Annotated in this window: 47 protein-coding genes (1 of these 47 running past the window's edge); 21 read left to right on the top strand and 26 right to left on the bottom strand. The window is 71.9% G+C overall.

Going from position 1 to position 57671, the window contains the following annotated elements; translation table 11 throughout:
• A protein-coding gene (locus ACZ6SD_RS22910; protein WP_465319012.1) for a helix-turn-helix domain-containing protein crosses the window boundary here: on the bottom strand, window positions 1-33 show its 5' portion. It extends 2532 nt beyond the left edge of the window; the window shows 33 of its 2565 coding nt (coding positions 1-33); its start codon is at window positions 31-33; its stop codon lies off the left edge, out of view.
• 392 nt (window positions 34-425) lie between these two features.
• On the opposite strand from ACZ6SD_RS22910, the gene ACZ6SD_RS22905 reads away from it, so the two are divergent.
• Window positions 426-1307: a DMT family protein gene (locus ACZ6SD_RS22905; RefSeq protein WP_465319011.1), complete on the top strand. Its 882-nt coding sequence runs from the start codon at window positions 426-428 to the stop codon at window positions 1305-1307.
• 39 nt (window positions 1308-1346) lie between these two features.
• Here ACZ6SD_RS22905 and ACZ6SD_RS22900 read toward each other — a convergent pair whose 3' ends face one another.
• A complete protein-coding gene (locus ACZ6SD_RS22900) occupies window positions 1347-2948 on the bottom strand; it encodes an ABC-F family ATP-binding cassette domain-containing protein (protein ID WP_465319010.1) in 1602 nt (533 codons plus the stop codon).
• Window positions 2949-3267: 319 nt separating this feature from the next.
• Between ACZ6SD_RS22900 and ACZ6SD_RS22895 the strand changes: the two genes are divergently transcribed.
• The 3 genes from ACZ6SD_RS22895 (at window position 3268) to ACZ6SD_RS22885 (ending at window position 6000) form a co-directional block, all read left to right on the top strand.
• Window positions 3268-4215, top strand: a complete 948-nt coding sequence (locus tag ACZ6SD_RS22895; RefSeq protein ID WP_465319009.1) for a lysyl oxidase family protein — start codon at window positions 3268-3270, stop codon at window positions 4213-4215.
• Window positions 4216-4452: 237 nt separating this feature from the next.
• Complete coding sequence (locus ACZ6SD_RS22890) at window positions 4453-5406, top strand: zinc metalloprotease (protein WP_465319008.1); 954 nt, start codon at window positions 4453-4455, stop codon at window positions 5404-5406.
• Window positions 5407-5526: 120 nt separating this feature from the next.
• A complete protein-coding gene (locus ACZ6SD_RS22885; protein WP_465319007.1) occupies window positions 5527-6000 on the top strand; it encodes a DUF4396 domain-containing protein in 474 nt (157 codons plus the stop codon).
• A gap of 107 nt (window positions 6001-6107) precedes the next feature.
• Here ACZ6SD_RS22885 and ACZ6SD_RS22880 read toward each other — a convergent pair whose 3' ends face one another.
• Window positions 6108-6596 carry a MarR family winged helix-turn-helix transcriptional regulator gene (locus tag ACZ6SD_RS22880; RefSeq protein ID WP_465319006.1) on the bottom strand — a complete coding sequence of 163 codons (489 nt, stop codon included), beginning with the start codon at window positions 6594-6596 and terminating at the stop codon, window positions 6108-6110.
• A 62-nt stretch (window positions 6597-6658) separates the two neighbouring features.
• Between ACZ6SD_RS22880 and ACZ6SD_RS22875 the strand changes: the two genes are divergently transcribed.
• Complete coding sequence (locus ACZ6SD_RS22875; protein ID WP_465319005.1) at window positions 6659-7513, top strand: NAD(P)H-binding protein; 855 nt, start codon at window positions 6659-6661, stop codon at window positions 7511-7513.
• A 702-nt stretch (window positions 7514-8215) separates the two neighbouring features.
• Here ACZ6SD_RS22875 and ACZ6SD_RS22870 read toward each other — a convergent pair.
• From ACZ6SD_RS22870 to ACZ6SD_RS22860, 3 genes are read right to left on the bottom strand one after another with little or no spacing between them, the layout of a single operon-like run.
• Window positions 8216-9190 carry an anti-sigma factor RsbA family regulatory protein gene (locus tag ACZ6SD_RS22870; RefSeq protein ID WP_465319030.1) on the bottom strand — a complete coding sequence of 325 codons (975 nt, stop codon included), beginning with the start codon at window positions 9188-9190 and terminating at the stop codon, window positions 8216-8218.
• 2 nt (window positions 9191-9192) lie between these two features.
• On the bottom strand, window positions 9193-11604 hold the full coding sequence (locus ACZ6SD_RS22865) for a SpoIIE family protein phosphatase (protein ID WP_465319004.1): 2412 nt from the start codon (window positions 11602-11604) through the stop codon (window positions 9193-9195).
• A gap of 39 nt (window positions 11605-11643) precedes the next feature.
• A complete protein-coding gene (locus ACZ6SD_RS22860) occupies window positions 11644-16185 on the bottom strand; it encodes a HAMP domain-containing protein (RefSeq protein ID WP_465319003.1) in 4542 nt (1513 codons plus the stop codon).
• 310 nt (window positions 16186-16495) lie between these two features.
• On the opposite strand from ACZ6SD_RS22860, the gene ACZ6SD_RS22855 reads away from it, so the two are divergent.
• Entirely contained in the window at window positions 16496-16867 is a 372-nt protein-coding gene (locus ACZ6SD_RS22855; RefSeq protein ID WP_465319002.1) for an STAS domain-containing protein, read from the top strand.
• 20 nt (window positions 16868-16887) lie between these two features.
• Here the strand turns inward: ACZ6SD_RS22855 and ACZ6SD_RS22850 are convergent, their stop codons facing one another.
• Entirely contained in the window at window positions 16888-17358 is a 471-nt protein-coding gene (locus ACZ6SD_RS22850; RefSeq protein ID WP_465319001.1) for an ATP-binding protein, read from the bottom strand.
• A gap of 207 nt (window positions 17359-17565) precedes the next feature.
• Entirely contained in the window at window positions 17566-18084 is a 519-nt protein-coding gene (locus tag ACZ6SD_RS22845) for a hypothetical protein (RefSeq protein ID WP_465319000.1), read from the bottom strand.
• A 202-nt stretch (window positions 18085-18286) separates the two neighbouring features.
• Between ACZ6SD_RS22845 and ACZ6SD_RS22840 the strand changes: the two genes are divergently transcribed.
• Window positions 18287-18697, top strand: a complete 411-nt coding sequence (locus ACZ6SD_RS22840) for an ATP-binding protein (RefSeq protein ID WP_465318999.1) — start codon at window positions 18287-18289, stop codon at window positions 18695-18697.
• Window positions 18698-18700: 3 nt separating this feature from the next.
• On the opposite strand, the gene ACZ6SD_RS22835 is transcribed toward ACZ6SD_RS22840, so the two are convergent.
• From ACZ6SD_RS22835 to ACZ6SD_RS22810, 6 genes are all read right to left on the bottom strand, one after another.
• Window positions 18701-19060, bottom strand: coding sequence for an STAS domain-containing protein (locus tag ACZ6SD_RS22835; protein ID WP_465318998.1), 360 nt, complete (start codon window positions 19058-19060; stop codon window positions 18701-18703).
• 81 nt (window positions 19061-19141) lie between these two features.
• A complete protein-coding gene (locus ACZ6SD_RS22830; RefSeq protein WP_465318997.1) occupies window positions 19142-20317 on the bottom strand; it encodes a PucR-like N-terminal domain-containing protein in 1176 nt (391 codons plus the stop codon).
• An 83-nt stretch (window positions 20318-20400) separates the two neighbouring features.
• A complete protein-coding gene (locus tag ACZ6SD_RS22825) occupies window positions 20401-21663 on the bottom strand; it encodes a PucR-like N-terminal domain-containing protein (RefSeq protein ID WP_465318996.1) in 1263 nt (420 codons plus the stop codon).
• Between the two features lie 32 nt (window positions 21664-21695).
• Complete coding sequence (locus ACZ6SD_RS22820; RefSeq protein WP_465318995.1) at window positions 21696-23705, bottom strand: AMP-binding protein; 2010 nt, start codon at window positions 23703-23705, stop codon at window positions 21696-21698.
• Between the two features lie 173 nt (window positions 23706-23878).
• Window positions 23879-24835, bottom strand: coding sequence for an isopenicillin N synthase family dioxygenase (locus tag ACZ6SD_RS22815; protein WP_465318994.1), 957 nt, complete (start codon window positions 24833-24835; stop codon window positions 23879-23881).
• A 97-nt stretch (window positions 24836-24932) separates the two neighbouring features.
• Entirely contained in the window at window positions 24933-25250 is a 318-nt protein-coding gene (locus ACZ6SD_RS22810; RefSeq protein WP_465318993.1) for an ArsR/SmtB family transcription factor, read from the bottom strand.
• A gap of 101 nt (window positions 25251-25351) precedes the next feature.
• Here ACZ6SD_RS22810 and ACZ6SD_RS22805 point away from each other — a divergent pair, with 101 nt between their 5' ends.
• Window positions 25352-26074: a hypothetical protein gene (locus ACZ6SD_RS22805; protein ID WP_465318992.1), complete on the top strand. Its 723-nt coding sequence runs from the start codon at window positions 25352-25354 to the stop codon at window positions 26072-26074.
• A gap of 317 nt (window positions 26075-26391) precedes the next feature.
• Window positions 26392-28233, top strand: a complete 1842-nt coding sequence (recQ, locus tag ACZ6SD_RS22800) for a DNA helicase RecQ (protein WP_465318991.1) — start codon at window positions 26392-26394, stop codon at window positions 28231-28233.
• Between the two features lie 192 nt (window positions 28234-28425).
• Here recQ and ACZ6SD_RS22795 read toward each other — a convergent pair whose 3' ends face one another.
• The 4 genes from ACZ6SD_RS22795 to ACZ6SD_RS22780 form a co-directional block, all read right to left on the bottom strand.
• A complete protein-coding gene (locus ACZ6SD_RS22795) occupies window positions 28426-29421 on the bottom strand; it encodes a hypothetical protein (protein ID WP_465318990.1) in 996 nt (331 codons plus the stop codon).
• A gap of 131 nt (window positions 29422-29552) precedes the next feature.
• Window positions 29553-30020 (bottom strand): hypothetical protein, encoded by a 468-nt coding sequence (locus ACZ6SD_RS22790; RefSeq protein WP_465318989.1) that lies wholly within the window; start codon window positions 30018-30020, stop codon window positions 29553-29555.
• 63 nt (window positions 30021-30083) lie between these two features.
• Window positions 30084-30998 (bottom strand): anti-sigma factor RsbA family regulatory protein, encoded by a 915-nt coding sequence (locus ACZ6SD_RS22785; RefSeq protein WP_465318988.1) that lies wholly within the window; start codon window positions 30996-30998, stop codon window positions 30084-30086.
• A gap of 112 nt (window positions 30999-31110) precedes the next feature.
• Window positions 31111-31464 (bottom strand): STAS domain-containing protein, encoded by a 354-nt coding sequence (locus ACZ6SD_RS22780; protein ID WP_465318987.1) that lies wholly within the window; start codon window positions 31462-31464, stop codon window positions 31111-31113.
• Window positions 31465-31659: 195 nt separating this feature from the next.
• On the opposite strand from ACZ6SD_RS22780, the gene ACZ6SD_RS22775 reads away from it, so the two are divergent.
• The 5 genes from ACZ6SD_RS22775 (at window position 31660) to ACZ6SD_RS22755 (ending at window position 36626) form a co-directional block, all read left to right on the top strand.
• Complete coding sequence (locus ACZ6SD_RS22775) at window positions 31660-32055, top strand: ATP-binding protein (RefSeq protein ID WP_465318986.1); 396 nt, start codon at window positions 31660-31662, stop codon at window positions 32053-32055.
• A 103-nt stretch (window positions 32056-32158) separates the two neighbouring features.
• Window positions 32159-34399: a xanthine dehydrogenase family protein molybdopterin-binding subunit gene (locus tag ACZ6SD_RS22770; protein WP_465318985.1), complete on the top strand. Its 2241-nt coding sequence runs from the start codon at window positions 32159-32161 to the stop codon at window positions 34397-34399.
• An 11-nt stretch (window positions 34400-34410) separates the two neighbouring features.
• Window positions 34411-34893, top strand: coding sequence for a (2Fe-2S)-binding protein (locus tag ACZ6SD_RS22765; RefSeq protein WP_465318984.1), 483 nt, complete (start codon window positions 34411-34413; stop codon window positions 34891-34893).
• A 101-nt stretch (window positions 34894-34994) separates the two neighbouring features.
• Entirely contained in the window at window positions 34995-35831 is an 837-nt protein-coding gene (locus tag ACZ6SD_RS22760) for a metallophosphoesterase family protein (protein WP_465318983.1), read from the top strand.
• A gap of 156 nt (window positions 35832-35987) precedes the next feature.
• The gene (locus ACZ6SD_RS22755; protein ID WP_465318982.1) at window positions 35988-36626 is read left to right on the top strand and encodes a hypothetical protein; all 639 of its coding nucleotides are present in this window, start codon (window positions 35988-35990) and stop codon (window positions 36624-36626) included.
• A 67-nt stretch (window positions 36627-36693) separates the two neighbouring features.
• Here the strand turns inward: ACZ6SD_RS22755 and ACZ6SD_RS22750 are convergent, their stop codons facing one another.
• From ACZ6SD_RS22750 to ACZ6SD_RS22740, 3 genes are all read right to left on the bottom strand, one after another.
• Window positions 36694-37566 carry a hypothetical protein gene (locus tag ACZ6SD_RS22750; RefSeq protein ID WP_465318981.1) on the bottom strand — a complete coding sequence of 291 codons (873 nt, stop codon included), beginning with the start codon at window positions 37564-37566 and terminating at the stop codon, window positions 36694-36696.
• Between the two features lie 47 nt (window positions 37567-37613).
• Window positions 37614-38060, bottom strand: coding sequence for a peptidase inhibitor family I36 protein (locus tag ACZ6SD_RS22745; RefSeq protein WP_465318980.1), 447 nt, complete (start codon window positions 38058-38060; stop codon window positions 37614-37616).
• A gap of 126 nt (window positions 38061-38186) precedes the next feature.
• Window positions 38187-39176, bottom strand: coding sequence for a helix-turn-helix domain-containing protein (locus ACZ6SD_RS22740; RefSeq protein ID WP_465318979.1), 990 nt, complete (start codon window positions 39174-39176; stop codon window positions 38187-38189).
• Between the two features lie 268 nt (window positions 39177-39444).
• Between ACZ6SD_RS22740 and ACZ6SD_RS22735 the strand changes: the two genes are divergently transcribed.
• Entirely contained in the window at window positions 39445-40176 is a 732-nt protein-coding gene (locus tag ACZ6SD_RS22735; RefSeq protein ID WP_465318978.1) for an SDR family NAD(P)-dependent oxidoreductase, read from the top strand.
• A 48-nt stretch (window positions 40177-40224) separates the two neighbouring features.
• On the opposite strand, the gene ACZ6SD_RS22730 is transcribed toward ACZ6SD_RS22735, so the two are convergent.
• Window positions 40225-40980, bottom strand: coding sequence for a hypothetical protein (locus ACZ6SD_RS22730; RefSeq protein WP_465318977.1), 756 nt, complete (start codon window positions 40978-40980; stop codon window positions 40225-40227).
• A gap of 93 nt (window positions 40981-41073) precedes the next feature.
• On the opposite strand from ACZ6SD_RS22730, the gene ACZ6SD_RS22725 reads away from it, so the two are divergent.
• A complete protein-coding gene (locus ACZ6SD_RS22725) occupies window positions 41074-43575 on the top strand; it encodes a DEAD/DEAH box helicase (RefSeq protein WP_465318976.1) in 2502 nt (833 codons plus the stop codon).
• Between the two features lie 16 nt (window positions 43576-43591).
• Here ACZ6SD_RS22725 and ACZ6SD_RS22720 read toward each other — a convergent pair whose 3' ends face one another.
• Window positions 43592-45091, bottom strand: a complete 1500-nt coding sequence (locus ACZ6SD_RS22720) for an endonuclease/exonuclease/phosphatase family protein (protein ID WP_465318975.1) — start codon at window positions 45089-45091, stop codon at window positions 43592-43594.
• A 112-nt stretch (window positions 45092-45203) separates the two neighbouring features.
• Here ACZ6SD_RS22720 and ACZ6SD_RS22715 point away from each other — a divergent pair, with 112 nt between their 5' ends.
• A complete protein-coding gene (locus ACZ6SD_RS22715) occupies window positions 45204-46037 on the top strand; it encodes an NUDIX hydrolase (RefSeq protein ID WP_465318974.1) in 834 nt (277 codons plus the stop codon).
• On the opposite strand, the gene ACZ6SD_RS22710 is transcribed toward ACZ6SD_RS22715, so the two are convergent.
• Window positions 46038-47183: a Vgb family protein gene (locus tag ACZ6SD_RS22710; protein ID WP_465318973.1), complete on the bottom strand. Its 1146-nt coding sequence runs from the start codon at window positions 47181-47183 to the stop codon at window positions 46038-46040.
• Between the two features lie 210 nt (window positions 47184-47393).
• Between ACZ6SD_RS22710 and ACZ6SD_RS22705 the strand changes: the two genes are divergently transcribed.
• The gene (locus tag ACZ6SD_RS22705) at window positions 47394-48926 is read left to right on the top strand and encodes a substrate-binding domain-containing protein (RefSeq protein ID WP_465318972.1); all 1533 of its coding nucleotides are present in this window, start codon (window positions 47394-47396) and stop codon (window positions 48924-48926) included.
• 94 nt (window positions 48927-49020) lie between these two features.
• Window positions 49021-49890: a class I SAM-dependent methyltransferase gene (locus tag ACZ6SD_RS22700; RefSeq protein ID WP_465318971.1), complete on the top strand. Its 870-nt coding sequence runs from the start codon at window positions 49021-49023 to the stop codon at window positions 49888-49890.
• 60 nt (window positions 49891-49950) lie between these two features.
• On the opposite strand, the gene ACZ6SD_RS22695 is transcribed toward ACZ6SD_RS22700, so the two are convergent.
• Both ACZ6SD_RS22695 and ACZ6SD_RS22690 read right to left on the bottom strand, forming a co-directional pair.
• The gene (locus ACZ6SD_RS22695; RefSeq protein ID WP_465318970.1) at window positions 49951-50487 is read right to left on the bottom strand and encodes a superoxide dismutase; all 537 of its coding nucleotides are present in this window, start codon (window positions 50485-50487) and stop codon (window positions 49951-49953) included.
• 91 nt (window positions 50488-50578) lie between these two features.
• Window positions 50579-51040 carry an FxsA family protein gene (locus ACZ6SD_RS22690; RefSeq protein WP_465318969.1) on the bottom strand — a complete coding sequence of 154 codons (462 nt, stop codon included), beginning with the start codon at window positions 51038-51040 and terminating at the stop codon, window positions 50579-50581.
• Between the two features lie 476 nt (window positions 51041-51516).
• On the opposite strand from ACZ6SD_RS22690, the gene gltB reads away from it, so the two are divergent.
• Together gltB and ACZ6SD_RS22680 are read left to right on the top strand one after the other, a co-directional pair.
• Window positions 51517-56043, top strand: a complete 4527-nt coding sequence (gene gltB, locus ACZ6SD_RS22685) for a glutamate synthase large subunit (protein WP_465318968.1) — start codon at window positions 51517-51519, stop codon at window positions 56041-56043.
• The gene (locus ACZ6SD_RS22680; protein ID WP_465318967.1) at window positions 56036-57502 is read left to right on the top strand and encodes a glutamate synthase subunit beta; all 1467 of its coding nucleotides are present in this window, start codon (window positions 56036-56038) and stop codon (window positions 57500-57502) included. Before gltB ends, ACZ6SD_RS22680 begins: the two co-directional genes overlap by 8 nt.
• Window positions 57503-57671 lie beyond the last annotated feature (169 nt).

The raw sequence follows: 57671 nt of genomic DNA, 5'->3' as shown, positions 1-57671 counted from the left end.
GCCGCGCACCATCGCGCCGAACTGGCTGGTCACGTCCTGCCTCTCGCCGGGCCGCCTCGATCAGGGGGACCTTAGCGAGGGCACCGGCCACCACCGGCCGGTGTGTGGCCGGTCGTGGCCCGCCGATCCCGGTGGGAAGCGGTGAGCCGGATACGCCACCTGGCGCTGCGCCATGCCGCCGAACGCACGCGAAGCCGTTGCGCCGAGTGACGTTTTCACTGGTCGGGACCCTCAGAGCGCCTGCCGGGGCAGGGGGTGGTGTGAGCCCTGGCACGTGGCCGTTTTCTGTGAAACGCACTCGTCAGGGTGGTTGTCTGGTTATCGTTCGGCGGCCGTGGCCGCGCGGCCTGGTTCCTCGGCGACGTCCGAGCGCTGTGCCCAGCACAGCTACCCGGCCCGACCGAGAGAAAGTGGTGAGCGCAGGCATGACCGATCTGATCATCGCGGTCGCGCTCTGCGTCGCCGTCGCCATCGCCTACGCCACGGCCGCGCTCATCCAGGCCAGGCACGCGCACCTGAGCATGTGGGCGCTGATCCGGCTGCCGGTGTGGTGGGCCGCCTTCGGCCTCAACGCGCTCGGCGCTGGCCTGCACGTGCTCTCGCTTGGTTTCGGGCCGCTGTCGCTGATCCAGCCGCTTGGCGTGCTGACGCTGGTGATCGCGGTGCCGCTGACCGCGGCGGCGGCGCGGCGCGCGGTGACCGGGACCGAGACGGTCGGGATGGTGTGCACGGTGATCGGCCTGGTGGGCCTGACCCTGCTCGTCACCACCGGCGGCGACGGCGACACCCTCGCCGACCACGAGCTGACCGGCCTGCTCCTGGCCACGGCCGCCATCGTCGGCCTGCTCACCGCCCAGGGGCAGCGGGCCGGGGCGTCCCCGCTGTGGGAGGCCGTCGCGGGCGGCCTGGCGTTCGCCGTCTGCTCGGCCCTGTGCCAGACGGTGGTCCTGCGGGTGCAGGGCAGCGGGGTCGGCGCGCTCGCCCAGCCCGCCGCCATCGTCGCGATCGTCGCCGTGGCGGTGCTGGCGATCGTGGCGACCGTGACCACTCAGCGCTCCTACCGCGACGGCCTCGGCGCCCCGCTGGCGATCACCAACCTGGTCAACCCGACCAGCGCCACCGCCATCGGCATCGTCTTCCTCGGCGAAGACCTCGCCACCACGGGCCTGGAGATCGTCCTCGCGGTCGGCTGCGCCGTCATCGCCGCCTACGGCGTGACCCAGCTGGCCCGGGCCCGTGACCTGCCGATCGCGGCTCCCCTGCCGGTCATCGCGACCGACGACGAAGCCCGCTCGGACGCCGCCTGATCTACCAGGCGGCGACCAGGCGGCGTCCGGGCGAGGAGTTCACAAGGCGAGCCGCGGCCAGGACCGCGTGTCCCGCAGCAGTTGCCGGTCGTGCGTGGCGATCACGACCGCGGCCGGGGTCGACCCGAGCGCGGCGGTCAGCTCGTCCACCAGCCCGGCCGAGAGGTGGTTGGTCGGCTCGTCCAGCAGCACGACGTGCGGGCGGGCGAGCAGGACCAGGGCCAGGTCGAGCCGCCTGCGGGCGCCGACGGACAGCTCGGCCACCGGCCTGCGCCGGTCGTGCCGGTCCAGCAGGCCCAACTCCCCCAGCCCGGGTCCGGGCACCCCGGAGCGGGCGCGGCGTTCGTCGTACAGGTCCGCCGCGGTGCGCGAGAGCGGCAGGTCGGACTCTTGCCCCAGCCGCCCGATCCGGGCGGGACGGGCCCGGGTGACCGTGCCCGTGCTCGGCGCCAGCTCGCCCGCGAGCACCCCGAGCAGGGTCGACTTTCCCGCGCCGTTCGAGCCGGTGACCAGCAGCCGGTCCCCGGAGTCCAGCGCCAGGTCGACCGGGCGCCTGAGCCGGGCGGCCACGGTCACGCCGTCGGCGCGCAGCAGGGTCGCGCCGGGATGCTCGGGCAGGTCGGGCAACGCGAACCGGGTCGGTGGCGGCGGGACCGCCACCACGTGCGCGGCCAGGTCCTCCTGCCGCCGCCGCACCGCCCGGACCAGGCCGGGCGCGCGGGTGGCGCGGGAGTGCTTGCCGTGCCCCTTGGCGGGCCGCCAGTTGTCGCGCAGCCGGTTCTGGGCGGCGGACAGGTCGTCGGCCAGGCGCGCGCGTTCGGCGACCTGCTCGGCGTGCAGCGCCGCCCAGCGGGCCCACTCCGCGCGGCGACCCTCCACATAGGCCGGATAGCCGCCGCCGTAGACCCGGGGCCTGCCGTCGCTGGACGGGTCGAGGTCGACCACCGTGGTCGCCACGTCGGCCAGCAGCGCCCGGTCGTGGCTGACCAGCACCACCACGCCCGGGTGGGCGCGCAACCGCTCGGTGAGGTGGTCGAGCCCGCTCGCGTCGAGGTGGTTGGTCGGCTCGTCGAGCAGCAGCACCGAGTGCCCCGCGCCGAGCAGGCACGCCAGCCGCACCCGGTGGCGCTGCCCGACCGAGAGCGTGCCGAGCGGGCGGGCGCGGTCGGCCACGGCGTTCAGCGCGGCCAGCGAGACCTCGACCCGCCGGTCGGCGTCCCACGCGTCGCGCGCCTCCGCCTCGGCGAGCGCGGCGGCGTAGTCGTCGGCCGCGCCGGGACGGCCCTCGGCGAGCGCGGCGCTCGCGCGGTCCAGTCGGGCCAACGCCCGGCGCGCCGCGGCCAGTTCGAGATCGATCAGGTCGCCGACGGTGTCGGCTGGGCCGAGCGGGATCTGCTGGTCGGCGACCCCGACCGAGCCCGCGTGGCGCACCTCGCCTCGGTCGACGGGCAGGTCGCCGGAGAGCACCCGGAGCAGGGTGGTCTTGCCGCGACCGTTCTCGCCGACGACGGCGACCCGGTCGCCCGCCGCGGCCACGAGGTCGACCCCGGCGAGCACCGGCCGCCCGCCGAAGGAGAGGTGGACATCGGACATCCGGACGTGCGCGGCGCGCGCGGGAACCAGGGAAAGGGATGACGACATGAGGAACTGCCTCCATGGCGAAAGTGATGCGCGAAAGGACGAGGACCGGCGCCGCGGGCCGCGGCGCCGGTGGAGGCGTCGTCCTCTTAGAGGAACAGCAGTTGCTGCATCACATTCGCCAGGTTAGCCCGAATCCGGGCTCCACTCATCCGAATTACCCCCAAGGGGGAGCCCGCCGGAACGCGCTGACCTGCGAAGCCACCGAACGTCAGCCCATCGAGTGAACCGCTGGTTCTCGATGCGGGAACACCCGACAGTCGTGTTTAGGGTTCGCTGAGATCGCGCCGAACGGAAACGAACGCCGGAGATGCCGGAGATCATGAAAAATTTGGCAAGCATGGCGGTTGTCATCGCCACGACCGCGCTGGCGGTCGTGCCGCACGCCGACGCCGACGCGGCGCTGCTCCTTCCCGATCTGCGCCAGGCCCCGATCGGCTGCGCGGGCGGCCAGACCGGGTGGCCCGCGGCGTGCGCCGACTGGGACGTGTGCCTGGTCGCGGACGCGTCGGCGGCGAACGGCGCCTGCGCGGCCACCGGCCCGGCCAAGGCGGTGCGACTGCGGTTCACCACCGCGGAAGACAACATCGGCGACGGTCCGCTGCTGCTCTACGCGCGCCGCGACAGCGCCGCTCGCCCGACCATGACCGTGCGCCAGGCCATCCAGTCCAGTGTGGACGGTTCGATCCCCGCTGGACACGCGCAAGCCCAGCGGCCCATCCCCACCACCGCCTACTACGAGCCCGCCGCGACCCACGAGCACTGGCACCTGACGGACTTCACCCACTTCCGACTGCGCTCGACCGACGGCAAGACGCTGGTGACCGACCGCAAGAACGGGTTCTGCCTCGGCGACCGCTACCCCGTCCCCGACGCGCGGTGGCTGCCCGGCAAGCCGCGCGGCGAGACCAGCCCGGCCGCCGTGCTGGCCGCCACCCTGCGCGGCAACACCTGCGCCCACCACCGACCGGACGCGCTGGAAGTGACGCTGGGGATCTCGGTCGGCTACGGCGACGACTACCGCCACACCGTCGACTTCCAGTGGCTCGACGTCACCGGCGTGCCCTCGGGCGTCTACGACGTGGTCAGCACCGTCAACCCGGACCGGACGCTGCTGGAGAAGTCCTACGACAACAACACCTCGTCGCTGGCCGTCGACCTCCGGTGGCCGCCGGGCGCCCGGGGTCCGGGCGGGGAGATCCTGCGGCCCCCCTCGGTCAAGATCCTGCGCAGCTGTCCCGGCAAGGCGTCCTGCGCCGCGCGCGGCTGACACCGCCGGTTCCTATCCGAAGATCATCTCCCGCGACCCGAGCGTCGTCGGCGGTGGCCCTCGGCGCGCCCAGCCGGCCCCCGACGATCGGCCCCCGACGGATGGCGCAACCACAATACGCATCCGGCGCAAAGGCCCCTTAATCGGAAATTTTCCTACCCCTGGTGTCTTCCCAAAGATTTAACCGGGCGCATACGTTGCATCGCCGCACGTCCCCTCTGCGCCAAGGAGAAGGCAATGGGTCGACCTCCCACCACTCTGCGAACGGCAGGCGCCACCACGCTGGTCGCCGCCGCGCTCGCGCTGGCTCCGCTCGCGACGAGCACGGCCGCGTCCCCCGCCCCCGATTCAGCGAGCGCCGCCGACACGGTGTGCCTGACCCCGCCGGGGAACCAGAGCGCCTCGGCCAAGGGCACCCGGGCCCCCGACCACGAGCCCATGTCGGCCGAGGACGTCGCCCGAGTGGAGACGCGGACCGGGGAACTGTTGGCGCACAAGCGATCCCGGGGCTACTTCGTGCCGCAGGGCGCCTTGGCCTCGGCCACCATCCCGGTCTACGTGCACGTGATGGCGAGCGCGAGCGGCGCGGGCGACGTGTCGAACGAGCGGATCGCCGAGCAGATCGCGGTGCTGAACAAGAACTTCGACGGCAAGGAGTCCCCGCACGCCGCCGACACCGGCTTCACCTTCCGTTTAGCGGGCATCGACCGGTTCCGCAACGACGAGTGGCACAAGGACAGGTACAGCACCTCCTACCGCGCGCTGACCCGCAAGGGCGGCATGAACGCGCTCAACATCTGGCTGGTGGACTTCGACTACCTCGGCATCGCCACCTTCCCGTGGGGCGGCAACCCCTTCATCGACGGGGTTCGCGTGCACTGGAACTCCCTACCCGGCGGCGGCATCGCCAACTACAACCTCGGTGAGACCGCGACCCACGAGGTGGGGCACTGGCTCGGGCTCTACCACACCTTCCAGGGCGGCTGCACGACCAAGAACGACCAGGTGGCCGACACCCCGGCGCAGTCGTCCCCGACCAACGGCTGCCCGGAAGGCCGCGACTCCTGCGCGCTGCCCGGCCTCGACCCGATCCACAACTACATGGACTACTCGTTCGACTCTTGCTACAACCAGTTCACTCAGGGCCAGAGCAAGCGGATGAGCGACGTGTGGGTCGCCTACCGAGCCTGACTCCCCAACCTCCCATCGGCCCCGCCACCCGAGGCGGGGCCGATTTTTTTCACCACCCTGGTACCCCACAGGGGTATGGGGTATATAGTCGGACGGGAGCCACTACCAGGAGGAAGACCCATGTCGACAGACCACGAGCACCACCACCAGACCGGCCACGCCTCCTGGGGCATGGCCGCATCGGCCACCCTGCACTGCCTGACCGGCTGCGCCATCGGCGAGGTGCTGGGCATGGTCATCGGCACCGCCCTGGGCTGGGGCACGCTCGCCACGGTCGTCCTGGCCGTGGTCCTGGCGTTCTTCTTCGGCTACGCGCTGACCATGCGCGGGGTCCTGCGCGCCGGGGTCGGCTTCCGACAGGCGGCGAAGGTGGCGCTGGCCGCGGACACGGTCTCGATCGCGGTCATGGAACTGGTCGACAACCTCGTCATGGTCGGCGTTCCCGGGGCGATGAACGCGGGCGTGGCCAACTGGGTGTTCTGGGCCGCGCTGGCCTTCGCCCTCGGCGTCGCGTTCGTCGTCACCTGGCCGATCAACCGGTGGATGATCAGCCGCGGCCTCGGCCACGCGGTCGTGCACGCGTACCATCACTGAGCAGGCTCACGGTCTCCTGAGCCGAAGAGAGCGGGCCCGCCACGCGTGGGCCCGCTCTCTTCGTTTGACACCAAGCTCCCCAACCTTGACGTCCCTGGCTTGCGCGCTTAGTCCGCGGCCAGTTTCGTGGTGGCTTCCTGGCCCGCGTCGGCCGCTCGGCGCAGAAAGTCGGCGAGCAGTTCCAACTGCGCCTCGTCATAGCCCGCGCACAGTTCGTCCATAGAGGCGTTCATCCCCGAGTACAGGCCGTACAGCTCCGCGTTGCGGTCACACAATGCCCGCACGGCCACCGACCGCCGATCGGCAGCGTCCGGGTCCCGGTCGCGCGTGATCCAGCCACCGCGCTGGAGCCGGTCGAGGATGCCGGTCACCGTGGCCGGGTGCAGCCCCGCCCGCCGGGCCACCGCGCTCGGACTGAGCGGCCCGTGCCGGGAGATGAGGTCGAGGCAGTCCAGGTCGATGTCCTTGAGCTCCAGCCGCGCCCCCACCTGGTGGTTGAGCAGAGACAGCTGATTGCTCAGCGCCCGCATCGCCTCCTTGATCGCCGTCTGCAACCGCCTGCGGCGCCTGGCGTCCTCAGAAGATATGGAACTCATATGATATGATCCTCATGTCGTATGGCGTTCAGAGCTGAGAATATCCCGCGGAGGGCTGTGACATGTTCCTGATCACTGGAGCGACCGGCGTCGTCGGACGACCGTTGATCGATCACCTGGCCGCCGAGGGCGCCAAGGTGCGCGCGGTGACCCGCCATCCGGTGGCGGCGGCACTCCCCCCGTCGGTCGAGGTCGTCGCGGGAGATCCACGTTCACTGGAGACGCTTGTTCCGCACCTTGACGGCGTGACCGGACTGTTTCTGCATCCGCGCGCGGTCGCGGACAACGCTGCTGGACTGGCTGCGCTGGCCAAGCGGCATGGCGTGCGGCGGATCGTGGCCTTGTCGGCGAACAATGTCGATGAGGACCTTGATCGGCAGCCTTCCCGGTTCCGTGGTGACCGGAACAAGGAGGCCGAGGATGCCGCTGTCAACAGCGGTGTGGACTGGGTGACTTTGCGGGCGAGTTCTTTCGCGGTGAACGCGCTTACCGCTTGGGGTGGGCAGATTCGGGCTGGGGATATTGTCCGCGGACCTTATGCTGGGTTCGCCGAAACGCCGATTGATGAGCGGGACTTGGCTGAGGCCGGTGCTCGGGCATTGCTGGATGACGGGCTCGTCGGTCGGCGGTTGGAGTTGACTGGGCCGGAGTCGTTGACGCATGAGGAGATGGTGGCGGTTATCGGGTCAGTGCTTGGGCGGGCGTTGCGGTATGTGGAGGTTCCCGCTGACGCTGCCCGGGAAGGGATGATTCGGAATGGGCTGCCTGAAGGGTTTGTGGTGGCTTTGATGGGTCGGTATGCGAGGGATTTGGGGCGGCCTGCTCGGGTTAGTGGTGATTTGGTGGAGGTGCTTGGGCGGCCTGCTCGGACGTTTGCCACTTGGGTGGCTGATCATTCTGGTGCGTTTATGGGCTGAGTTGTTCTGGGCTCGCTTGTGTGGGGTTGCTCGATGGGGTGGAGAGGGTTCTCGGGGGGCTGGGTGTGGGGGTTGCTCGATGGGGTGGAGTGGTTTCTTTGGGGCCCCTACGAAGGAAGATCCCGTCGTGGGAAAGACGGGTGGGGAGCCTTCGGCCCCACGACCACGGCCAGTTTAGGGATCTTCCTTCTCCCCCAAAGAAACCACTCCACCCCATCGAGCACTGGGCGAGCGCTGGTTCGGCTTCGTGGGGCGTGGGTTCGCTACTCGGTCTTCCCTATCGAGCACTGGGCGGGCGTTGGTTCAGCTTCGTGGGGGACGGGTGGCAGGAACGCGGCTTGGCAGAAGGGCAGGCTGGCAGGACGGCAGCCTGGCAGGAGGGCGGCCTGGTAGGAAGGCCGGGCCCAGCACAGCCGCCTGGCAGGAACACGGGGCCAGCAGGGAGGCTGGCCTGGCCAGCCACCCCACGAAGGCCACTCAACCGCCCCAACCACGACCGCGACAGCCCTTTGATTTTGCCGCCCCACAGCCCCACAAACAAAGCCCCACCCACCCTGGGGGCTGACCCCGCTCCAGTCTATCAAGCCAGGCCGACAAAACAGGTCAGAACGATCTTGCCTGTGGACAACTCGCCGCAGGAAAAAGAGGGACACGCCGGGGACGTGGATTGGATGGATCGAAGGTGGCGTTCGGAACGGCGGGTCAGTGAGGGATGTTCAGGTGGCCGCGGATGGTGGTGCCTGCGGCGTCCGTGTGTTGGCGGACTAGGTCGACCAGGTAGTTGACCAGGAGTAGGCCGCGGCCGCCGGGTTGGGTGGCGGGGGCGGGGATTCGGCCTGCCAGGGGGTTGGTGAGGCGGCCGGTGTCGTGTACCTGGAAGACCAAGGTGTTTGCCTCCACCCAGAGGGTCAGGGTGCCTTGGCCGCCGCCGTGCATGATCGAGTTGGCCACTAGTTCGGCTACCGCCAGTTCCACGTCGCCTATGCGGGGGGTGGGGATTCCGGCGCGGGTGGCGTGGTCGACCGCGAAGCGTCTGCAGGTGGCCAGTAGGGAGCGGTCGAAGGGGAGGGTGGCGGCGTGGGTGGGGGCGGGGGGTAGGGGGAGGTTGTAGGTCGACAGGATGCGTTCGGGGGCGTAGGCGGGGCTTTCTCGGTCGCCGTCGCGGTCTATCAGGGTGGGGTGGGTGGCTTCCGCGTCGGCTAGGACGGTGGGGTCAAGATGATCCAGGTCGTAGGGGCACAGGATCGTCACCTCGCGGCCGGTGAAGGCCAGGTTGATCAGGGCCTCGTGCTGCACGCACGCCGGGTACTCCACCGAGGTGCGGCCTGCCCAGATGGGCTCGCCGATGATGCGGACCCGGCCGGTGGGACGGGCGTCGGCGAAGGCGCGCAGGACGCCGGGGATGATGCGGCCGGGGTTGCGGCCCGCCTCGGTCATGTCCAGCCACTGCACGGTGTCGCCGTCGCGGCCCAGCGCGTCGCGCAGGAGGGCCAGGTTGGGGCCGGGGACGGCGACCGCGACCGGGTGCCCCTGGGCCAGGCCGTCGCGGATGAAGGGGACGGTGCCCGCCAGGTAGTCCTGTGCGCCCGCGTAGAACAGGGCGGGGTGGATGAACTGGTCCACGGCGGTGTCGACCCGCGCGGGGGTGTCGCCCTGCGGCTCGTCGTCAGTCGAGATTGTCACGATCGCGAGCCCTCCCCATCCCGGTCGGCGGCGAGTGCCGACCGAGGGCGCTCCAGCAACCGGATGCCGACGATACAGGTGTCGTCGTCGGTGTCGGCGTTGCTGTGGGTAAGCAGCCGGTCCAGCAGGTCGTCCACGTCGCTCGCCTCGCCCTCCGCGGTGCGCAGGAGCCGCGCGAGGGAGTCGTCCACGGCGCAGTCGCGGCGTTCGATCAGGCCGTCGGTGTACATCAACAGGGTGTCGCCGGGGCGGAGTTCGACCTGGCCCTGTTCGTAGTGGGCATCCGCGCGGGCGCCGAGCAGCATCCCGCCGAGGAACGACAGCGACCTGGCCTGGCCGTCGCGCAGCAGGACCGGGGGCAGGTGGCCTGCCCGCGCCCAGGTCAGCACCCGGGTGTCCGGGTCGTACACCCCGCACAGCGCGGTCGCCAGGACGCGTTCGGTCAGGTTGTGCGCGACGACGTTGAGCCAGGCCAGCAGCTGGTCGGGGGCGGCTCCGGTGGCGGCGAGGCCGCGCAGGGCGTTGCGCAGCAGCACCATGCCCGTGGCCGCGTCGATGCCGTGGCCAGCGATGTCGCCGACCGAGAGCAGGATGCCCCCGCCCGGCAGGACGACCGAGTCGTACCAGTCGCCGCCGACGAGGTGGCCCTTCTCGGCCGGACGGTAGCGGGCGGCCACCCGCAGGCCGGGCACGTCGATCGGGTCCTGGGCGGAGGGCATGATGGCCCGCTGTAGTTGCAGGGCAAGCTGGTTGCGCTCGGCGGACTCCTGCTCGGTGTGCGCGAGCTGGTCGCGGGTCGCGGCCAGCGCCACCTCGGTCCAGTGCTGCGCGGAGACGTCCTGGTACGCGCCGCGCACGGCGACCAGGTCGCCGTCGTCGTCCAGGACCGGTTCGGCGATGACGCGGCTGTGCCGGGTCACGCCCTCGGCGGCGCGCAGGCGGATCGCGGTGGACGCGGGTCTGCGGTGGTAGAGCAGCGTGCGCAGGAACCGGCCGATGGCGGTCGCGTCGTCGGGGTGGGCCCGCGCGGCGAGCTGCCGCAGCGGGATCGGCGGCGCGGTGGGCGGCAGCCCGTGCAGCTCAAAAAGCTGGCCGCTCCAGGTGATCTCGCCGGAGACCAGGTTCTCCTCGAACCCGCCGATGCCGCCGAGCCGCTGGGTGTGCTGCAGCAACGCGGCCAGCCGGGTGGTGTCGTCCAAGACCCGGCAGGTCAGCAGGACGCCGCCGGAGAGCCGGGTGATCCCGATCGCGGCCTCGACGGTGTGCACGGCGTGGTCGACCAGAGTGGCGACCGGCATCCGGTCGGTGTGGAAGGGCTCGCCGGTGGCGTGGACGCGCTCGATCTTGTCGAAAAGCCCGCCCGCCTGCGCGGCCAACGGGTAGGCCTCCAGCAGCGGCGCGCCGACGATCTGCTCGGGCGGCCTGCCCGCCGGGTCGCGGAAGCGGGGGTTGACGTGCTCGACGCGGAAGTCGGCGAGCCAGCCGTCCGCGTCGAGCAGCGGGACCAGGACCAGGGTCGGGTCGAGCAGCCCGTCGGCGAGGCCCGCCAGCTCGGACACCACGGCGGCGGGGGCGGGCGCGGCGGGGCCGCGGTCGGCGTCGAGGGTGTGCGCGCACAGCTCGGCCAGCGCGCCGAGCTGCTTGCCGCCCGCGGCGGGCAGCGCGGGCACCGGGCCGGGCCAGCAGATTTCCAGCACGCCCAGCACCCGCCCGCCCGCTGCGGCGGGCAGCACGACGCGGGCGCCGCCGGGGCGCTGGTGGCAGCCGATGGTCGGCGGGGTCGCGTCGCCCTCGGTCCACACCGGGCCGCGCTCGACCAGCGCCTGGCGGGCCGCGGTGGGCACGTCGGGCGGCACGTAGTGCCAGCGGCGGGCGTCCTCGTCGGTGAAACCGGCGCTCCCGGCCAGCCGCAGCGACCCGTCCGCCCCGGCCGCCCACACCGCGGCCGCGCAGGCGCCGAGCGGGGCGAGGGCGTGCTCCAGCAGGGACTCGGCGACCGCCTGGGCGTCCGCGGCGTCGGCCGCCACGCTCTCGGCGGCGTGCGGCCGCCCGGCGGCCGGGCGAGCGGCCGAAGCGGGGTCGTCGCGCACCGCGTCCGGCGGGACCTGGTTGACGGTCTGGCTGACCGGCCGGTCGACGGTGTCGGCCTGGTTGAGGATGTCGACGGCCAGCTCCACCCGCGACAGTCCCGCCTGCTCGGCGAGCCCGGCGAGCTGGCGGGCGGCCTGCGCCGGGCTGATGCCCAGGCGCTCGACCAGCACGCCCTTGGCGAGGTCGACCACCGCCCGGTCCGCGGCGGCGGCGCGCACCTGGCGCACCTGCGCGCGCAGCCGGTCAACCGTGGCGGCCAGCCGCGTGGGATCGGCCGAGGACTGCTCGGCTCTCTCCGCGGTGGCGGAACTGTCCACGGTGCTCCTCGGCGTGCTGCGGCGGGCTTGCCCGTGCGCTCAGGCGGGCAGCCTGCGGTGGATGCGATCGATGAGGTCGCGCGCGTCCACCGGTTTGGTGACGTAGTCGCTGGCCCCGGAGGCCAGGCTTTTCTCGCGGTCGCCGGGCATCGCCTTGGCGGTGACGGCGATGATCGGCAGTTCGGCGTGCTCGGGGTTGGCGCGGATCGCCGCGGTGGCGGCGTACCCGTCCATCTCGGGCATCATGACGTCCATCAGGATCAGGTCGATGTCGGGGTGCGCGGCCAGCGCCTCGACGCCCTTGCGGCCGTTCTCCGCGTGCAGCACGCGCATCCCGTACAGCTCCAGAATACCGGTCAGGGCGTAGACGTTGCGCGCGTCGTCGTCCACGACCAGCACCGTCCGGCCCGCCAGCCGCTCGTCAACGCCGGGCGGCAGGGACACCCCGAGCGTGTCCGGCCGCACCAGCGGCAGCACGTCGCCGGGCTGCTCGGCCGACAGGTGCAGCGCGATCCGCTCGCGCAGCTCGTCCAGGCTGGAGATCAGCTCCAGCGGCCGGGCGCCCGCCCGCGCCTGCAACGCGCGTTCCTGGTCGGGGTCGAGCCGTCTGCCGTTGTGCGCCAGGACCGGGACGTCGCGCAGGGCGGCGTCGCGGTCGAGGTTGTCCAGGAACTGGTGGGCGGCCTCGCCGGGCAGGTCGAGGCCGAGCACGACGCACTGGCAGGGCGCCTCGGCCAGCGCGGCGGCCGCCTCGGCCAGGCCCGCCGCGGTGACCACCTCGACGGGGCCGCGCGGGTCGGTGCGGTCGCGGCTGCCCGCGAGGTCGACCAGGGCGCTTTCGGCGACCAGGGACAGCAGGCCGCGCGAGTGCTCCTCGATCACCAGAAGTCTTCGCCGGGACGGGGCCTGCTCGGTCACCGCCCGCCGATCGGCGGACTCGGCCGCCCGCTCGTCGGCCCCGTCGCCGGTCTCGACGTAGCCCGGCCGGGCGACCGGCAGGTAGAAGGTGAAGGTGCTGCCCTGCCCCGGGGCGCTCTCGGCGGTGATGGCGCCGCCGAGCAGGTAGGCGATCTCGCGGCTGATGGACAGGCCAAGGCCGGTGCCGCCGTAGCGGCGGCTGGTCGTCCCGTCCGCCTGCTGGAACGCGCCGAAGATCGATTCGAGCTGCTGCTTGGCGATGCCGATGCCGGTGTCGATCACCCGGAACGCGACCGCCGGGCCGTGCCGGGTGACCGAGCGGGGCAGCTCGGCGGGCCCGGCGGGCTCGATGCGCAGCTCGACGCCGCCGGACTCGGTGAACTTCACCGCGTTGGACAGCAGGTTGCGCAGCACCTGGCGCAGCCGGGCGTCGTCGGTGACCAGCTCGGCCGGGACGCCGGGGCTGGTGGTGATGCGGAACTCCAGGCCCTGCTGGGTGGTCAGCGGCCGGAACGTGGCCTCCACGTAGTCCAGCAGCTGGCGCAGCGGGATGCGCTCGGGGGTGACGTCCATCTTGCCCGCCTCGACCTTGGACAGGTCGAGGATGTCGTTGATCAGTTGCAGCAGGTCCGAGCCAGCCGAGTGGATGATGCCCGCGTACTCGACCTGCTTGGGGGTGAGGTTGCGCGAAGGGTTCTGGGCCAGCAGCTGGGCCAGGATGAGCAGGCTGTTGAGCGGGGTGCGCAGCTCGTGGCTCATGTTGGCCAGGAACTCCGACTTGTACTTCGAGGCCAGCGACAGCTCCTGCGCGCGGGTCTCCAGCTCCTGGCGCGCCTGCTCGATCTCCATGTTCTTGGTCTCGATGTCGCGGTTCTGGCTAGCCAGCAGCGCGGCCTTCTCCTCAAGCTCGGCGTTGGAGCGCTGCAACTGCTCTTGGCGGGTCTGCAGCTCGCCGGAGCGGGCCTGCAGCTCGGCCGCGAGCCGCTGGGACTCCCCCAGCAGCTCGTCGGTGCGGGCGTTGGCGACGATGGTGTTGACGTTGACCCCGACCGTCTCCATGAGCTGTTCGAGGAAGTCGCGCTGGATCTGGGTGAACCGGTGCACCGAGGCCAGCTCGATCACCCCGAGCACCTGGTCCTCGACCACGATCGGCAGCACGATCAGGCTCGACGGCGGGGCGCTGCCCAGCCCGGAGGAGATCGTGACGTAGCCGGGCGGCACCTCGTCCACCTCGATCGTGCGGCGGCTGCGCGCGGCCTGCCCGACCAGGGACTGGCCCAGGGCGAACTCGCGCGGCCGGTCGGCCTCGGCCGGGTTGCCCGGGTGCCCGTAGGAGCCGAGCAGCCGCAGGACGGTGCCGTCCGCGCCGTCTTCTGCGAGGTAGAACGCGCCGTACTGGGCGGAGACCAGCGGGGCGAGCTCGTCGACGATCAGTTCGGCGACCACGGCCAAGTCGCGGCGGCCCTGCATGAGGCTGGACATCCTGGCCAAGTTCGATTTGAGCCAGTCCTGGTCCTGGTTGGCCCGGGTGGTCTCGCGCAGCGACCCCACCATGGAGTTGATGTTGTCCTTGAGCTCGGCGACCTCGCCGGAGGCCTCCACGGTGATCGACCGGGTCAGGTCGCCCTCGGCGACCGCGCTGGTCACCTCGGCGATCGCGCGGACCTGCCGGGTCAGGTTGCCCGCCAGTTCGTTGACGTTCTCGGTGAGCCGCTTCCAGGTGCCCGACACGCCCTCGACCTCGGCCTGGCCGCCGAGCCGGCCCTCGCTGCCGACCTCGCGGGCGACCCGGGTGACCTCGGCGGCGAAGGAGGAGAGCTGGTCGACCATGGTGTTGATGGTCGTCTTGAGCTCCAGGATCTCGCCGCGCGCGTCGACGTCGATCTTGCGGGTCAGGTCGCCCTGGGCGACCGCGGTGGTGACCTGGGCGATGTTGCGGACCTGGCTGGTCAGGTTGTTCGCCATGAAGTTGACGTTGTCGGTCAGGTCCTTCCAGGTGCCCGCGACGTTGGGCACCCGGGCCTGGCCGCCGAGGATGCCCTCGGTGCCGACCTCGCGGGCGACTCTGGTCACCTCGTCGGCGAACGCCGAGAGCGTGTCGACCATCGTGTTGATCACCCCGGCCAGCGCGGCGACCTCGCCCTTGGCCTCGACGGTGATCTTCTGCGACAGGTCGCCCCGGGCGACGGCGGTGGCGACCTGGGCGATCGAGCGCACCTGCCCGGTCAGGTTCGACGCCATCACGTTGACGTTGTCGGTCAGGTCCTTCCAGGTGCCCGACACGCCGCGCACCGTGGCCTGGCCGCCGAGGTTGCCCTCGGTGCCGACCTCGCGGGCCACCCGGGTCACCTCATCGGCGAACGCGGAAAGCTGGTCGACCATCGTGTTGATGGTCTCCTTGAGTTCCAGGATCTCCCCGCGCGCGTCGACCCGGATCTTCTGCGACAGGTCGCCCCGCGCGACGGCGGTGGTGACCTGCGCGATGGAGCGCACCTGGGCGGTCAGGTTGTCGCCCATGACGTTGACCGACTCGGTGAGGTCCTTCCAGGTGCCGGACACGCCCTTGACGTCGGCCTGCCCGCCCAGGCGCCCCTCGGTGCCGACCTCGCGGGCCACCCGGGTCACCTCGTCGGCGAACGCGGAAAGCTGGTCGACCATCGTGTTGATCGTGTTCTTGAGCTCCAGGACCTCGCCGCGCGCGGTCACGTTGATCTTCTGCGACAGGTCGCCCTTGGCCACCGCGGTCGCCACCTGGGCGATGGAGCGGACCTGCGCGGTGAGGTTGCCCGCCATGGAGTTCACCGAGTCGGTCAGGTCGCGCCAGGTGCCCGAGACGCCCTTGACGTCGGCCTGCCCGCCGAGCAGGCCCTCAGTGCCGACCTCGCGCGCCATCCGGGTCACCTCGTCGCCGAACGACGAGAGCTGGTCGACCATCGTGTTGATCGTGTTCTTGAGCTCCAGGATCTCGCCGCGCGCGTCGACGTCGATCTTCTGCGACAGGTCGCCCTTGGCCACCGCCGTGGTGACCTGGGCGATGTTGCGGACCTGGTCGGTCAGGTTGCCCGCCATGAAGTTCACCGAGTCGGTCAGGTCGCGCCACACGCCCGCGACGCCGGGCACCTGCGCCTGCCCGCCGAGGCGGCCCTCGCTGCCGACCTCGCGCGCGACCCGGGTGACTTCGTCGGCGAACGACGAGAGCTGGTCGACCATCGTGTTGACGGTCTCCTTGAGCTCCAGGATCTCCCCGCGCGCGTCGACGTCGATCTTCTGCGACAGGTCGCCGCGGGCCACCGCGGTCGCCACCTGCGCGATGTCGCGGACCTGGCGGGTCAGGTTGCCCGCCATCGCGTTCACCGAGTCGGTCAGGTCCTTCCAGGTGCCCGACACCCCGGGCACCTCGGCCTGCCCGCCGAGGCGGCCCTCACTGCCGACCTCCCGCGCGACCCGGGTGACCTCGGAGGTGAACAGCGAGAGCTGGTCGACCATGCCGTTGAAGACGGTGGCGATCTCGCCGAGCAGGCCGTCGGCGTCGTCGGGCAGGCGGGTCCCGAAGTCGCCGTCGCGGACGGCGGTCAGGCCCGCGAGCAACTGCCGCAATTCCGGCTCGCCGACTCCGCCGGAGCGGTCGGCCGCCCGGGTGGGCCCGGCGGTCGTGTCACCCATGTCCAACCTCGTTCCCCTCACCGGCCGCCATGGGCCGCCGTGGGCCATCGACCTGTCCGCCGAGCAAGCGGCCGCCACGGTATACGCACGCTGCATTGTGCTCGCCGGGCCGCCGGATAACCACTGATCCAGCCCGCGTCACCCGTGCGGCTCCCGATCTTCCCCGGCCCGCGCCGCCGGACAGCCCAGCCCGCGCACCCGCCTGCCCGGCGCGTCCGGTTGTCAGCAGCGGTACTCTCCGGGCAACCTGGTACGAGGTTGAGCAGCCAGCCCGGCAGGACATTTCCGCGCGCCGTTGGAGGCAACGACCATGACCGGAACGCTGTTGACCACGACCACCCACCAGCGGGACGACCGGCTGATCGTCCACGTCGACGGGGAAGTCGACCTCGGCAGCGCGCCGCGACTGACCACAGCCCTCGACTCGGCGATCGCCACGGCGACCGCGGCGACGCCCGCCCCCAAGGCCATCGTCGCCGACCTGACCAGCGTCACCTTCCTCGCCTCCGCTGGCCTCGCCGCGCTCGTGGAGACCGACGACCGGTGCCGCGCCCGCGGCATCTCGTTCGTGGTGGTCCTCGCCCCGGAGGGCCCGGCGCGGCGCGCGCTGGAGATCACCGGACTGCTCACCGTGCTGGCGGTCGCGGACACCGTCGAGCAGGCGCTGACCCACCAGCCCTGACCCGGGCCCGGGCGGCCGGGTCACTCCGCGGCCGAGGGCAGCCGAAAGCGGGCGACGAGGCTCGTGCGGCCTCCGGTGCTGATCAGCTCAACCCGGTCGGCCAGCGCCCGGATGAGACTCACGCCGCGGCCGCGGTAGGGGCTCGGCGGCAGGTCCGGGGTCTTCCACACGCCGTGGTCCACCACCGCCACGACGACATGGCCGTCCTCGATGTGCCCGGACAACGCGACCAGCCCGTCGGCGAACCGGTAGCCGTGCTCGATGGCGTTGGCCAGCGCCTCATCGGCGGCCAGCACGATGTCGGCCAGCATCGGCTCAGGCACCCCCCGCCCGGCGAGCCACCCGCCAAGCGTGCGGCGCAGCCCGGCCAAGTGCTCCGGCCGCGCGGACACGGTCACCGCGAGCACGTCGGGCGGGTCTAGCTGGGCCCGCTCCCCCGGTTCGCCGCCCGCCGCCACCTCGTCCGGTGTGGACGGCGTGGCCCCCGACATACCGGCTCCTCTCGGCGACCCCAGCGGCCAGCCCCCAGGGTGGGACATCCGGCGCGCCGTGTCCACCCCCGCGGGCCATTCCCCGCGGTGTCGCCGCTGGTGATCGCGACACTACCGGTCCTGGTGACGGCGGCAGCGGTCACCGTGGCCGTCCACCTGGCACAGTCCACGCCCGAGCCGTAGCCCGGCGCCGGACCTGCCCGGCGTTCAACGCGGATCATCCCGTTTGAGTCGACGACTCATCCAGGCCCCGAACGGCTGGGTGAGACTCGCCCAGGCACGGGTGAACCGAGGAACGAAAAGCAGGGCGCCGAGGAAAGCGACGGCCAACGGCAGTGCGATCAGCGGACCCCGCGCGAGGCTCGCGACAGCGAGCGCGGACCCGGACACCACCATCGCGGGCCGTTCACACGTCACCGTCGCCGGTCCGCGAAACTCGGGAACCAGGCGCACGCCCCACTGAGGATCCCGCCGCTCGCTGCCACTTTCCATCCTGACCGTGCACGCGACAGTCCCCACCTGTCCGCCGTCCTGCTGCCGCCCGAGCGGCCGGAACACCGCGATCTCCGTGTTCGCTGGCCACACCGCGACCTGCCCCGGCCCAGCCGGATCACCTTGACCAACGGCGAACACCCCAGCCCCGAGCATCAGCCCGGTCACCGCTATGCCGACCGCGAGCATGCTCCACGCCGTGCGGCGCAGGGGTTTGCGTCCCCGTCCTGTCACCGACCTGCCTTCAACCGTTGGAGGATTCGCACCCGCGGCAGTCTGACGGCACGGGTCCTCGCTGTCCTTGCGCCACGCGCACCCGACCTCGGTTCTCCGTCTTCGCCTCATGGGCGCTCGCGGCGCGCCCCGCGAAGATGCCGGTCTGATCCTACTGACAGTGAGCAGGTGTGACCCCTGAACGGGCGGGCACCCTCCGGTCATGGTGGACATGACCGAGTTGGATGTCTGGACAGTGACCGCGCCCGCGCGGGCGGAGCAGCTTCCGGCGCTGCGCAGGCGGGTCGGGCGTTGGCTTCGCGACCACCAGGTGCCCAGGGGGCAGCGGGAGAGCATCGTGTGGATCGCCGACGAGGCGCTGGGCAATGCCGTCGCGCACAGCGGTCGCGGCGGGAAGCCTGGCGAGGTGACGCTGAGCCTGCTGCTGGACACCGAGACCGTGGTCGTCACCGTGCAGGACCAGGGTGACACGTCCGCGCCCACCCGCTGGCGGCCGGGTCTCGGGCTCGCGCTGCGGATGATCCGCGCGCTGGCCGACCGGGTCGAGTTGGTCTCGGAGGTGGGCCGGACGACGTTCACCGCCTGCTGCGCGCGCGGGCCCGCGTGGCATTAGTGCCTAGGTCCTGTCCTGGGGCAGGAGTGCCTGGTCGAGGGTGTGCACGACGGTGAGCAGGTGGTCTAGGCCGCTGATCTCGAAGACCCGGCGGACCAGGCCCTCGCGCGGGCACACCACGGTCAGCGGCACGCCTGTCCGCAGGCCGCTGTGGTGGGCGGTGACGAGCACGGACAGGCCCGCCGAGCCGAGGAAGCCGACCGCGGTGAGGTCGACGACGATCGTGGCGGGCGCGGTGGTGACGGCGTCGGAAAGCGCGGTGGCCAGGTCGGGGGCGGTGCCCATGTCGATCTCACCGGCGGCCCGCACGATCAGGTGGTCGCCCGACCGGTCGACGGCGATGGCCAGCAGTGGGTTCTTCACTTCCGTTGCCTCCTGGGACGCCCGACGCCGGGCGGGCTCGGCTGCCGAGTTCCCAATCATTCGATCACAGACCGGCTCCGGTCAGAACGGGTCCGGGGCGAGCAGGGCGATCAGCAGTTCCAGGCGGCGGTCGCCGCTGGCGGGGAAGAGGTCCTGGATCTCGTTCATCCGGTAGCGCACAGTCTGCGGGTGGACCCGCAGCGACTCCGCGACGTCCTCGATGTGGCCGTGCAGGCGCAGCCAGGCCCGCAAGGTGGCGGTCAGCCGCTCGCGTCTGCGCGTCGGGAGCCCGGCGATGGCGGCGAGCGCCTCGACGCGGATGACCTCGGTCAGGTCGGCGGCCTCGGCGTGCAGCAGGGCGGTCAGGTGGTCGGCGCACCAGGTCACCGGCGCGTCGGGGAGCCTGCCCGTGCGGACGAGACCGAGCGCGGTGCTGGCGTAGGCGGCGGAGCGGCCGCCGTCGATGAGGGGCCGGGGCAGGCCGACGACAACCCGGACGTCCGGCGCGGGGCGCGCCAGGGCGGTGGGCAGCGGCCCGCTCGCCGGGGCGAACAGGCAGAGCGGCTCGTGCCGGTCGGCGAGCAGCCGGTCACCGCCCAGGGCGCCCGGGTCAAGCGGGCCGTCCCACACCACGGCGACGACCGGCGCGTCCATCGGCCACCGGGCCGCCTCGGCCAGCGCGGCGACCCGGGCGGGCGACGGGGACGGCGTGAGCAGCAGCGCGGCCAGGGCCCGCCGGGCGGACTCCGCGCCGTCGTGCGACACCGACGCGGCGGAGTGCCCCGCGCGCGCCGCGGCGCACAGCGCGTCGGCGTAGGCGAACAGGGCGTCCGCGGTCGCGGCCACCGTCGGCCACGGGACCTGGCCCTGAGCGCCGATCTCGCTGAGCAACCGCCAGGCCGCCCGGACCGCGACCGCGGTCGCCAACTGGAACCGGTGCAGGTCATGGCCAGCGTGCCGCTCGGCGGCCCCGACCCGGTGGAACAGCCCGGTCCAGTCGGCGTCCGGGGCGTCCGGGTCGAGCACGTAGTCGACCCCCTTGCCCACCGCCATCCGCACGGCGGCGACGAGATCAGGGTGCGGGCTGCCCGGGAAGACCTCCGGCAGGAGGCGGTGGATCTCGGCGGCGACCCGCTCGGCCAGGTCGTCGGCGACCGGCCGGACCAGCCGGGCCAGGTCGCCGGGCAGTCCGGCCAGGGCGGCCCTGGCCTGGGCCGCGACATCGGCGGCCGCTCTGGTTTCGGCGACAGGAGACATGGCTCTCCTCGGCTCGGGCGGATTCGTGATCCAGGTCGCGTGCTGGTTGGCCGTTCCCACGGGCGCGGACAGCGCGCCCCGCGTCAGCAGGCGGAGACCGAGGGCGGGCCGTCGTCCGGCTTGGCCGCGGCGCGCTGGAGCGTCCGCACGCGCAGGGCGAGTTCGGTCTCGAACCGGAAGCCCGGGTCGGCGAGCCGGTCTCCGAACAGGGCCTCAAGCTGGCGCAGCCGGTGCCGCGCGGTCTGCGGGTGGATGCCCAGCGCCGCGGCGACCTCCGGGGCGGTCCGGCCCCAGGAGGACAGCAGCGCGTGCAGGGTCTCGGCCAGCCTGCCCGCCTTTCCCGCCGTCAGGTCGGCGAGCGCGGCGAGGGAACGGTCGGCGATCAGACCGCTGATGTGCCCGCCGGAGAGCAGGACCAGGTCGGCGAGCTTGTCGTCGGCCACGACGAAGTCCGCCGAGGGGAGGGCGCCGCGGCGGACCTGGTGCAGGGTCACCCGGGCGCAGTGCAGCGACAGCCAGCCCTGGGTGACCGGCACGGACGGGCCGAGCACGACGCCCGAGCCCGCGAAAGCCTTGCGCAGCAGGCGGATCCGGTCGGGGTCGCCGGGCTCGGGCACAATCATGCGCACCTCGTTGCCGTGCGCGAGCAGGAGGACGTCGTCGTCCAGGCGGCCGAGGCCCGGGTGCGTGGGGTCCTCGGCGAGCAGGCACGCGATCCGGTCCGGCACCGGCCAGCGGGCGCGGGCGGCCAGCACGTCGAGCGGGTGCTCGGTGGCGTCGGCGGGGCTCATGTCCCGGCGCAGCAGCCGTTCGGCGAGCGCGCGGCGGTTCTGGTGCAGGCCGCCCGCGTCGCGGGACTTGGCCTCGGCGAAGCCACGCACCGACTCGTTGGCCAGCGCGTTGATGTGCGCCAGCACGGCCTCGCTGAGCCGCAGCACGACCGGGACGGCCAACCCGGTGGCCTGGGCGATCTCGGCGTAGCAGCGGCAGCCGACCCGGGCGCCGACCCGGTAGGCCTCCTGCAAGCCGTCCATGTCGCGGCCCGCGAGGAACTCGGTTCTGCCGAGCCCGCGGAAGAAGGCGACGTTGTCGTCCTGCGGGCGGTCCGGGTCCTCGATGAGGTCCACGAACTGGGAGATCGCGCGGCGGACGGCTCTGACGAGATCCCGGCCCATGTCGGTGTCCAACGGCCTGCGGTAAGCGAGCACCTCGCGGCGGATGGCGTCGACCATCTCCGCGGCGATCGCGGGCAGCCGGGGCCGGAGCACCCGGGCGACCTCGACCGGCAGTTCGCGCCAGGGTTCACGGGAGCGCCGATCCGGCGACCCCGTGGACACCGACGACATCCCCGGAACGCTACGAGAGCCGGTCACCACGGTCAACGGAGGTCCTTCCCGTCGATTCCGCGCGGTGCGCGCGCCAGTCCGTCGAGGTAGCACGCCCGCGCGGCCGGTCTGCTGACTTTCCCGGCGGCCGTTCTGGGGATCTCGTCCGCGCCGAGCACCCGCAGGTCAGACACGACGACCCCATGCCGGGCCGACACCGCGGCCCGCACCTCCGCGGCGATCTCAGCCGAGGGCACCGACTCAGCCGCGACGTCGCGGGCCCGCTCGACCAGCAGCACAAGCCGCGCCCCGCCGACCACGAACGCGGCCGCACCGTCCCGCCGGACGGCGCCGTGCGCCCGGTGCGCGGTGCGCTCAAGGTCCTGCGGGAAATGCCTGCGGCCACCGACGTGCACAAGATCGGCGATCCGGCCGAGGACGAACAGGTCGCCGTCGACCACGACCCCGAGATCGCCAGTCCGCAACCAGACCGCGCCCGCGGTGTCACCAGCACGGGCGTTCGCGGTGTCACCAGCGCCAACGCCATTCACGGTGTCGACAGCGAGGACATTCGCGGTGCCGACAGCTTTCCCAGCGGCACCAGCGAAAGCGTTCGCGGTGCGGCCAGCGACAGCGTTCGCGGTGTCACCAACGAAGGCATTCTCGGTGTCGATGGCCAAGGCGTTCGCGGTGTCGATGGCGAAGTCATTCTCGGTCTCAACAGCGAAGGCGTTCGCGGTGTCACCAACGAAGGCGTTCACGGTGTCGACAGCGATGGCGTTCGCGGTGTCACTGGCGAAGGCGTTCGCGGTCGCGCGGTCCCGGCGCCAGTACCCGGCCGCCACATTCGGTCCGCACACCTGGATCTCGCCGACCCGGCCCGCGGGCAGCGCGGTCCCGCTGTCGAGGTCGGCGACGCGCAGGCGCTGCCCGGCGGGCCGTCCGCATCCCACCACGATCACCGCGGGCTCCCCTCGGGCCGCCTCGACCGCGCGGCCCTCGGCGAGCGCGGCCCGGTCGAACGCGCGCACGTGCGGCACCTCGCCCGGGTCGGGCGCGGTGACCAGCGCGGTCGCCTCCGCGAGCCCGTAGGACGGCCGGTACGCGCCCGGGGACAACCCGCACTCGGCGAACGCGGTGTGGAACCGGTCGATGACGGTCGCCGCCGCGGGTTCGCTGCCGTCGATGAGCACGACGACGTCGTCCAAGCGGAACTCGCACCGGTCCCGCACCCTGGCCGCGGCGTGGGTGTAGCCGAAGCCGGGCGCCGCGGTGATCGCGCCGGGATGGGCCGAGAGCGCGCGCAGCCAGCGGTCGGGCCGTTCGAGGAAGGCCGCCGGGTCCATCAGGACCGCCCGCGCGCCCGACACCACGGGGGCGACGATCCCGGCGAAGAGGCCGACCTCGTGGTTGAGCGGGAGCCAGGACACGCTGGCCGTGTGCCCCGGGCGCACGCCGAAGCGGCGCGCGACCTGCCCGGACGCGGCCAGGACGTTGGCGTGGGTCACCGCGACGCCGACCGGACCGGAGCCGTACTGGAGGTAGGCGATGTCGTCCGGGCGCGCGGCGGGCGCGGCGAACGGCTCGGCCGGGGCGGGCAGGGCGTCGACGGCGACCACCGGGGCCGCGGCCAAGCCGTGGTCGTCGGCGAACCGCTCGACCGCGCCCGCGTCCCGCCAGGTGGTGAGCAGGACGCTCGGCGCGCAGTCGGCGAGGATCGCGGCGAGCCGGTCCCGCTGCGGCCGGTCCCCCGGTCTGGCCAGCGGAACCGCGATGAGCCCGGCCCGGATCGCGGCGAGGAAGGACACGGCGTAGTGCACGGGGTGGGCGGCCAGGACCGCGGCCCGCTCGCCGCCGGTCGTCCTGGGGCGCAGCCAGGACGCGATCGTGTCGACCCGCTCGTCCAACTCGCGCCAGGTGAGGGTGCTGGTCGAGCCGTCCGGGTCCCGGGAGAAGTCCAGGTAGGTGAGGGCTGGGGCGTCGCCGCGGCGCTCGGCCCAACCGCGCAGGACGGTGGCCAGCGAGTCCGCGGACGTCTCGGGCAGGCGAACAGACCGCACCACGGCAAGCAACTCCCCCAGCGCCAGATGGATTCGAGAGTTCCGACGCTAACCGATCCCCTACTGGCTGAAAACGGCGAAAACAAAAACGCGCACGCGCGTCACCGTCGTCCGGCGCCGGACTGTCACGCCGATTCCAGGAAACCGGCGTGCGTCCACTGTAGACAGTGCGGTGGTCAGCCCGAGGTGATGGCGGCGAGCTTTTCGCTCAAGTAAGCCGACGCGGTCACGGGCGGGTAGGAGACTTCGCCGATGGGCGGGGGCAGTGAGGCGACCGTGGTGTCGTGGTCGCATTCGTAGAAGAAGACAAGCGAGACCAGGTCCTCGTCCGGGGCGTCGGGCTGCGGCGGGAGGACGCGGTGGCGGTTGGACTTCCAGCGGTCGCCGGTCCAGCGGGCCATCAGGTCGCCGATGTTGACCGTGAGCGCGGCCGGGTCGTACGGCGCGTCCGCCCAGCCGCCGTCGGCGGTGAACACCTGCAGGCCGCCCGCGCCGGGCTCGCGGTCGAGGATGGTCACCGTGCCGAAGTCGGTGTGCGGGCCGATGCGGTACTGGTCGGGCGCCGGTTCGCCGACGACGGTCAGCGGCGGATACCGGTTGACGTTGAAGGTGAACGTGGCGTTGGCGGTGTGCGCGGTGAAGTGCTCCGCCGGGAGCCCGAGCGCCACGGCGCAGACGGTCAGCAACTCGTCGGCCAGCCGCTTCATCCTGGCCATGTAGTCGACCACGGCCCGCTCCAGCCCGGGAACCCGCGCGGGCCAGACGTTCGGCGGGAACCAGACCGCGTCCACCTCCGGGTCGCCCACCGGCCGGTCCGCGCCAGCGGCGAAGGTCTCCTTGAGGTCCGGCGGGGTCACCGTGCCCTCGGAGTAGGCGTTGGTCTCCGCGCCCGGCGGCAGCCACCCGCGCCCGCCAACGGAGACCGCGTACTCGGCCTTCTCCCGCTCGGGCAGGGCGAAGAACTCCCGTGCCGCGCGCCGCACCTCGGCGGCCGCGGTCGACGGCACGCCGTGCCCGGTGACCAGGAGGAACCCCGAGGTCCGCAGCGCGGCGTCGACCTCGGCCGCCACGGCGGCCCGGCCGGACCCGTCGAACCAGGGGGCGAGGTCGACCAGCGGCACCGGGGCTGCCATCACCGCTCCTTCCGGCCAGGGACGTCCCCGCCAGCATGCCCGGTCCGCGCCCGCCGGGCCAGCCCGGACCAAAGTTGTCCATAAAGGACAGTTGTGGTCAGTCGGGCGCGGCGAGGACGTTGTCCACCAGGCCGGGGAACCTGGTCGCCAACTCGTCCAGACGCAGCGTGTTCATGCGCTGGCGACCCTCGTCCCACTGGCGGATGAGGCCCGCCGCGCGCAGCGCCCGGAAGTGGTGGCTCAGCGTGGACGCGGCGACCGGGAGGCCGAACGTGCCGCACGGGCGGTCGCCCTCGGCGATCAGGAGCCGGACGATGGCCCGCCGGGTCGGGTCGGCCAGTGCGCGCAGCACGTCGTCCAGGGCCACGTCCTCGATCCGGGGGTGCGACAGCGGGGCCCATCTGCCCAACACCATTCCTGACGGCCCTCTCAGCTCTCTTCGACACTTCACGAAGACTCTACCTCGCGTGCGGTCTATTCGATACGTCTCGAAAACACCTGCCGAGGAGGCGCCCCATGGGATTTCTGTTGGCCACCGCCCTTGCCGCGACCGTCGTCGCCGGTTTCCCCGACCCCGCCCCGCTGGGCCCGCAGCGGCCGTTCGAGCCGGACGTCGCCGGTCCGGCCAACATCGAGTCGGGCGAGGTCCGCGTCGCCAGCGACGGCACGCGGCACGGCGTCGAAGTCACCTTCGACGGGCGGCGCTGGACCGAAACCGGCGAGAAACCAGCCGCCGCCCGCCGATTCGTCTTCCTGTTCGACGACTCCGTGCGGTTCAACAGCGACGCGTTCCCCACCTGCGCCCGGTCCACGATCGAGCGAGACGGCTTCGACGCCTGCCCGGCCGAGTCACGGGTCGGCTCAGGGCGGGCCGAGTTCTACCCGAGCGGCGTGGCCGATGTCGTGGTCTTCAACACCCGCTACGACAACGGAACACGCGGAATGCTCATCACGATCCCAGCCACCGGCGGGATCTTCGAGAACACCTTCGAACGCGTCTCCCGCCCCTACCGCGACGACTACGCGATCGCCTCCGACGAGATCATGTACCCGAACGCGACCCCGCCGCAGGAGCGCTCGTCAACCAAGCGGTTCACGGTCACCTTCGGCGCGGTCCACGACGGCAAGAGCTTCGTGCGGACCACCGAGCGCCCCGGAAAGCCGATGAACTTCGGGGTCTACAGCGAATACGTGACCGGTGAGCAGACTCTCACCCAAACCACGGCCATTCGCCCCTGACCATCCACTGTGGACGGCTGACCCGCCTGTCCCTCGACCGGTCCCCGCCTGTCCCCCGCGGGCGGGGACCTGGTCCGAAGTTATCCACAGGCAAGATCGTTCCCGCCTGGATTGTCGGTCCGCCCCGATAGACTGGAGCGGGGGCGGCCCCCAGGGAGGGCGGGCCTTGTCCGGCGTTGGCGCGGGCGGCGTTGGCGCGGGCGGCCGGCTCGGCCACGGCCGGTGTGGGGTGGGTGGTGATGATGGGTTCCTGAGTTATCCACAGGGCCGCACCGCCTCGCGGCGGTGGGGGTGTGGGTCGCCGTAGGATCGGCGGCGTGCCTTCCGTCGAGACCAGCACCGAGATCGCCCCCGCCGTGGATGTTCTGCGGCGGGTGTTCGGCTACGACTCCTTCCGCGGCGACCAAGCCGAGATCATCGACCATGTGATCGGCGGCGGCGACGCGCTGGTGCTCATGCCGACCGGCGGCGGCAAGTCGCTGTGCTACCAGATTCCGGCGCTGGTCCGCGACGGTGTCGGGGTGGTGATCTCGCCGCTGATCGCGCTGATGCAGGACCAGGTCGACGCGCTGCGCAACGCCGGGGTGCGGGCCGGGTTCCTCAACTCCACCCAGGGATTCGAGGAACGCCGCGAGGTCGAGACCGCCTTCCTCGACGGTGAGCTGGATCTGCTCTACCTCGCGCCGGAGCGGCTGCGGGTGGACGCAACGGCCCGGCTGTTGGAGCGCGGCAAGATCGCCCTGTTCGCCATTGACGAAGCGCACTGCGTGTCGCAGTGGGGACACGACTTCCGGCCCGACTACCTGATGCTCTCCGAGCTGCACGAGCGGTGGCCTCAGGTGCCGCGCATCGCGCTCACCGCGACCGCGACGAAGGCCACGCACGCCGAGATCGCCCAGCGGCTCAACCTCGGCGACGCGCGGCACTTCGTGGCCAGCTTCGACCGGCCCAACATCCAGTACCGGATCGTGCCCAAGGCCAGCCCGCAGAAGCAGCTGCTCGACCTGCTGCGCACCGAGCACCCCGGCGACGCGGGCATCGTCTACTGCCTGTCGCGGGCGTCGGTGGAGAAGACCGCCGATTTCCTTACCGAGAACGGGATCCCGGCCGTGCCGTACCACGCCGGGCTCGACGCGCGGACCCGCGCGAAGAACCAGTCCCGGTTCCTGCGCGAGGACGGGCTGGTCGTGGTCGCCACCATCGCCTTCGGCATGGGCATCGACAAGCCGGACGTGCGGTTCGTCGCCCACCTCGACCTGCCGAAGTCCGTCGAGGGCTACTACCAGGAGACCGGCCGCGCTGGCCGCGACGGTCTGCCGTCCACCGCGTGGCTGGCCTACGGGCTGCAGGATGTGGTGCAGCAGCGCAAGATGATCGACACCTCCGAGGGCGACGACGCGCACCGGCGCAGGCTCGCCATCCACCTCAACGCGATGCTCGCGCTGTGCGAGACGGTCGAGTGCCGCCGGGTGCAGCTGCTCAACTACTTCGGCCAGCGCGGCGAGCCGTGCGGCAACTGCGACACCTGCCTCAGCCCGCCGGAGTCCTGGGACGGCACGATTCCCGCGCAGAAGCTGCTGTCCACGGTGTTCCGGCTCGACCGCGAGCGCGGCCAGAAGTTCGGCGCGGGCCAGGTGATCGACATCCTGCTCGGCAAGCGCACCGACAAGATCGTCCAGCACCGGCACGACCAGCTCACCGTGTTCGGCATCGGCACCGAGCTGACCGACCAGGCCTGGCGCGGCGTCGTCCGCCAACTGCTCGCCCAGGGCCTGCTCGCCGTCGAGGGCGACTACGGCACCCTCGTGCTCACCGAGGCCAGCGCCGACGTGCTGGCCCGCAGGCGCGAGGTCATGCTCCGCCGCGAACCGGAACGCCCCGCCCGCGCGGCGGCCACCCCCAAGGCCCGCAAGGCGGCGGTGGAGATGCCCGCCGAGGCCGCCCCGGTGTTCGAGGCCCTGCGCGCCTGGCGCGGAGCCACCGCCAAGGAGCAGGGCGTCCCCGCCTACGTGATCTTCCACGACGCCACGCTGCGCCAGATCGCCACCGAAACCCCGGCCACGCTGGCCGATCTCGGCACCATCAGCGGCGTCGGCGAGAACAAACTGGCCAAGTACGGCCAGCAGATCCTCGACACCCTGGCCGAGGCGACCCCCTAGAACTCCGGGAAACCGGCCGGAATCTTGGGCTGACAAGGATTGGGAGCGCGCGACTTCTCAACAGTGCCTTAGAAGACACTGGAGGCGGCTGACGCGGCGCGGTCCGAGGAATGTGAACGCGATCGGACCGGCTGAAAGGTGCTGCGATTCGCTGGATTCGCTGGGGCTGTGCGGCTCGCTGGCGAGCGGGAGTCAGGCGGGGGCGGCGGCTTCGGACGGGCCCGGCGGGGTGGAGCTGGTGGGAGAGGACTTCGTTCGGCCGCTGCCCGGCGCCCCGGTGTCCGTCGCGGCTTCCTGCGGCGCTGTCTCCGCCGAACCCGCGTCCCACACGGACTCCGCACGGCTCCCGGCCGACTCGACCTCCGGCGGACCACCCTGCGACACCACATCCGAGGACACCGTGTCCGACCCGATTCCCCTCGCACCCGGCGAGACGATCTCCGGCGGACCCACGTGCCACCCGGACTCCACCCGGCTCCCCGCCGACTCGACCTCCGGCGGACCACCCTGCGACACCACATCCGACCCGGTTTCCCTCGCCTCACCCGGCGAGACGATCTCCGGTGGATCGGACTCCGGTCGGCTCCCCACCGACTCCACCTCCGGCGGGCCGCCCTGCGGCACCACCTCCGACGCCTCCGCGTGCGAGGCGATCTCAGTCGGGGCGCTCGGCAAGGGGGGCGGGGCGGGCTGGGCCGAGGTCGTTTCCCACGGAGCGGCGGCCACCTGGATCTCCGCTGTCTGCGGGTCAGTTGTGATTGGTGGGGCGGGGTTTTCTGGGGGTATGGGAGGTGGTTGGGTCAGCAGGGGTGGATCGGGGGGCGGTGGCTGCGCCGCCGATTCCGCCAGGGTGGCCAGGATCTGCTCCAAGCCCTGCTGGACATCCTCCCGGTCCTCTTCCGCCGTGATCAGCTCGACTTCGATCGCGCACTGGTCGCGGTCGGCGTCCTGGACGTGGAGGACGCCGTGATAGGCGTCCGGGCCGTCGGAGCCCCAGCGCAGGCTGCGCGTGTCGGGGTCGACCAAGAGCCAGGCTCTTGCCGCGACGACGGCGTTCAGAGTGTCTTCGTCGCCCGGATCGTTGTCCCCCAAGGGTTCGGCGTTGGTCATCCGGGGGAAGTAGTCCGGCAGGTTGCGCGTGTCGGCCAGGTAGGCGAAGACGTGGTCAGCCGTCTGGGTCGCGATCACGGAGTGTCGGTATTGTGCCATGCCGCCCGAGTACCCGAGGTGGCGCGGGTCACACCGTAGCGTGACCATGTCGCAACGTGGCGAGCTGCGGCGGCAGATAAGTGACGCGGCAAGAGGCGCCGGGATGTGCGCTAGCCGAGCCACCCGGGGGTTGGGGCGTCGTGCTGTTCACACCACTCGATCGAGCCGACGGTCCACAGCAGGGCCAGGACCAGCACGTCAACCGGGTCGAAGCGCGGGTCGTCGCGCAGCGCCAAGTCGAGCTGGTAGCCGATGTCCTCCGGCCTGCCGTTGAGTTCGGCGAGCAGCGCGCGGACCAGGGCGCGCACGGGCGGGTCCAACTGGTCGACCTCGACCGGCTCGCCCTCGTCGTCGCGCAGGTCCAAGACGAAGGCGTGGTCCGGGCCGGGGGCATCCGCCCGGCACAGCATCATGTCCGCGGTGGCGACGACGAGTTCGCGAAGCACGGCCGCGAGTCGGTCGCGGTGCTCCGGGCCGATCAGCACGTCCAGCGCGCCGGACTCACCGCGTGGGTCGACGTCCCCGCCACGGGTGACTTCGACGAGCCTGCGGGCGACGCCACGGGGGTGCTCAGTCATCTCCTCGGACCTCCAGGTCGCTTTGGTGTCCCTTGCCGAGGAATTACCCGGTCCGCGACGCGGTCAAGCGCACCCGTCCCGGGTGAAATGCGCGCGCACGGCGGTGCCGTGGTCGTCGGCGTGGATGGTCACCAGGTCGGCCAGGGAGTGCACGACCAGCAGGCCCCGGCCGTGCGGCTGGCTCACCGGCGCGGGCCGCAGGCCCGCGAGCGGGTCGTCCAGGGTGCCCTCGTCGCGGACTTCGCAGACCAGGTCGGTGTCGGTGGCCCACACCGCGAGCGTCGCCCGCCCGCCGCCGTGCTCGACGCTGTTGGTGATCAGCTCGGTGACGACCAGCGCCGCGTCCGCGGCCCTCGGCTCGGCGAGGCCGAAGGCGGCGGCGGCCGAGGAGACCAGTTGGCGGGCCACGCCGAGTTCGGCGACGCCCACCGGCAGCGTGCGCGCGTCCGCGGGCTCGGGCAGGGCCTGGCCGTTGTAGGCGGCCAGCGCGTCCTGCGGAGCGTAATCGGGGCTGCGCCGGTGGTCGCCGTGTTCCAGAACCCCCGGGTGGGTGACCAGCGCGTCGGCCAGCGCGACCGGCCGCAGCCGCAGCGCGTCGTACGGGCAGAGCAGGTTCAGCGACTTGCCGCGCAGCAGGTGGTTGGCCAGCGCCTCGTGCCGCACGCAGGACGGGTACTCGGCCGGGGACCGGCCCGGCCAGACGACCTCGCTGACCACCCGGGCGTCGCGGTCGAGGACCGGGTGCAGCACGGCGGGCGCGAGCCTGCCCGGGTTGCGGCCCACCTCGGCCATGTCCAACCAGCGCACCTCGTCCGCGACACCGGCCGCGCACCCGTCCCGGACCAGGTCCAGGTTGCCGCGCGGGGCGACGACCGCGACGGCCTCGCCCGCGCGCACCCCGTCCTCGACAAAGGGCACGACGGCGGCGAGATAGTCGTCGGCGCCCCGGTAGAGCAGCGCGGTGTGCCCGGCGGTCATCGGCCGACCAGGCCCGTCACGTCGATCACCGTCGAGGGCCCCTTCCCTGGCTGCTCCCCTGTGCGGTGGCCCTCAATGTACGCGTGCCGACCGGACCCGGCCGGACGCCCGCTCAGCCCGCGGCGAGGGCGGCGGCCAGCGACGGGTGCAGGTCGAGCACCTGGTCGAGGGCGCTGATTCGGATGGCCCGCAGCACGGGCCCGCCGTCGGACAGCACGCGCAGCGCGCGGCCCCGCTCACGGCAGCGCGTGTGGTACTCGGCCAGCAGCGACAAGCCCGCGGAGGCCAGGAACTCGACCTCGGTGAGGTCCACGAGCACGGCGCCGCCGCCCGCGCCGACCAGCGCGTCCTCCAGGTGGCGGCGCAGGACCGGCGCGGTGCCCATGTCGATCTCGCCCCGCACGCTCAGCACCACGGCGTTTCCGTGCACGCCGGACTCGACGGTCAGCAGGTCTGACTTGCTCATCGAGCCACCTCACCCGTTCGGCGCCCCAGCGCGGGCCGCCGGTTCACCTCTCTAGTCCACCCTAGTGTGCCCATCCGGGTCGATCGGGGCGTCGCGCGGCGCTAGCGTGTCGACCAAGAGTGCGCGGGGTAGTCACCCGGCACGAGTTTTCCACCGGACGGGCGACTCGCGTCACCGAGCGAGGATCGAGGGAACATGAGCGTGCCCGACACCGCCCAGGCGGACGTGGAGCTGCGGCTGCACGCGGACCTGGCCAATCTGCCCATCGTGCGGGGCGTGTCGGCGACGGTCGCGATGGGCGCGGACTTCACCGTGGACGAGATAGACGACCTGCGGCTGGCCGTGGACGAGGTGTGCTCCCAGCTGATCACCCTGGCCGCCCCGGGCGCCCTGCTCGACTGCCGCTTCCACCTCGACGCCGACGGCATCCGGTTCCGGGCGAGCACCCGCTCCCGGGACGGCCGCCCGCCCGCGATGGACTCGTTCGGGTGGCATGTGCTGCGCACCCTGACCGACGAGGTCGACGCGGGCGTCGGCGAGGGCGTGCGACCGCCGGTGCACATCGTGATCCGCAAGCTCCGCGGCCACTGAGCCCGGCCCGCCATCACTGGATTAGGCCGAACTGATTACGCACCGTTGATCGTTGCCGGGTCTCTCCCTAGAGTCGCCTCCGGCACCGCTCAAGGAGGCGCGCATGGCCCCGTCCGCTCCGCGTTCCGGCCCGCCCGATGACGCGCCCGCCGCGAGCCCGCTCGGCCGACGCCGGTTCCTGGCCTACCTGGTCGCCGCGCCCACGCTGACGATCGCCGCGGACTTGGCCGTGCCGTCGGCCGCGCCCGCGGCCGTCCTCCCGCTGCCCGCGCCCGCCGACGTGGTCGACTTGGGCGACATCCTGATCCTCGCGGCGGCCCCGACCTCGGCCATGCTGACGCTGACCGTGGCCGAGGACGGCGTGGCGACCCTGCGGCTGCCGCGCGCGGAAGTCGGCCAGGGCATCACCACCGCCACGGCAATGCTGGTCGCCGAGGAGCTGGACCTGCCGCTGGCGCGGGTGCGCGTCGACCTCGACGACGCCCGCCCGGAACTGCTGTTCAACCAGCTCACCGGCGGGTCCAACACGATCCGCTCGGTCTACCGGCCGGTGCGCCAGGCCGCGGCGACGGCCCGCGCGCGGCTGGTGGCCGCCGCCGCCCGCCGCTGGGGCACTTCGGCCGAGGGCCTGCGCACCCGGGACGGCGTCGTGCGCGCGCCGGACGGCCGGACCGCGGCTTACGGCGAGCTGGCCGCGAGCGCGGCGCGACCGGACCTGGTGGTGGGGCCCGTCGAGCTGAAACCGGAGTCCGAGTTCACCGTCGTCGGCACGCCGACCTCCCGGGTGGACGCCCGCGCGATGGTGACCGGCGGGCAGCGGTACACCCTCGACCTCGACGTGCCGGGGGCGCTGCCGACCGTGGTCCGCAGGCCGCCGACGATCAACGGCACGGTCCGCTCGGTCGACAACGAGGCGGCGGTGCGGGCTCTGCCCGGGGTCGTGGACGTCGCGGTCGTGCCGACCGGGGTGGCGGTCGCCGCCGAGACGTTCTGGCACGCGACCAGGGCCGCCGAGGCGCTGCGGGTCACCTGGGGCCGGGGCACCGTGGACGACGAGTCCGACGCCACGATCCGTCGGAAGCTGCGGGCGGCTGCCCTGCCGTTCCTCGTGCCGCCGCTGCTGACCCAGCACGTCGACGCCGAGTTCGACTTCGCCTTCGTGAGCCACGCGCCGCTGGAGACCAACTCCGCGATCGCCGACGTGCGCGCCGACCGGGCCGAGGTGTGGGCGGGGCTCAAGTCGCCGATCGCGGCCCAGCAGACCATCGCCGCCGAACTCGGCCTGCCGCAAGAGCGGGTGACGGTGCACGTGGTGCAGGGCGGCGGGTCGTTCGGCCGCAGGCTGTTCTTCGACGCCGCCCTGGAGGCGGCGCGGATCTCGCGGGCCATGGGCAGGCCGGTCAAGCTGATGTGGCCCCGGGCCGACGACCTGCGCCACGGCCGAGCCCGCGCGGCCAGCCACCACAAGATCCGCGCCACGTTCGCGCTGGGCGGCGTGCTCACCTTCGAGCACCGGGCCGCCAGCGTGGCGACCGACTTCGGGCACGGGCTCGGCGAGATTCTGACCGCGACGGCGGCGAACCTGCCGGTGGCGGGCAACCTCGGCGTCGCGCAGACGATCTTCCTCACCACCGTCAAGTCGCCCTATTCCTTCGGCGTGACCACGCACCTGCTCAACGAGGTGCCGCTGGCCATGCACACGGGGAGCTGGCGGTCGGTGTACTCGGCCAACGCCCGCGGCGCGGAGGAGATCGTCGTCGACGAGTTGGCCCGCCGGTTCGGCGCGGACCCGGTCGCGTTCCGCGCGCGGTTCCTCAAGAACGACCGGCAGCGCGCCGTGCTGGCCAAGGCCGCCGAGGAAGGGCAGTGGGGCCGGGCGCTGCCCGCCGGGTTCGCCCAAGGCGTCGGGTTCCACGACGAATACCGCTCGTGCACCGCCTGCCTGGTCGAGATCGACGCCCGCGACCGCGCGAACCCGCGCGTGGTCAAAGCCGTGATCGTCGGGGACTACGGCAGGCCGATCAACCCGCGCGGACTGGAGGCGCAGCTGCTCGGCGGCCTGACCGACGCGATCTCCACGACGCTGCGCGCGGGCCTGCACATCGACCGGGGCCTGCCGCTGGAGAGCAGCTACGCGCAGTTCCGCTACGCGCGGCAGCGGGACACGCCGCCGGACGTGCGGATCTTCATCATGCCCGCCAACGGGGAGCCGGGCGGCGCCGGCGAGCTGGGCGTGCCCGCCGCGGTGGGCGCCATCGCCAACGCCTACGCGCGCGCCACCGGGACCAGGCCGAGCGCCTTCCCGATCAACTTCCCCGTCGACTTCGAGCCGCTGCCCCGCTGAGGAGACCGACCATGCCCGAGTACACCTTCTCGGTGAACGGCAAGCCGGTCACCGTGGCCGCGCCAGCCGACCTGCCCGTGCTGTGGGCGCTGCGCGACAAGCTCGGCGTCACGGGCCCGAAGTACGGCTGCGGGATGGACGTGTGCAAGGCGTGCACGAGCCACCTCGACGGCGCGGCCTTCACCCCGTGCTCGGTGCCGCTCGCCGAGGTGGCGGGCCGGTCGGTCACCACCATCGAGGGCCTGGCCGACGGCGACGCCCTGCACCCGGTGCAGCAGGCGTGGCTGGAGCAGGACGTCGCCCAGTGCGGCTACTGCCAGCCCGGCCAGATCATGGCCGCGGTCGCGCTGCTCGACCGGACCGCGAACCCGACCGACGCCGACATCGACGCGATCGAGAACGTGTGCCGGTGCGGCACGTACTTCCGGGTCCGGCAGGCGATCAAGCGGGCGGCCGAGCTGCTGCGCGGCCGGGCCGACACCGGCCAACGCTGAGACGGGGCAGCGCTGAGACCGGGCTGACCGATCCCCTATTCCGACCGGCTTGAGATGGCCGTCTCGCCCCATCCGCGCGGACGGGATGCGAAGATCGGAGCGTGGGCACCCTCCTGGCGATCAGCGACCTGCACATCTCGTACGAGGACAACCGCGAGATCGTGCGCAACCTGCGGCCGGACTCCCCCGACGACTGGCTGATCGTCGCCGGGGACGTGGCCGAGCAGGTCGGCGACGTGAAGTGGGCGCTGGAGCTGCTCGCCGGGCGGTTCGCCAAGGTCGTCTGGACCCCGGGCAACCACGAGCTGTGGACGATGCCCGCCGACCCGGTGCAGGCGCGCGGCGTCGAGCGGTACGAGGTCCTGGTGCGGATGTGCCGGGATCTGGGCGTGCTGACCCCGGAGGACGAGTACCCGGTGTGGACCGGCGCGGGCGGCCCGGTGCGGATCGCGCCGCTGTTCCTGGGCTACGACTACACCTTCCGCCCCGACGGCGCGGACACCAAGGAGCAGGCCCTGGAGATCGCGCACGCCAGCGGCGTCGTCTGCACCGACGAGTACTACCTGCACCCGGACCCGTACGCCACCCGCGACGACTGGTGCCGCGCCCGGGTCGCCGAGACCGAGGCGCGGCTGGCCGCCTGCGACCCGTCGACCCCGTTCGTGCTGGTCAACCACTACCCGCTGGTGCGGGAGCCGACCCGGGTGCTGCACTACCCGGAGTTCGCCCAGTGGTGCGGCACGGAGCTGACCGCGGACTGGCACCGCCGCTTCCGCACCGCCGCGATGATCTACGGCCACCTGCACATCCCGCGGATCACCCACCACGACGGGGTGAAGTTCCAGGAGGTCTCGCTGGGCTACCCGCGCGAGTGGCGCCGCCACGGCAACCCGCACGGCATCCTGCGCCGGATCCTCCCCGCGCCCGTCCGCGCCTGAGGCCATCGGCCGACTGGCCGACATCGCCCCCGGGTTATGCCGCAGTGGGATGGGCCAGTCCGCCGGTCCCGCCCCCATAGTGGTGCCCAACAGTGCACGGCCAGTGACCGAAGCCACCGGGCCGGACGGTCACCGGCGGCGAAAAGGGGCCTCGCCATGACAACGGCTGACATACCGACACCGGACTCGCCGAGACCAGGCCAGACCGCGCCGACCAGCCCAGCCCAAGCCAGGTCGCCGCGGCCCAGGACAGCGGCGAGCAGGGCGGGCGCACCGAGCCCGACCGCGCCCACCAGCCCGGCGCCGGACCGGAGCACGCCAGCCAAGTCGGGCCCGGCCGCGGACCACCTCCACGCGGTGACCGGCGGTGTCGCGGGCCCGCCCGTCTTCGAGGTGCCCGACTACCGGACCACTCTCGGCTGGCCGGTGGACGGCGACACGTTCGGCGCGTACCTCGACCTCGGCGGCGAGATCCGCGGCCTGCGGATGCGCTCCGGCCTCGGCGCGGAGGTCCAGTGGTGGCTGCGGCTGCGGATGCTGTCCGGCCCGGTCCTCGCCGTCCCCGGCGACCACAGCGAGTGGACGTTCCTCGCCCAGCCCGCGCCGGAGGGCCACCGCAAGCCCCTGCCGCCCGGGGTCGAGCCGGTGCGCGCCCGGGTCCTGCTGCCCACCGGCCGCACTCCCCGGTCGACCGTCTTCTGGGCCACCCCGCCCGACCCCGCCCAGCCGGGCCTCCCGCAGTTCGCCTCGGTGGTGGGCGCGGTCCGCGCCGTCCTCTACGGCCACCGCTTCTGACCTACCTGCCCGAGGAATCGCCGCCAACGGTGTCCTCCCCTGGGGCGGGAAGGACACCGCGCCGAGGTCATGGGACACGCATGACCTCAGCGGCCCGCCGGACCGCGCTGTCGCGGCGGGCGAGCAGGTCGGAAAGCACGCGGCGGTCGGCCTCCGGGAGCGCGGCGGCGAGAGCCCGCTGGGCGCGCAACGCCGCCGTGGGCAGATGCGCCTGGCCCGCGCACTCACCGTCCGCCGTGGCCACCGCGATCTCGTGCTCCCGCAACGCCTCGGCAGGTCCGGGCTCGGTGTACCGGTCCGCCACCGACCGGTACGCCGCCTCCGGGCTGTCGAACGGATAGCCGCGGTCCGCCATGCAGGTCCGCCAGCCCGCGAGGGCGGTCCGGTACTCCGGTGTGCCCGCGACCTCACCGGCGAGCCGGTTGGCGTAGTGGTCGGCGCCGTACTCGGCCCGCGCCCACGTCTGGACGTCGCCCATCAGCGCGCGGCGGCCCTCGGCCAGGCAGCCCTGCTCGCTGACCCGGACGCTGCCGCCACCGGGCAACCGCACGTCGACCTGGTTCCCGTCCGGACCGAACAACGCGACCGTGAACCGCTGCTGCTCAGATTCCGACAGGCTGTGGAACTGGGTGTCGTCCGGCGCGGCGGCGGCGGAGCCCGGGTGGAGCCGGTAGCCCTGGGCGCGGCGGCCGGGCAGGTCTATCGCGGCCCCCTCGTCCTCGGGCCGGGGCAGGACCACCGGCGACGCGTCCGGCCGCGGGAAGCCCCGGGCCGCCATGCAGGCTCCGGCGAGCCGGTCGGCCGCTGTCTCCAGCAGTTCCTCGGTGGCGGGCCAGCCGCCGGACCGGGTGGCGAGGTCGATGATCGAGACAGCCGCGGGCGGAGCCGCAACGCCGCCGGAACTGGCCGGTCGCGGGTCCCCGCAACCGGCCAGTCCCACCGCGGCGATGGTCGCGACGCTCCACGCCCACCGTCGGCGGCTGTTTCTCACTTCGGCGTGCACCAGTGGTTGGAGCTGATCGCGTTGGCGAACGCCGGATCGCCGTAGCCGACCGGGGGCGCCGCTCCGAAATTGGGCACCTGGTCACCCCTGGACAGGCTGTGGTACCGGCCCGTGTAGCCGTACCCGGTCCAGAAGTAGACCGTGCACTGGGTGCCGCGGTTGGCTATCGACTCGACGCAGTTGTCCCAGTTGCCCCCGCAAGCGGGAACGCTGCTGGAAAGCCGCCGAAAGTCCGTGTTGTCCCCCCGGACTCTCCCCACATTTCCGCCGTAGTTGGTGAACGCCCAGAAGCAGGCGTGGGTCGACGTGCAATCAGAGAGCCCCTGCGCTCCGACTTCACCGGACACCGTGCTCGGCGTGTTGCTTTCGGCTTGGGCCGCGATCGACCCTCCGGTCAGGAGCGTGGCGATCACCGCAAACGCGATCGCCATTCTGGATAGCATTTTTGCCACGTTTTCATCCTCCCCAGGTCTGGACGATGGATTCCCACCGCCGTCCGCACCCCGCCGCGGACCCTCACTATTGTGGCCGCCGGAAGTAATCGGTGTCGTTGACCGTCAGCGCACGGTCGTTGACGATTCCCGCACCGGCAGGTCCCGCACGAGATGCCGGTACTCGCTTGGCGATGCCCCGTACGCGGCGCGAAAGGCGCGGCTGAAGTGGGCTTTGTCCACGAACCCCCACCGGTTGGCGATACTCTGGATCGTCTGGGCGAGTTTTCCGGGGTCGGCCAGATCCCGCCTGCACCGTTCGAGCCTGCTGCGCCTGATCCAGGCGGCCACGCTCGCGTCCTGCCGCTGGAACAGCTTCTGCAGGTGGCGGAGCGAGATGTGATGAGCGGCCGCGACCGTGCTCGGCGACAGGTCGGGATCACCGAGGTGCTGGTGGATGAACGCTTTGACCCGGGCCAAGAGAGCGTCGTGCTGGGTCTCGGGGGTCACCGCCGCCCGGAGGTCGAGTTCCTGGGCGCACCAGACGGTCAGGAGATCGACCACGACGGCGGCCAGCCTGCCCGCGTCCTGTGGGCGCGCCCGCAGGTCGTCAGCGAGCAGTCCGTCGAGGCAGCCCGCGAGGAGCGCGCCGATGCCGCGCGCGGACAGCCGGTTCACGATGAGCGGGGCGAGGTCGGTCGGCGGCAGCGGCAGCAGCGCCCTCGGGAAATCGATTATCACGCACTGACCGTCAGCGGCGGCCGTCGACAAGCCCTGAATAGCCCGCGCCGTGCTCCCGAGCACGAAATCCCCGGGGTCGATCGTGACCTCGTGACCGCTGGACACCACCTCGATGTGGCCACGCGCCGCGTACAGCAGAAAATACCGTTCGGAATCGTCCTGCCACGCCATCCCGGCCGCGCGCGTGGTGCCCATGGCGGGAACCCGCAGGTTTGTGACCCGAATGTCACCGAGCTGCCGCAACCGCGCTTTCGCCCGGAAATCGGCCACGTCCTCGCGGTACGCGGTCAGCAGACCGTCTTCGATCAGTTCCCACCACGCCGAGAATCTTTCCGCTTTCGACACGCATTCGGTATCGAATTGCGATTCGATCATCTCCGGACTCCCCAGTTCGACGCCCCCCATTCAGGGTCATCGTAGTGATTCGCGCGGTCCGCCTGGACCACCGAATGCGTGAAACCCGCGTCGGGCGAGAAAGGGCTATTCACCCGCCCACCCGTTGACCGTGTCCGAATGATCCCCTTCGACGCCCGGCAGGCCGGGCTCCCACGCTCCGGGAGCGCCGCCCAGAGGTTCGCCGAACGACGAACAAGTCGTGGTATACCTGGTTCGTAGTTCAACGAACAACGAACCAGGGGACACCATGGAACTCCAGGGCAAGACCGCGCTCGTCACCGGAGCCACCGCGGGCATCGGCCGCGACATCGCGGTGGCGCTGGCCCGCGCGGGGGCGCGGGTCGTGGTCACCGGGCGCGACCCGGAACGCGGCGCGGAGACCACGGCCGCCATCGAGGCCGAGGGCGGGACGGCCGGGTTCGCCGTGGCCGATCTCGGCGACCTCGACTCGCTCCGGGCGCTCGCCGACGAGGTGGGCGAGGTCGACATCCTGGTCAACAACGCCGGGATCTTCCCGTTCGCCCCGACCCTTGAGCAGGACGTGCCCACCTACGAGCAGCTTTTCGCCGTCAACGTGCGGGCGCCGTTCTTCCTCACCGCGGCGCTGGTCCCCAAGATGGCGGCCAAGGGCGAAGGCGTCGTCGTCAACGTCTCCAGCATCGCCGCGTCGGTCGCCGTGCCCGGCGGCGCGGTCTACAGCGCCACGAAGGCCGCGCTCGACGCGCTCACCAGGACCTGGGCGGCGGAGTTCGGCGCGAGCGGCATCCGGGTCAACGCCGTCGCCCCCGGCCCGATCCGCACCGAGGCCGCGGTCGCCGCGCTCGGCGAGCAGTTCGAGGAGTTCGGCCGGACCACCCTGCTGGGCCGGGCCGGGACGACGACGGAGATCGCCGAGACCGTCCTGTTCCTGGCCTCGCCCCGGTCGAGCTTCATGACCGGGTCCATCCTGACCGCGGACGGCGGCCGCACGGCGACCTGACGAGAATCACCCGGCGACGCCACCTGGGCGCCAGCCCAGGTGGCGGAGTCACTGGCCGGGCCAGCGGGTCAGGGCCAGGGTGATCGTCGGCTGCGGCTTGTCGTCGCTCACTTCCCCGAACGGCGGCCCGAGCTTCCTGATCTCCGCCGCGACCACGTTGTTCTCGTCGGTGATGACGCACAGCACCTGCCCGGTGCGCAGGGTGTGGATGGAGCGGTAGTCGCCGATCGGGTTGCGCCGGGCCGCTGCCGCGCACTGGTCGCGGGTCGGCGTCGGGTTCTCGGTGAACAACCCGGCCGATCCCTGGGAACCCGGATAGATATTGCCCGCGCAGTCGTCGTACTCCAGGTCCGCTTGCGGGCTCTCCCGCTCGCCCGGGGTCACCTGAATGGGATCGTCGAGCTGCACGTCGACCCCCGCCGACCCGCCGCAGCCGGGTGGCGGCACGGTGATCTCGTCGCGCACCGGCGCTGGCTCGACCGGGCTGGGCGAGTCCCGGGTGGTCGTCGCCGACTCGCTCGGGCCGCCACTGGTCGGCCCCGGCGCCGGGGCCGACCCGGTCGGCGTCGGCTGGTCCTTGCCCGGCTCAGCGGTGGGGGAATCCGAATTGGCGCTCATCGCCGCGAACGCGCCTACGGCAACCAGGAAGAACACCGCCGCGGAGACCGCCCAGCGCATGCCACGACGCCGCTTGCCGCCCGGGGCGGCCGAGTTCCGCGAGGTGATGAGCTGCCGGATCGCCACGATTCCCTGCGGGACACTGACCAGGAGGGCGGCGACGCCGATCAGCGCTTCCAGTGACATGGCAAGTGATCTTAGCCACTTTCCCTCACCGGCGCGGCGGCGCTCAACCCGGTCGCGCCGTCGTGCGCGGGCAACTGGCACGATCGACCCACCATGACGCTCACCGCACGGCTGCCCGCCACCCCCGAACCCGACGACCTCTTCGACGCCTTCGCCACCTGGGCTGGCGATCAGGGCCTGGCCCTGTACCCCGCCCAGGAAGAGGCCCTGATGGAGATCGTCTCGGGGTCGAACGTCATCCTCAGCACCCCGACCGGCTCCGGCAAGAGCATGGTCGCGGTGGGGGCGCACTTCACGGCGCTGGCGCACGGCAAGCGCAGCTTCTACACCGCGCCCATCAAGGCGCTGGTCTCGGAGAAGTTCTTCGCGCTGTGCGAGACCTTCGGCGCGGAGAACGTCGGCATGATGACCGGCGACTCCAGCGTCAACGGGACCGCGCCGATCATCTGCTGCACCGCGGAGATCCTGGCCAACATCGCCCTGCGCGACGGCGCGGACGCCGACGTCGGCCAGGTCGTCATGGACGAGTTCCACTTCTACGCCGAGCCCGACCGCGGCTGGGCGTGGCAGATCCCGATCATCGAGTTGCCCCGGGCGCAGTTCGTCCTGATGTCGGCGACGCTCGGGGACGTCAGCCGGTTCGAGACGGACCTGACCCGGCGCACCGGGCGGCCCACGGCGGTGGTCACCTCGGCGGAGCGGCCGGTGCCGCTGTTCTACTCGTTCGGGATGACGCCGCTGACCGAGGCGCTGGACGAGTTGCTCAGCACCAACCAGTCCCCCATCTACGTCGTGCACTTCACCCAGGCCGCTGCGCTGGAGCGGGCGCAGGCGCTGATGAGCATCAACGTGTGCACCCGCGCGGAGAAGGAGCGAATCGCGGCGCTGATCGGCGACTTCCGGTTCTCCTCCGGCTTCGGCAAGACGCTGTCGCGGCTGGTGCGGCACGGCATCGGGGTGCACCACGCCGGGATGCTGCCCAAGTACCGGCGGCTGGTGGAGCGGCTGGCGCAGGCGGGCCTGATGAAGATCGTCTGCGGCACCGACACCCTCGGCGTCGGCATCAACGTGCCCATCCGCACGGTCGTGTTCACGTCCCTGTCGAAGTACGACGGCGTGAAGACCCGTCTGCTCAAGGCCCGCGAGTTCCACCAGATCGCCGGGCGCGCGGGCCGGGCGGGCTTCGACACCCTCGGCACGGTCCTGGTCCAGGCCCCCGAGCACGTCATCGACAACGAGCGGACCCTGGCCAAGGTCGGCGACGACCCAAAGAAGCGGCGCAAGATCGTGCGCAAGAAGCCCCCGGAGGGCATGGTCTCCTGGGGGCAGCCGACGTTCGAGCGCCTGGTCGCGGCCGAGCCCGAGCCGCTGACGTCGAGTTTCCAGGTCAGCCACTCGATGCTGCTCAACGTGATCGGCAGGCCGGGCGACGCGTTCGCCGCGATGCGCCACCTGCTGACCGACAACCACGAGGACCGCCCCGCGCAGCGCAGGCACATCCTGCGCGCCATCGCGATCTACCGGGGCCTGCTGGCCGCGGGCGTGGTGGAGAAGCTGGACGAGCCAGACGAGCAGGGCCGCACCGTGCGCCTGACCGTCGACCTGCAATTCGACTTCGCCCTCAACCAGCCGCTGTCGCCGTTCGCGCTGGCCGCGCTCGACCTGCTCGACCGCGAGTCCCCCAGCTACCCCCTCGACGTCCTCTCCATCGTGGAGTCCACTTTGGACGACCCACGCCAGGTCCTCAGCGCCCAGCAGCACAAGGCCCGAGGCGAGGCCGTGGCCGCGATGAAGGCCGAGGGCATCGAATACGACCAGCGCATGGAGCTGCTGGAGAACGTCACCCACCCGAAACCGCTCGCCGAACTGCTGGGCGCGACGTTCGAGACCTACCGCAGAGGTCACCCCTGGGTCGGCGACCACCAACTTTCCCCGAAGTCGGTGGTGCGCGACATGTACGAGCGCGCGATGACCTTCACCGAATACATTTCCTTCTACCAGCTCGCGCGATCCGAAGGCTTGGTCCTGCGCTATCTGGCCGACGCCTACCGCGCGGTCCGCCAGACCGTCCCGGACGAAGCGAAAACCGAAGAACTCAGCGACCTCATCGAATGGCTGGGCGAACTGGTCCGCCAGGTCGACTCCAGCCTCTTGGACGAATGGGCGAAACTCACCAACCCGGACACCGGCGACCTGACCGCGCCACTGGACGAGACCCCGCCCGGGGTGACCAAGAACCCGAGGGCGTTCCGCGTCCTGGTCCGCAACGCGCTGTTCCACCGGGTCCAACTGGCCGCCCGCCGCGCCTACCGCGAACTCGGCGACCTCGACGCCGACTCCGGCTGGGACGCCGAGGCGTGGGCGGACGCCCTCGAACCGTATTTCGAGGCGCACAGCCAGATCGGCACCGGCCCGGACGCGCGCGGCCCGGCGCTGCTGATCATCGAGACGGAGCCGGAACGCTGGCTGGTCCGCCAGATCTTCGACGACCCGGCGGGCGACCACGACTGGGGCTTCACCGCCGAGATCGACCTGGCCGCGTCCGACGAGGCGGGGACCGCGGTCGTCCACATCACCGAGGTCGGCGAGCTGTGAACGACCGCGGCAGGCATCAGCCCACCCGGTACCGGGTGACCACGGCAGCGTGGTCGGAGGCCCACTCGTTGTCCGCGTGGCCGGGCACCGCGGCGGGTGTGCCGTAGACGACGGCGGCGCTGGTGACGGGCTGGACAGCGCCCGCGGCGTAGACGAAGTCGATGCGGTCCTGCGGCTCGACCGGGCCGGACGAGCCGTTGTGCCGGGGGTAGACCGGCGACCAGGTGTCGCCGGGCGCGGCGACCGGGTCGGGGTGCACGGCGCGGAACGAGTCGGCCAGGCCCGCGCGCTCCACGGCGGTGCTGACCGGCCACGCGATGGTGTAGCCGCAGTGGCGGCTCGCGGCGGCGGGCGTCCAGTCCCGGTGCGACGGCGCGTTGAAGTCGCCGACCAGGTACACCGGGGCGGTCGCCTTCGCCGCCAGGTGCGGGGCCATGGCCGTGAGCACGCTATTGATCTCGGCGACGCGGCCGGAGGAGTGCTCGCGCGCGATGATCTCGCTGACGCTCATCCGGTCGAAGCACGCGTCGTAAGGGCCGTAAGGCGTGTAGTTGAGGTGCACGTCCCACAGCACGGCCTCCTCCCCCGGCGCGAACCGCACCCGCGCGCCGAAGCCCGCGTCGGCGGCGAAGGTCTCGCCGAGCGGGTACTTGCTGAGGACCGCGAGGTCGCCGCCGTCATGGGCCCAGTGCCAGCCGAGGGCGTCGGCGAGGGTCTTGGCGTGCGTGCCGCGGCTCTCGGACAGGCCGACGACGTCGCTGCCGGACGCGGCGAGGAACCGAAGCTGCTTGGTGATGCCGTCGCGCACCTGGGAGCCGGAGTGCCAGGCGTTGAACGCGGTCACCACCGGCTCCGGGACCAGCCGCTCGCCAGCCCCGCGCACCGTGACGGTCGCGGTGGCGCGGGCGGTCATGCCCTCGCCGTCCACCGCCTCCACCACGATCTCGGCCGCGCCGAGGCGCGCGACGCCGGTGACCGCTCCGTCGACGCCGACCTTGGCCCAGCTGGGGCCGCTGACCTTGCGGTAGCGGACGGCGGTCCCGTCCGGGTCGATCGCGGTGATCTTCGCCTGGTAGGCGGCGCCCGCCCGCGCGTTGCGCAGCGGCGTCGGGTCGGCGAGGAACCGAGGCGGCTGGCCGCCCGCGCCGAGGACCCGGAACCGGACGGGCGCGGCGAGGGACGCGTAGCCGTCGTCGTGCAGGAAGTAGGCGACGTACGCGCCGGGGGCGAGGCCGCTGGTGGGCAGGGTGACCGAGCCGGAGGCGTTCGGGGCGTAGGCCCAGACCGTGCTCGGACCGACGTAGACGCCGTTCACCGGGGCGTTGCCGGGGTCGCTGTAGACGCCGACCCAGTTCTGCGGGTCGGGCTGATCGGTCTGATAAGTCGCGGTCAGCGGGGCGCCGACGGTGTACTCGGCACGGTCGAGCGCCAGCGAGCCGGACACGGCGGCGGCGGGCACGCCTGGCGCGAGCAGGACCACGGCCAGGAGGATGCGCAGTGCGGGTCTGATTCTCACCAACGGACCATGCGGGGTGGACGCGCCGCCCCGGCGAACACCGGTTGACGGCGCGTTGAACGCGGGCGGGCAGAGTGAACTCGGACACGATGAGCGGGCGGAGAGGAGCGCGATGACCCGGGGGGACGGCGACCGGATCGTGCGGTGCGGGCAGGGCCATGTGCACTGGGGGCGCTATGGGGCGGCCGGTCTGCTGCCGGTCCACGACGGGCACGTGCTGTTGCAGCAGCGCGCCTGGTGGACCCCCGGCGGCAACACCTGGGGCTTGTTCGGCGGCGCGCGGGACAGCCACGAGGACGCCATCGCCGCCGCCCTGCGCGAGACGGCGGAGGAAAGCACCCTCGACCCCGCGCTCGTGCGCCCCCACGGCGTCCTCCGGGAGGACCACGGCCGCTGGGCGTACGACACGGTGATCGGGACCATGGACAGCCGCCCGGAGGTCCACCCGGCGTCATCGGAAACCCGCGCCGCGGCCTGGGTCCCGATCGCCGACGTGGCCGACTGGACCCTGTTCGCCCCGTTCGCCGCGTCCTGGCCGCGGCTGCGCGAATGCCTGCGCAGGCCGCTGCTGATCATCGACTGCGCCAACGTCATGGGCTCCCGCCCGGACGGCTGGTGGCGGGACCGCAACGGCGCCGCGGCCCGCCTGCGCGACAACCTCACCACGCTCGCCACCACCGGGCTGACCGCTCTCGCCCCGTTCGCCCTCGCCTATCCCCGGATGATCCTGGTGGTCGAGGGCCAGGCCCGCGGCATCGCCCCGACCGACCACGTCGAGATCGTCAACGCTCCCCGCGACGGCGACGACACCATCGTGGAAACCGCCGCCGCCCACCGGACCGAGCCGCGCCTCGTGGTCACCGCCGACCGTGAACTCCGCGAGCGCTGCGTCGAAGTGGGCGCGGAGGTCACCGGCCCCGGCTGGCTGCTGGCCCAGTTCGGGTGATCAGCCGCCGATGTCCAGTTTGCCGATCCGGTTGGACGTCAGCAGGCCGAACCACACCGCGTCCGGCTGGTGCACGTTGATGTCGCACGGATACGACGCCGACGATGGCGTGCTCCACATCCGCACGTCCCGGGTGACCGGATCGAACCGGGCGATCTGGTTGCCGAGTCCGAACGCGGCGGGGAAGCTCACCGCGAAGTAGATTTTCCCGTCGCCCGCCTCCGCGATGGGCCCCGGCATCGGCAGCGGGTTGCCGATGCTGCCGACCAGCAGGCCGTCGAGGACGCTGCTCAGCAGACCGCCGACTCCCAGCAGCGGGTACTCGGTGATCCGCCCGCCCGGCTCGATGCGGGCGATCTTCATGCCGAGCGCCTCCGCGACCCAGATCGAACCGTCGCGCGCGGTGCGGACGCCCACCGGGAACGACGCGGGCGTGGGCATCGTGTACTGGGTGAACTGGTGGGTGTCGACGTCGAGAGTGGCGATTTTGTTCATCTGCGGCAGGTCGAACACCACCGTGCGCCCGGGTCCCGGCTTGATGATCCCGAACAGCGCGCCGACCTGGCCCAGGATCTCGCCCGGCACCCGGTGTTTGCTCCACGCCCCGGTCGCCGGGTCGTACCGGCCGATCGAGTCGAGGCCGCCGAGGGTGAACCACAGGGCGCCGTCTGGTCCGAGCGCGAGGTCGTTGGCCAGGCCGAGGCCGGTGTGCAGCGGGATGCCCAGCGGCGTGGCGTCGAAGGCGTTGGCCCACGGCAGCGGCACCTCGGTCATGCCGCCGTCGCGGGTGTCGACGCGGAGCAGGCTGTTGCCGGTCACCTGGGGCAGCCACAGGTTCCCGTCGCGGTCGAGGTCCATGCCGCCGGGCACCGACAGCGGCATCGGCGTGCTGAAGTTGTCGAACCGCCCGGTGGCCGGGTCGAACCGGGCGACCTGGCTGCTCAGGTACTGCTCGACCCACAGCGCGCCGCGGTGGTCGAACTCGACCTCGCACACGCCGCCGATCGGGATGGCCGAGGGAACCGGGCCGTACTCGGTGATCGGTCCGGCGGCCAAGGCGGCCGGGGCCCGCACGAGCGCGGAGGCGACCAGGGTCGCCGCGCCGAGTCGGAGCCACCGGCGCGGGCGCCGTGCGGAGTTCGCCATGTCGCTCCTTCGAGTCGGCATCGATCGAGGATAGGGATCTCCGCCCGGCCAAGGCGATCACCTTAACGGGTGGGGCGCGGCCAGCCGGGTGGAAACCGCGGGCTACGGGACGGTGAATTCTGATCGGCACGTCGCCGACTCCCGCCGATCGCGGGTGATCTCCCGCGATACTCGGGCGAATCACGGCTCGGGCGGTACTGGGAGACACTGGTGGATCTGGACCTGTTCGCGTTCATTCTGGCCCTGATCGGTGTCGCGATACCGATTTTCGCCTTTTTCTGGGAGTTCGTCCTGGTCCGCCGCAAGCGGCTCGGGTACCGCGTGCAGATGGACACCTCGGCGCTGGACGAGATCGGCACCGGGCACGCCGGAATCCTGGCGACGATGACCCAGAAAGACGGCAAGCCGCTGACCGACCCGTCCTTCGTCCTGGTGCGCATCGAGAACGACGGCGTGACCGCCATCAACGAAAGCGATTACCAGGTTCTCGCCGACGTCAGGGCGGGGGTGCGCATCCGGTTCCCCGGCCGGAAAGTCGCCGGAATGGTCGTCACCGAACTCAGCCACCCCAATCTGAGCAGAAACTTCGGCGAGGAATCCGGGCTCGACACCGGCCAGGAGACCAGCGACGCGGACGGGACTACCGGCATCATCGACCTGCCCAAGGTGCCGCTGAACCCCGGCGACCACTACAAGGTCCTGGCCATTCTGGAACGGGTGGGCACAACCGGGGAGCCCAGGGTCGAAGTGGGCATCACGGGCGGGATCGCGAAGGCGAACGAAGCGCGCACCGGCACTCCCCGCCGGGCGTCCCTGCTGATGGTGTTCATGGCCGTGATCATCCTGGTGCTCGGCGGCTTCATCTGGTTCAGCCCAGGAGCGCCGCTGGACTGTGCGACCGGAAAGCTGCGACTGGCCGGGTCGACGGCGTTTGAGAAGGTCATGCGGGAGGCCGCGGAGTCCTATGCCGCCACTTGCGCCAGCGCCGAGTTCGAGTTCGATTTCGACGGCAGCACCGCCGGTCTGCAAAAGCTGGCCGAGGCCGGGAAAGACGCGGGGAAATCCCCGGAAATGGTGGCGTTCACGGACGGGGAGAAGAACGACACGCAGCCGATGCTGCTGCCCAGGCCGGTCGCTTTCCTGCTGTTCACGCTGGTCGCCAACAAAGAGGCCGGGGTCGCCGACCTCACCCTCGACCAGGTCCGGCGGCTCTATGCGGGGAATATCTCGAACTGGAAGGAGATCGGCGGCCGGGACGTGAAGGTCGCCCTGGTCAGCCGCAAGCCCGGGTCCGGCACCCGCAGCACGTTCCAGCGCCAGGTGCTCGACGGCAAGCGGGAACCGGCGACCAATTCCGACGACTGCCGCAGCGTGGACAGCGGCGGCGAGCCCGGTGTCCCCCGCTGCGAGCAGGACCGCACGGAGGATTTACTCGACATCGTGGCCGAGGTCCCCGGCGCCATCGGCTACGCCGAGTTCGGCGCGGCGGCCGACCGGGCGGAAGACCTGACGGTGGTCCGGATCGCGGGCCAGGAGGCCGCCCTGAACGCGGCCGTCCACGGCGCGTACCCGTTCTGGGAAACGGAATACGCCTACACCTACGGCGAGCCGCCCGCGAACTCCCTGACCGCGAACTTCCTGCGGTACCTGACCAACCAGGTCGGCAAGGACATCATCCGCTCGCACGGCAACCGCCCGTGCGACGAGTTGCAGAACCCGGTGCTCTGCAAGCCCGCCACCTGAGGTCTCCCGGCGGCGCGGTCGAGGACTTGACTTCAAGTCGACTTGAACTGCAACAGTGCGGTTGCCAGATCCGAACCGCACGAGGGAGACCACCGTGGACACCGCACGCACGACCGTGGCGCGCGAGACCGCCGACCAGACCGCGCTCTGGAACGGCGTCGCCGGGCAGGCCTGGGTCCAGGCCCAGGACCTGCTCGACCAGATGTTCACCCCGTTCGAGAACCTGCTGGTCGACGCCGTGCTCGCCCGGTCGCCCTCGGGTGTCCTGGACATCGGCTGCGGCACCGGCGGGCTGACCACCGCGGTCGCACGGGCGCTCGGCGCCAGGGGCCGCTGCGTTGGCGTGGACATCTCCGGCCCGATGATCGGCGCCGCGCGGGCCCGGGCGGACCGGGACAACGCGCCAGCCACCTTCGTCCTGGCCGACGCGCAAACCCACGCTTTCCCGCCCGGGGCGGCCGAAATGATCATTTCCCGGTTCGGCGTGATGTTCTTCGACGACCCGGTCGAGGCGTTCGCGAACCTGCGCCGGGCCGCGGCCGACGGCGCCGAACTCCGGTTCATCGCCTGGCGCGGCGCCGAGGAGAACCCGTTCATGACGACCGCGGAGCGCGCCGTGGCGCCGCTGCTGCCGAACCTGCCCGCCCGGAACCCGGACGCGCCGGGGCAGTTCGCCTTCGCCGACGCCGACCGCGTGCGCGGCGTGCTCGGCGCGAGCGACTGGGCGGGGGTCGACATCGCGCCGCTCGACGTGGTCTGCGCGCTGCCCGAGCCGGACCTGGTCCGCTACCTGACCCTGCTCGGCCCGGTCGGGCGCGCGCTCCACGACGCCGACGAGCGCACCCGCGCCGTGGTGATCGACACCGCCCGCGCCGCGTTCGCGCCGTTCGTGCACGGGACCGAGGTCCGCTTCACCGCCGCCTGCTGGCTCGTCTCCGCCCGCGCGTCGTCCCCGACCGCCTGACGAAAGCGAACACCGGGCGAACCGGGCAGGCGCCCGATAGCCGCGTGCGGGCCCGCCGGGTCAGAAGTCGGCGTTGACGCAGGCCAGGCGGGGACCGGCGGTGCCTGCCTGGCCGGGCTCGGTGTGGGTGTGGTCACGGTGGATGACCAGCGAGCCAGCCGGGCGGTCGCCGAAGCGCCACCGCACCTTCGCCGTGGCGACCGCCTGGCCGTGCGCGCCGGTGACGAAGTCGAGCCAGACCTCGTTCTCCGGGTTGGCGTAAGCGGGGTCCACCGACGGCGTGACCGGGTCGGGCACGTTCTGGAAGTGCGGGCCAGCGTCAGCCGGGTTCGGGCCGCAGGGCTTGGTGTGGACGTGCGCGCCGTAGTGCCGGTTGGGCACCAGGCCGTGCACGACCAGCAGCACGACGGTCTTGCGGCCCGCGGTGAACGGGATCACGGCGGCATGCGCGCCGACCGGGACCAGCGCCGGGTCGTAGGTGACCGCCTTGGCGCCCGCGCGGTATGGCTCGAACGCGCCCGACCCCGACGCCGAGGCGGGCGTGGTGGAAGCGGCCAGCAGGCACAGCGCCGCGGCCGCCGTCAGCAGTGATCGCATGCCGTCGATCCTGGCACTGCCCGCCAAGCCCGCGGTCACCGCCCACCCGAATCAGGCTCTGCGGGGACAAAGATTAACGGCAGGAGAACGGTCAGTCCGTGTGCCTGCTCTCCGGGATCACGATGACCGGGCGCTCGCGCGGCGGCTCGGGGTCGACCACCACCGAGTCGACGATGATCGTCTGCCGCCTGCCCTCGGCCACCGCCCGCTCGGCCCGGCGGACCACCCACCGGCGGACCAGCGCCCTGGTCGGCGGCAGGAGCAACAGCAGGGCCAGCACGTCGCTGATGAAGCCCGGGACGACGACCAGCACGCCCGCGGCGGCGATGAGCATGCCGTCGACCAGCTCGCGCTGCGGGGCGCGGCGGGCGAACAGGGACTGTTGCAGCGCGGCGAGCGTCCGGGCGCCCTCGCGGCGCAGCAGGGCCGCGCCCGCGACGGTGGCCACGATGAGCAGGGCAATGGTGGGGAGGACGCCGATGAGGTCGCCGACCGTCACCAGCACGGTGATCTCGGCGACCATCGCCAGCAGCAGGATCAGCAGGACGGGCACGGCTGGGGCTCCTCGCGGGGATGTGATTCGATGGCACCAGGCTCAACGAACGAACCTGCCGAAACGATCCCGAAACCCTGTTCGCCCTGGTCAGGGGTATAATCAGCCGGATAGCGACGCCGTCAAGACCACGTGGCCTTCACCACGGGCCTCGCTTGGCGTATCCCGGATACGTCGATTTCACACTATTGTCATGAGAACCCCCCGGATGACCCCGGGGATGACCCACGCGCGGTGATTGCTGCTCCACACCGGAGACCCACTCGATCGCCGCGATCCGGCAGCACATCCGCCAGTATGTGCCGCCACTCCGCACGATGAGGTGCGCTCCACCGCCCGAGCCCGGGCGAACTTGTCGCCGCACGTATGACGCGACACCGGGCCGAGTGGACGGTGAAGGTGCCCCCTGCGGCCTTTCCCCGCCTGCTTTGACCACGCGCCCGTGTGCGCTCCAGATCATGGGAGGGCCGCTAGCTGTGACGACCCGCCAAGACTGCCTCAAGGGTGGTCTTTACGACGAGAACTACGAGCACGACGCCTGCGGGGTGGCCTTTGTCGCCGACCTCGCCGGTCGCAGAGACCATGGCATCGTCGCCAAAGCTCTCGTCGCCCTGCGCAATCTGGAGCATCGGGGCGCCAGAGGAGCCGAGCCGGACACCGGCGACGGCGCGGGCATCCTGATCCAGGTTCCGGACGCCTTCTACCGCGAGGTGGTCGAGTTCGACCTGCCCGCGGCTGGCGCGTACGCGGTCGGCACGGCGTTCCTGCCGGTCGACGCGGCCGCGCGCGCCGAGGCGGTCGCGGTCACCGAGCGGGTCGCCGCCGAGGAGGGCGCGGTCGTCCTGGGCTGGCGCGAGCTTCCGGTGAACCGCGAGCACGCGGGCGCCACCGCGGCCTCGGTCATGCCGCATTTCGCCCAGCTGTTCCTGGCCGCCGCCGACGGGGTGTCCGGTTTGGCGTTGGAGCGCCTGGCCTTCTGCGTGCGCAAGCGCGCCGAGCACGACGCGGTCGAGCACGGGCTGTACTTCGCCAGTCTCTCTTCGCGCACGATCGTCTACAAGGGAATGCTCACCGAGCCCCAGGTCGAGGCGTTCTTCCCCGACCTGTCCGACGAGCGGGTCACCAGCTCGATCGGCCTGGTGCACTCCCGGTTCTCCACCAACACGTTCCCGGCGTGGCCGCTGGCGCACCCGTACCGCTATGTCGCGCACAATGGCGAGATCAACACGCTGCGTGGCAACCGGAACTGGATGGACGCGCGGGAGGCGACCCTCGCCAGCGACCTGATTCCCGGCGACCTCAAGCGGGTCTTCCCGGTCGTCACCCGGGGCGCGAGCGACTCGGCGTCCTTCGACGAGGTGCTGGAGCTGCTGCACCTGTCCGGGCGCAGCCTGCCGCACGCGATTTTGATGATGATCCCGGAGGCGTGGGAGAACCACGCCGAGATGGACCCCGCGCGCCGGGCGTTCTACGAGTTCCACTCGACCTTGATGGAGCCGTGGGACGGGCCCGCGCTGGTGTCGTTCACCGACGGCACGCAGATCGGCGCCGTGCTCGACCGCAACGGTCTGCGCCCGGCCCGCTACTGGGTGACCGAGGACGGCCTGGTCGTGCTCGCCAGCGAGGTCGGCGTGCTCGACATCGACCCGACCACGATCGTCCGGAAGGGACGGTTGGAGCCGGGCAAGATGTTCCTTGTCGACACCGCCGAGGGGCGGATCATCGATGACGAGGAGATCAAGGGCGAACTGGCCGCCGAGCACCCGTACGCCGAGTGGGTCGCGCGGGGCCTGGTGCCGCTGGAGACCCTGCCCGAGCGCGAGCGCGAGGTGCCGACGCACGCCTCGCTGGTGCACCGACAGCAAGCGTTCGGCTACACCGAGGAAGAGCTGTCGGTCCTGTTGGAACCGATGGCCCGCACCGGCGCCGAGCCGATCGGCTCGATGGGCAACGACGCCCCGCTCGCGCCGCTGTCGACCCGGCAGCGGCCGGTTTTCGACTACTTCAGCCAGCTTTTCGCCCAGGTGACCAACCCGCCGCTGGACGCGATCCGCGAGGAGCTGGTGACCTCGCTGGGCACCTACCTCGGCGCGGCGCCGAACCTGCTCGCGCCCAGCGCGGAGTCCTGTCGCCGGATCACCCTGCAGTTCCCGGTGGTCGACAACGACGAGCTCGCGAAGATCGTGCACGCCAACGACGACGGCGACCTGCCCGAGTTCCAGTCGGTCACGATCCACGGCCTCTACGACGTGCGCGGCGGCGGCGACGCGCTGCGCGAGCAGTTGGACGAGATCCGCGCCGAGGTGTCCTGGGCGATCAAGCACGGCGCCCGGGTGGTCGTGCTGTCCGACCGAGGCGTGAGCGAGAACCTGGCGCCCATCCCGTCGCTGCTGCTCGTCGGCGCGGTGCACCAGCACCTGGTCCGGGAGAAGACCCGCAGCCAGGTCAGCCTGATCGCCGAGTCCGGCGACGCCCGCGAGGTCCACCACGTGGCGCTGCTGATCGGCTACGGCGCGTCCGCGGTCAACCCGTACCTGGCGATGGCCACGGTCGAGGACATGGCCGAGCGCGGCCTGATCAAGGGCGCGGACGCGCGCACCGCGACCCGCAACCTGATCAAGGCGCTGGGCAAGGGCGTGCGCAAGACCATGTCCAAGATGGGCGTGTCCACAGTGGCCTCCTACCACGGCGCGCAGATCTTCGAGGCGCTCGGCCTCGGCCCCGAGGTCATCGACGCCTGCTTCACCGGCACCACGTCGCGGCTGGGCGGCGTCGGCTTCGACGTGCTGGCCGAGGAAGTGCGCCAGCGGCACGTCACCGCGTTCCCCCGGGACGGGGTCCGCGCGAACCACCGCGAGCTCAGCGTCGGCGGCGACTACCAGTGGCGCCGCGAGGGCGAGCCGCACCTGTTCAACCCGCAGACCGTGTTCAAGCTCCAGCACTCCACCCGGTCGGGGAAGTACGAGATCTTCAAGGAGTACACCCGCGCGGTCGACGACCAGTCGGCGTCGCTGAAGACGCTGCGCGGCCTGTTCGCCTTCAAGGAGGGCGTGCGCCCGCCGGTCCCCATCGATGAGGTGGAGCCGGTCTCGGAGATCGTCAAGCGGTTCGGCACCGGCGCGATCTCCTACGGCTCGATCTCCCAGGAGATGCACGAGACCCTGGCGATCGCCATGAACCGGCTGGGCGCGAAGTCCAACACCGGTGAAGGCGGCGAGGACCCGGACCGGCTCTACGACCCGGCGCGCCGCTCGGCGATCAAGCAGGTCGCCAGTGGACGGTTCGGCGTCACCAGCGAGTACCTGGTCAACGCCGACGACATCCAGATCAAGATGGCCCAGGGCGCCAAGCCCGGCGAGGGCGGTCAGCTGCCGGGCACGAAGGTGTACCCGTGGATCGCCAAGACCCGGCACTCGACGCCGGGCGTCGGCCTGATCTCGCCGCCGCCGCACCACGACATCTACTCGATCGAGGACCTAGCGCAGCTCATCCACGACCTCAAGAACGCCAACCCGGCGGCCCGCATCCACGTGAAGCTGGTCTCCGAGGTCGGCGTCGGCACGGTCGCGGCCGGGGTGTCCAAGGCGCACGCCGACGTGGTGCTGATCTCCGGGCACGACGGCGGCACCGGGGCCTCCCCGCTGTCGTCGATCAAGCACGCGGGCGGGCCGTGGGAGCTGGGGCTGGCCGAGACGCAGCAGACGCTGCTGGCCAACCGGCTGCGCGACCGGATCGTCGTGCAGACCGATGGCCAGCTCAAAACCGGCCGGGACGTCGTCGTGGCCGCGCTGCTGGGCGCGGAGGAGTTCGGTTTCGCGACCGCGCCGCTGGTGGTCTCGGGCTGCGTGATGATGCGCGTGTGCCACCTGGACACCTGCCCGGTGGGCGTGGCGACGCAGAACCCGGTGCTGCGGGCGAAGTTCAGCGGCAAGGCCGAGTACGTCGTCAACTTCTTCGAGTTCGTCGCCCAGGAGGTCCGGGAGTACCTGGCCGCGCTCGGCTTCCGCTCGATCGAGGAGGCCGTGGGCCACGCCGAGCTGCTCGACACCCGCGCTGCGGTCGACCACTGGAAGGCGTCCGGACTGGACCTGTCGCCGATCTTCCACGTGCCCGCGCTCGCCCCGCGCGCCGCGCGGCACCGCGTCGTGGCCCAGGACCATGGGCTGGACAAGGCGCTGGACAACACGCTGATCCAGCTCGCCGAGGGCGCGCTGAACTCCGGCGACAAGGTGCGGCTGGAACTGCCGGTGCGCAACGTCAACCGGACCGTGGGCACCATGCTCGGCTCGGAGCTGACCAAGCGCTGGGGCGGCGAGGGCCTGCCCGACGACACCATCGACGTGACCTTCACCGGCACCGCGGGCCAGTCGTTCGGCGCGTTCCTGCCGCGCGGCATCACGCTGCGGCTGGTCGGCGACGGCAACGACTACGTCGGCAAGGGCCTGTCCGGCGGCCGGATCGTCGTGCGGCCGCACGCCGGGGCGCAGTTCGCCGCCGAGCAGCACGTGATCGCGGGCAACGTCATCGCCTACGGCGCGACCAGCGGCGAGGTGTTCCTGCGCGGCAAGGTCGGCGAGCGGTTCTGCGTGCGCAACTCCGGCGCGCTGGCCGTGGTCGAGGGCGTTGGCGACCACGGCTGCGAGTACATGACCGGCGGCCAGGTGGTCGTGCTCGGCCCGACCGGGCGCAACTTCGCCGCGGGCATGTCCGGCGGCGTGGCCTACGTGCTCGACCTGTCGCAGGCCAGGGTGAACCCGGAGATGGTCGACCTCGACCCGCTCGACGCGGATGACAACGACTTCCTGCGGGAGACCGTTGCCAAGCACGCCGCCGAGACCGACTCCATGGTGGCGCGGGCGCTGCTGGCCGACTGGGACAACCAGGTCAGCCGGTTCACCAAGGTCATGCCCAAGGACTACAAGCGGGTGCTGGCCGCGCGGGCCGCGGCCGAGCGCGACGGCCGCGACATCGACCAGGCGATCATGGAGGCCGCACATGGCTGACCCCAAGGGCTTTCTGACCACCCCGCGCGAGACCCCGAAGACCCGCCCGGTCTTCCTGCGGCTCAAGGACTGGCGCGAGGTCTACGAGGAGAACAGCACCGCCGAGTTCACCTCCGGTAAGGGCAGCAAGCAGGCCGGGCGCTGCATGGACTGCGGCATCCCGTTCTGCCACCAGGGCTGCCCGCTGGGCAACCTGATCCCGGAGTGGAACACCCTGGTCTGGCGGGACGACTGGCTGCGGGCCAGCGAACGGCTGCACGCGACGAACAACTTCCCGGAGTTCACCGGGACGCTGTGCCCCGCCCCGTGCGAGGCCGCGTGCGTGCTGGGCATCAACGACGACCCGGTGACCATCAAGCGGGTCGAGATCTCGATCATCGACCGGGCCTTCGCCGAGGGCTGGGTCGCCCCGCAGCCGCCGACGACGCGCACCGGCAAGAAGGTCGCCGTCGTCGGCTCCGGCCCAGCTGGCCTGGCCGCGGCGCAGCAGCTCACCCGCGCGGGCCACGACGTGGTGGTGCTGGAGCGGGCCGACGCCATCGGCGGGCTGCTGCGCTACGGCATCCCCGAGTTCAAGATGGAGAAGTCGCGGCTGGACCGGCGGCTGGACCAGATGCGGGCCGAGGGCACCGAGTTCCGGGTCAACGTCAACGTCGGCGTCGACGTCACCGCCGAGCAACTGCGCGCGGAATACGACGCGGTCGTCCTCGCCGGTGGCGCCACCGCATGGCGCGACCTGCCGATCCCCGGCCGGGAGCTGCGCGGCATCTACCAGGCCATGGAGTACCTGCCGCTGGCGAACAAGGTGGCCGCGGGCGAGCTGGACCGCTCCCCCATCCACGCCGAAGGCAAGCACGTCGTGGTGATCGGCGGCGGCGACACCGGCGCCGATTGCGTCGGCACCGCCCACCGCCAGGGCGCGGCGTCGGTGACCCAGCTGGAGATCATGCCCCGGCCCCCGGAGACCCGTTCGACGGCCAACCCGTGGCCGACCTACCCGATGCTCTACCGGGTGTCCTCCGCGCACGAGGAGGGCGGCGAGCGGGTCTACTCGGTCTCCACCACCGAGTTCCTCGGCGACGACGACGGCAACGTCCGCGCGCTGCGGCTCACCGAGGTCGTCATGGAGAACGGCCGGTTCGTCCCGGTCGAGGGCTCGGCCAGGGACATCCCGGCCGACCTGGTGACCCTGGCGATGGGCTTCGTCGGTCCGGAGAAGGGCGCGCTGCTCAGCGACCTCGGCGTCGACCTCGACGAGCGCGGCAATGTCGCCCGCGGCCGGGATTTCCAGACCTCGGTCGAGGGCGTGTTCACCGCGGGCGATATGGGCCGCGGTCAGTCGTTGATCGTGTGGGCTATCGCGGAAGGCCGCTCCGCTGCTGCCGGTGTGGACGCTTACCTGACTGAACGCGCGGTGCTGCCGCGCCCGATCGAGCCGACGGACCGGCCGCTGGTCTGAGGCTCGCCCTGGTCAACGGCTCGCGGGCAACGGCGCCTGCGAGCCGTTCCTTCTCGGTGGGTCCCTGGGCTGGTTTGTGTGGGGTTGCTCGATGGGGTGGAGTGGTTTCTTTGGGGCCCCTACGAAGGAAGATCCCGTCGTGGGAAAGACGGGTGGGGAGCCTTCGGCC

The organism is Actinokineospora sp. NPDC051303 (assembly GCF_055586285.1).
Note: the sequence above shows the minus strand (reverse complement) of the source record. Positions and strands in the feature narration are given on the sequence as shown.

What these genes read in the sequence shown, in the direction of transcription:
- ACZ6SD_RS22905 (WP_465319011.1), top strand. Translation starts at nt 426, where the DNA reads ATGACCGATCTGATCATCGCGGTCGCGCTCTGCGTCGCCGTCGCCATC.
- ACZ6SD_RS22900 (WP_465319010.1), bottom strand. Translation starts at nt 2,948, where the DNA reads ATGTCGTCATCCCTTTCCCTGGTTCCCGCGCGCGCCGCGCACGTCCGG.
- ACZ6SD_RS22895 (WP_465319009.1), top strand. Translation starts at nt 3,268, where the DNA reads ATGAAAAATTTGGCAAGCATGGCGGTTGTCATCGCCACGACCGCGCTG.
- ACZ6SD_RS22890 (WP_465319008.1), top strand. Translation starts at nt 4,453, where the DNA reads ATGGGTCGACCTCCCACCACTCTGCGAACGGCAGGCGCCACCACGCTG.
- ACZ6SD_RS22885 (WP_465319007.1), top strand. Translation starts at nt 5,527, where the DNA reads ATGTCGACAGACCACGAGCACCACCACCAGACCGGCCACGCCTCCTGG.
- ACZ6SD_RS22880 (WP_465319006.1), bottom strand. Translation starts at nt 6,596, where the DNA reads ATGAGTTCCATATCTTCTGAGGACGCCAGGCGCCGCAGGCGGTTGCAG.
- ACZ6SD_RS22875 (WP_465319005.1), top strand. Translation starts at nt 6,659, where the DNA reads ATGTTCCTGATCACTGGAGCGACCGGCGTCGTCGGACGACCGTTGATC.
- ACZ6SD_RS22860 (WP_465319003.1), bottom strand. Translation starts at nt 16,185, where the DNA reads ATGGGTGACACGACCGCCGGGCCCACCCGGGCGGCCGACCGCTCCGGC.
- ACZ6SD_RS22855 (WP_465319002.1), top strand. Translation starts at nt 16,496, where the DNA reads ATGACCGGAACGCTGTTGACCACGACCACCCACCAGCGGGACGACCGG.
- ACZ6SD_RS22850 (WP_465319001.1), bottom strand. Translation starts at nt 17,358, where the DNA reads ATGTCGGGGGCCACGCCGTCCACACCGGACGAGGTGGCGGCGGGCGGC.
- ACZ6SD_RS22840 (WP_465318999.1), top strand. Translation starts at nt 18,287, where the DNA reads ATGGTGGACATGACCGAGTTGGATGTCTGGACAGTGACCGCGCCCGCG.
- ACZ6SD_RS22830 (WP_465318997.1), bottom strand. Translation starts at nt 20,317, where the DNA reads ATGTCTCCTGTCGCCGAAACCAGAGCGGCCGCCGATGTCGCGGCCCAG.
- ACZ6SD_RS22825 (WP_465318996.1), bottom strand. Translation starts at nt 21,663, where the DNA reads ATGTCGTCGGTGTCCACGGGGTCGCCGGATCGGCGCTCCCGTGAACCC.
- ACZ6SD_RS22815 (WP_465318994.1), bottom strand. Translation starts at nt 24,835, where the DNA reads ATGGCAGCCCCGGTGCCGCTGGTCGACCTCGCCCCCTGGTTCGACGGG.
- ACZ6SD_RS22810 (WP_465318993.1), bottom strand. Translation starts at nt 25,250, where the DNA reads ATGGTGTTGGGCAGATGGGCCCCGCTGTCGCACCCCCGGATCGAGGAC.
- ACZ6SD_RS22805 (WP_465318992.1), top strand. Translation starts at nt 25,352, where the DNA reads ATGGGATTTCTGTTGGCCACCGCCCTTGCCGCGACCGTCGTCGCCGGT.
- ACZ6SD_RS22790 (WP_465318989.1), bottom strand. Translation starts at nt 30,020, where the DNA reads ATGACTGAGCACCCCCGTGGCGTCGCCCGCAGGCTCGTCGAAGTCACC.
- ACZ6SD_RS22785 (WP_465318988.1), bottom strand. Translation starts at nt 30,998, where the DNA reads ATGACCGCCGGGCACACCGCGCTGCTCTACCGGGGCGCCGACGACTAT.
- ACZ6SD_RS22780 (WP_465318987.1), bottom strand. Translation starts at nt 31,464, where the DNA reads ATGAGCAAGTCAGACCTGCTGACCGTCGAGTCCGGCGTGCACGGAAAC.
- ACZ6SD_RS22775 (WP_465318986.1), top strand. Translation starts at nt 31,660, where the DNA reads ATGAGCGTGCCCGACACCGCCCAGGCGGACGTGGAGCTGCGGCTGCAC.
- ACZ6SD_RS22770 (WP_465318985.1), top strand. Translation starts at nt 32,159, where the DNA reads ATGGCCCCGTCCGCTCCGCGTTCCGGCCCGCCCGATGACGCGCCCGCC.
- ACZ6SD_RS22765 (WP_465318984.1), top strand. Translation starts at nt 34,411, where the DNA reads ATGCCCGAGTACACCTTCTCGGTGAACGGCAAGCCGGTCACCGTGGCC.
- ACZ6SD_RS22755 (WP_465318982.1), top strand. Translation starts at nt 35,988, where the DNA reads ATGACAACGGCTGACATACCGACACCGGACTCGCCGAGACCAGGCCAG.
- ACZ6SD_RS22745 (WP_465318980.1), bottom strand. Translation starts at nt 38,060, where the DNA reads ATGGCGATCGCGTTTGCGGTGATCGCCACGCTCCTGACCGGAGGGTCG.
- ACZ6SD_RS22740 (WP_465318979.1), bottom strand. Translation starts at nt 39,176, where the DNA reads ATGATCGAATCGCAATTCGATACCGAATGCGTGTCGAAAGCGGAAAGA.
- ACZ6SD_RS22735 (WP_465318978.1), top strand. Translation starts at nt 39,445, where the DNA reads ATGGAACTCCAGGGCAAGACCGCGCTCGTCACCGGAGCCACCGCGGGC.
- ACZ6SD_RS22730 (WP_465318977.1), bottom strand. Translation starts at nt 40,980, where the DNA reads ATGTCACTGGAAGCGCTGATCGGCGTCGCCGCCCTCCTGGTCAGTGTC.
- ACZ6SD_RS22725 (WP_465318976.1), top strand. Translation starts at nt 41,074, where the DNA reads ATGACGCTCACCGCACGGCTGCCCGCCACCCCCGAACCCGACGACCTC.
- ACZ6SD_RS22715 (WP_465318974.1), top strand. Translation starts at nt 45,204, where the DNA reads ATGACCCGGGGGGACGGCGACCGGATCGTGCGGTGCGGGCAGGGCCAT.
- ACZ6SD_RS22710 (WP_465318973.1), bottom strand. Translation starts at nt 47,183, where the DNA reads ATGGCGAACTCCGCACGGCGCCCGCGCCGGTGGCTCCGACTCGGCGCG.
- ACZ6SD_RS22695 (WP_465318970.1), bottom strand. Translation starts at nt 50,487, where the DNA reads ATGCGATCACTGCTGACGGCGGCCGCGGCGCTGTGCCTGCTGGCCGCT.
- ACZ6SD_RS22680 (WP_465318967.1), top strand. Translation starts at nt 56,036, where the DNA reads ATGGCTGACCCCAAGGGCTTTCTGACCACCCCGCGCGAGACCCCGAAG.